Origin of the sequence: Streptomyces sp. NPDC018000, from assembly GCF_044328025.1 — a bacterium.
In the GTDB taxonomy this organism is placed as follows: Bacteria; Actinomycetota; Actinomycetes; order Streptomycetales; family Streptomycetaceae; genus Streptomyces.
The window spans coordinates 1-56,520 of record NZ_JBIRGM010000020.1; the positions used below are offsets into that span (position 1 = coordinate 1).

Below are 56,520 nucleotides of genomic sequence, written 5' to 3' on the forward strand. Positions count from 1 at the left end.
GGCACCCCCGCTACGACGTCGGCAAAACCGCCAAACGCACCGAGACCCTCAAGGCCATCGGCAGACCTGGATGATCGTGGTAGATAAAAAACAAGGTTAGCGAGGCGAGGGCGGGGACTCCAGGTCTTCGAGCTCGATCCCGGGGGCCGACAGGACCACGTCGCCGGCGATGTGAATGGTGTGCTGCTCGCCGGTGTCCAGGGCGCTGACCTGGTATTCGTCCACCGTCAGAGGGCCGTTGTCAGTGGCGTGCGCTTCACTGTTCACCAGGGTCCAGGACTGGTCGACAGTGCGGGGGGCGAGGACCGGGTCGGTGAAAGCGACCAGACGGACGCGGGTCGCGGAGGAATCGGGGGTGAGGCGCAGCAGGCGTGAGGTCGCAACGAGGAATGCGGGGGATGTGCCGGTGAAGGCGTGGGCGCGCACATTGCCTTCGGTGGCACGAGTACCGGTCGGGCCGGCACGGACCCAGGTGACGCCTTCGAGGGCGGCGCCGCGGACCTGCCAGCTCGCGGCGTGGAGTTCGAGGCGGATAGGGCGGCCCAGTTCGTCGAGGGTGAGGTCGACGGAGCCGAGGTGGTCGCCGGAAGGGGCGATGGTCTGGGAGACGTAGCGCCAGCCGGAGGGACCGGGGGCGCACTGGAAGTGTTCTTCGCCGAGGAGGGTGTGATCGTGAAGATCATGGAGCGAATATCGGCCGCGGGGCATGGGGTCCTTCGAGGTTTCCTCGGACTGAGCGGGTGCGGTACGAGCGCAGGCCCCCGACACGGGGGTGCGGGGGCCTGCGCTCGTAGCTGCTGCTGAGGCTTTTCCGCCTGTCAGCGGCCGGTCGTCACCGACCGGTGACGTACGCGGTCGGTGACGGGCGGGATCAGTAGCGGTAGTGGTCGGGCTTGTACGGGCCTTCGACCTCGACACCGATGTACGCGGCCTGCTCGGGGCGGAGCGTCGTCAGCTTCACGCCGAGCGCGTCGAGGTGGAGACGGGCGACCTTCTCGTCCAGGTGCTTGGGCAGCACGTAGACATCGGTCGGGTACTCCTCGGGCTTGGTGAACAGCTCGATCTGGGCCAGGGTCTGGTCCGCGAACGAGTTGGACATCACGAACGAGGGGTGGCCGGTGGCGTTGCCCAGGTTCAGCAGGCGGCCCTCGGACAGCACGATGAGGACCTTCCCGTCGGGGAACGTCCAGGTGTGGACCTGCGGCTTGACCTCGTCCTTGACGATGCCGTCGATCTGCGCCAGACCGGCCATGTCGATCTCGTTGTCGAAGTGGCCGATGTTCCCGACGATGGCCTGGTGCTTCATCTTGGCCATGTCGGCGGCCATGATGATGTCCTTGTTGCCCGTCGTGGTGACGAAGATGTCGGCCTGGTCGACGACGTCGTCGAGCGTGGCGACCTGGTAGCCGTCCATCGCCGCCTGCAGCGCGCAGATCGGGTCGATCTCGGTGATGATCACGCGGGCGCCCTGGCCGCGCAGGGACTCCGCGCAGCCCTTGCCGACATCGCCGTAGCCGCAGACAACCGCGGTCTTGCCGCCGATCAGGACGTCGGTGGCGCGGTTGATGCCGTCGATCAGGGAGTGGCGGCAGCCGTACTTGTTGTCGAACTTGGACTTGGTGACGGCGTCGTTGACGTTGATCGCCGGGAAGAGGAGGGTGCCGTCACGGTGCATCTCGTACAGCCGGTGCACACCGGTCGTGGTCTCTTCGGTGACACCGCGGATCTCGGACGCCAGCTGGGTCCACTTCTGCGGGGACTCGCCGAGGGTGCGGTTCAGCAGGGTGAGGATGTGGCCATACTCCTCGCTGTCCGCGGTCGACGGGTCCGGGGCCGCGCCGGCCTTCTCGAACTCGACGCCCTTGTGGACGAGGAGGGTGGCGTCACCACCGTCGTCGAGGATCATGTTCGGGCCGCCGGTGGGGGTGTCCGGCCAGGTCAGGGCCTGCTCCGTGCACCACCAGTACTCTTCGAGCGTCTCGCCCTTCCAGGCGAAGACCGGGACGCCGGCGGGGGCGTCCGGGGTGCCGTTCGGGCCGACGGCGATGGCCGCGGCGGCATGGTCCTGGGTGGAGAAGATGTTGCAGGAGGCCCAGCGGACCTGGGCGCCGAGGGCGACCAGGGTCTCGATCAGCACGGCTGTCTGCACGGTCATGTGCAGCGAGCCGGTGATGCGGGCGCCGGCCAGCGGCTGCGCGGCGGCGTACTCCTTGCGGATCGACATCAGGCCGGGCATCTCGTGCTCGGCGAGGGTGATCTCCTTGCGGCCGAACGCCGCGAGGGAGAGGTCGGCGACCTTGAAGTCCTGTCGATTGGCGATTGTCGTCATAACGGGCTGCTCCTCGTAATGGGTGTCGAGGTGGGCACGGCTGGCTCTGCGGCGGCGGACACACGAATGCCCGGGTGCTCGCGGCGCAGTCCGTCGGAGGCCCTCTCTCCCTCGGCCGGTCCGTACATACGGACCGATCGACCGCCATCAGCAGCGACGTCTGACACTGCCGTCGAATCTACACCGATCGGCCCAGTCGCTCCCAGCCCGCCCAGGACGGGAAGTGGCTGGGAAGGCTTACCGGGAGCAGGCGGGAGGGCTTGTCAGAGGCGGTTGGGAGCGGTTGGGAGGTGTAAGCGGGTGGGTCAGTGGCCGGAATCCGTCGAGGTGTCCGGGGTTCCGTCGGAGGCCGTGGGGGGAGCGTTGCCGGGGGCTCCGCCTGGGGTCTTGGCAGGGTCGGCGCCGGCTGCGGCGGCGGCCTCGCTGTAGATGTCCGGTTCCAGATAGATGACCCGGGCGATCGGGACGGCTGCGCGAATGCGGGTCTCGGCGGCGTCGATGGCGTTGGCCACCTCGGTGGCCGTGTTGTCGTGCTGCACCGCGATCTTGGCGGCGACCAGCAGCTCTTCCGGGCCGAGGTGGAGCGTACGCATGTGGATGAGGGCGGTGACCGTGTCGCCGTCGACGACCGCGGACTTGATCTTCTCGACCTGGTCGGTGCCGGCGGCCTCGCCGAGCAGCAGGGACTTCGTCTCGGCGGCGAGGACGATCGCGATGACGATCAGCAGGACACCGATGCAGAGGGTGCCGATTCCGTCCCAGACACCGTTGCCGGTCCCGACAGCGAGGCCGACACCTGCGAGGGCGAGGACCAAGCCGATCAGTGCGCCGAAGTCCTCCATGAGGACGACGGGGAGTTCGGGGGCCTTCGCGCGGCGGATGAACTCCTTCCAGGAGAGCGATCCGCGGGCCTCGTTGGACTCCTTGATGGCCGTACGGAAGGAGAAGCCCTCGGCGATGATCGCGAAGACCAGCACGCCGACCGGCCAGTACCAGGCCTCGATCTCGTGCGGGTGCTTGATCTTCTCGTAGCCCTCGTACACCGCGAACATGCCACCGATCGAGAACAGCACGATGGAGACGAGGAAGGCGTAGATGTAGCGCTCGCGGCCGTAGCCGAAGGGGTGCTGGGGGGTGGCCTCGCGCTGGGCCTTCTTGCCGCCGAGCAGCAGCAGGCCCTGGTTGCCCGAGTCGGCGAGCGAGTGGACGCTCTCCGCCAGCATCGACGACGAGCCACTGAACAGGAACGCCACGAATTTGGCCACTGCGATCGCTAGGTTGGCGCCGAGTGCCGCCACGATCGCCTTGGTTCCGCCTGACGCACTCATGGGTGCCTGTGTCCCTTCTTCGGTGCTGCGGCCCTGGCGCCGCGGTACGGCCGGACATTGTTGCAGCCGCTGGTGCGGACGGTACTTCAGGCCACCACTGTGGCGCGGAACAGAGTTCCCGTACCGGACACCTCGACCTTCTCGCCGGAGGGGACGAAGACCGAGGCCCCGGGTGTGAGACCGAGCGTGCCGGCCTTCGGGGCGCCCGCGGTGCAGAGCAGGATCTGCGGGGTGTTCCGGGTCAGGTCGACGACGTCGGCGCCGGGCGACAGATCGAAGCGCGAGAGCCGGAATTCCTCCACAGGCGTCTCGTACAGCTCCTCACCGGACGGGGACGCCTCGGGACGCAGGACGCCGGGATCGGTCGCCTCGAAGCGGACGATGCGCAGGAGTTCGGCTACGTCGATGTGTTTGGGTGTGAGTCCGCAGCGCAGCACATTGTCCGAGTTGGCCATGATCTCGACGCCGAGCCCGTCGAGATAGGCGTGCGGAACACCCGCACCGAGAAACAGGGCTTCGCCGGGCTGGAGTTCTACATAGTTCAGCAGCATCGCCGCGATGACACCGGGGTCGCCGGGGAAGTGGTGGGCGATCCGGGCATACGGGGCGTGGGCGCCGCCGAGGCGCTCGGCGGCGGCCGCCGCCTGGTTCACCGTTTCGGCCATCTCCGCCGGGTCGGCGCTGAGGATCGCGGTGAGGACCTCGCGCAGGGCTGCCTCTTCGGGGTGGGCGCCGAGGAGGTCGACGTACGGCTTGAGGGAGTCGACGCCGAGTGCTGCCAACGCCTCGGCCGCCTCGGTGGGCCTGCGGAAGCCGCACAGGCCGGCGAAGGGGGTGAGTGCGCAGATCAGCTCGGGCTTGTGGTTGGCGTCCTTGTACGTGCGGTGGGGTGCATCGATCGGGACGGACCGGCGTTCCTCGTCCTCGTAACCCTGCTTGGCCTGTGCGAGGTCGGGGTGGACCTGGAGGGAGAGCGGGGCGCCCGCGGCGAGCAGTTTGAGGAGGAAGGGCAGGCGGGGGCCGAACTTTTCGAGGGTGGGACGCCCCAGTTCGCGCTCGGGGTCGGCGGCGATGACGTCGGTGAGGGGCCGCTCGGCGCCGGCCTCTTGGGTGCTGGCCGTACGGGTGAGGCGGGAGGGGGCTCCGGGGTGGGCGCCCATCCACATCTCGGCCTGGGGTTCGCCGGTGGGGGCGACGCCGAGCAGCTCGGGAATGGCAGTGGTGGAGCCCCAGGCGTAAGGGCGCACGGTGTTGGACAGCCGGTCCATGAGTTCGTCCTTGTGAGGTGCGTGGATCGGGGGTGTGGTGGTGGGGGCGTTGGCTCGGGCGGTCAGGCGCGGGCTGCCGACGCGAGTGCCAGGTAGACGGCGGCGAAGTCGGTGACCGCGAGGAGTTCGGCGAGTGCTTCGAGCTCGGTGCCCTCGTCCGGTTCGAGTTCGCTGATCGCCGTGTCGTGGCCGAGGGCCAGTTCGCGGGCGGCGGGTCCGGCGCTCAGCCCGCCGGCGGGACGGTCGCGGAGCAGTACGACGCGGGCGCGCAGGGGCTCCGGCTCGTCGACCCGGTCGCGGAAGAAGTCGTCGGGGTCGGCCCCGGCCGCGAATGCGCCCGCCAGCAGTGCACCGTGAGCGGGGAGCGCCTCGGGAAGCTCGGCGGCGAGGGCCGGGCGGCCGGACAGCTCGGCCAGGACGGCGGCGAATCTGCGGCCGACCGGGCCCGCGGCGTCGCCCTCGGTCCAGATGAGGGGCAGGCTGTCGGTGAGTTCGGCAGCGAGGGTCTTGGCCGGGTTGCTGTACGTGGCGATGGCCGGACCGCAGCGTTCCGCGGTGCGGTCGAGGCGGTCGGCGACACCCTGCAGCGCCTCGGCGGGGGCGGTGACCAGGCCGACCCGGTCGAGCAGCGCGAGCAGCGGGGTGAACAGGGCCCAGAGAGTGCCGGGGCCGGCGGCCGACGTCTCGGCGTCGTACTCGCCGTGCGGGGCCGCGGCCATCGGCACGACGAGTCCGTGCGCACCATGGATGGCCTCGCGCAGTGGTGACTGGCGGGGGGCGACGGCGACGACGCTGCAGCCGCGACGGTACGCCTGTTCGGCGAGGAGGGAGAGGCCCGGCTCGGAACCGTCGGCCGTGACGATGAGCAGCAGGTCCACGGAGCCGGCCCAGCCGGGCAGCGTCCAGCGCATCGCGCCCGCGGCGGGGGCGACTCCGGTGGGGTGGATGCGGGTGACAGGCGCAAAGGCGCCTGCCAGAGCGGTGATCAGGTCGGCGACGCCGGACGCGGCGGTGCCGGAGCCCGCGACGAGTACGGCGCGGGGGCGGCCTTCCGGGTTCAGTGCGGCGATCCCGGCCTCCGCCGCGTGCCGGGCGGCGGTACGAACCCGGGCCCCGGCCTCGGCGGCACCGCGGAGCAGGCCGCGGCGGTCTGCTCGGGCCAGGGCTTCCGGGGCGTCGAGCAGCGACTCGTCGAGCATGGGGACGGTCCTCCGATCACGTGCTGATCACCGTGCGGGGTGCGGCCACGGATGCCCCTACGCGGGGCGGCGGGCCTCGTCGACGAGGAGGACAGGGATACCGTCCCGTACCGGGTAGGCCAGGCCGCAATCCGTGCCGGTGCAGACCAGCTCGGGGCTGTCGGCCGCCGACCGGTCGTCGAGCGGAGAGTGGCAGGCCGGGCAGGCGAGGATCTCCAGAAGGCCGGCTTCGAGCGGCATGGGTGAGTCCCTTCAAGCATTCGAACGAGCGGTTCGGGTTCGCGCGGATCGGGCGACGTCAGCCTACCGCCGGGGTGCGGGGGGCGCGGCCCGGGCCGGGGTGGGTGGGGTGACGGTGGGCGCCTGCAGCGGGCCTGTTCCGCTGCCCGCCCCTTCCCGGGACCGGGGCTCTGCCCCGAGCCCCGGTCCTCGAACGCCCGACGGACCGGAGGTGCCGGGCGGGCTGACCTGGCCCGGCCTCCCGGACCGGCCCTACAAGGCCCGTGACCGGAGACTCGCCCTACGAGGCCGGTGACCGGACCAGTGCCAGTACCTCGTCGCGTACCGCCGTCATCGTCTGCTCGTCGCGGGCCTCGACGTTCAGGCGCAGCAGGGGTTCCGTATTGGAGGCTCGGAGGTTGAACCACCAGTCCGGTCCCGTGACCGTCAGACCGTCCAGGTCGTCGGTAGTCACGCCGTCGCGGGGTGCGAAGGATTCACGTACCGCTGCCGTGCGGCCGGACTGGTCGGCGACGGTGGAGTTGATCTCGCCGGATCCGGTGTAGCGGTCGTACTGGGCGACCAGTTCCGACAGGGTGCCCGGCTGGCCCCCCAGAGCGGCCAGGACGTGGAGCGCGGCGAGCATGCCCGTATCGGCGTTCCAGAAATCGCGGAAGTAGTAGTGCGCGGAGTGCTCGCCACCGAAGATCGCGCCGTGCTCGGCCATCTCCGCCTTGATGAAGGAGTGGCCGACGCGGGTACGGACCGGGGTGCCGCCGTTTTCGCGGACGACCTCGGGGACCGAGAGGGACGTGATCAGGTTGTGGATGATGGTGCCGTTACCGCCGTTGCGAGCGAGTTCTCTGGCCGCGACCAGGGCGGTGATCGCGGACGGGGAGACGCCCGCGCCGCGCTCGTCGACGACGAAGCAGCGGTCGGCATCGCCGTCGAAGGCGAGGCCCAGGTCGGCGCCCTCGGCCACGACGCGGGCCTGGAGATCGACGAGGTTCTTCGGGTCGAGGGGGTTTGCCTCGTGGTTGGGGAACGTGCCGTCGAGTTCGAAGTACATCGGTACGAGGTCGACGGGAAGCTCCGCGAAGACGGTGGGGACGGTGTGGCCGCCCATGCCGTTGCCCGCGTCGACGACGACCTTCAGCGGGCGGATCGATGCGAGGTCGACCAGGGACAGCAGGTGCGCGGCGTAGTCGGGGAGCGTCTCGCGCCCGGTGACGGTGCCGGGGGTGGCGGCCGATTGCGGTGTGCCGGTCTCGGACCACTTCTCGACCAGGGCGCGGATCTCGGAGAGCCCGGTGTCCTGGCCCACGGGTGCGGCGCCCGCCCGGCAGAGCTTGATGCCGTTGTACTGCGCCGGGTTGTGCGAGGCGGTGAACATCGCGCCGGGGAGGCCGAGGCTGCCGGAGGCGAAGTACAGCTGGTCGGTCGAGCAGAGGCCGATCAGTGTGACGTCCGCGCCGCGCGCCGCAGCGCCGCGTGCGAAGGCCCCCGAGAGGCCGGGCGACGAGGGCCTCATGTCGTGGCCGATCACGATCGCGTCCGCGCCCGTCACCTCGACGAACGCTGCCCCGAACTGCTCGGCCAGCGTTTCGTCCCACTGGTCGGGCACCACTCCGCGCACGTCGTACGCCTTGACGATCTGCGACAGATCAGCAGCCACGGGCCGGTCCTCCTGAGATCTCTACGGACCGCCCAAACTACCCGGCGGCCGCTCGGGCGGACCGTGGGGCCTTGCGGCTGCGCAGCGGTGCGGTTGCCAGGCTGCGCGTACGGTGACCAGGGCGGCCGGTTGCCGCTTTGTCCTCGATGTCGGGCTGGGTTGGGTGCCGTAACGTCCGGAACAGTTGTGTCCACGACACGTTTTGATCGCTGATCCGTACGCGAAGACTTGAACGGGACATCACGAGTGGGGCGCACCGAGCGGCACGCCGCACTCAGGAGTCCGGTGAGCGCAGCACCCGCAGATGACCGCGGCGCGCGACCTCCATCGGGTCCGCGGTCTGCGGGCCCCTGCTGTCGGCTCCACGGTCGTGCGGCCGCGCCGCTTCCCGTACGGCATTGGCAAGCGCTTCGAGGTCGTCGCCACTGGGGCGCGTGGGAGCGGAGGGGTCGGAGAGCCTGACGACCTCCCAGCCGCGCGGTGCGGTCAGCCGCTCGCCGTGCTCGGCACAGAGGTCGTAGCAGTGGGGCTCGGCGTAGGTGGCGAGCGGGCCGAGGACCGCAGTCGAGTCGGCATAGACGTACGTCAGTGTCGCGACGGCAGGGCGGCCGCACGCGGTGCGCGAACAGCGACGTACAAGGCTCACGATATTGGACGGTACCGCACTCTTGAGCGGGCTGCGACGACTCTCCCTCAGGTCACTCCACCGTGTCGCCCTGTGGACTTCGACGGAACCGCCTTCCGGACAGTCCTTCTGACCTGCGGAGGAACCCACGGAGGAACCCGGAAGCGCAGTTCGTACCGGCAACGATTCCGGTCCCGACCTGGCACAAAAGCTGTCATTCAGCAGGAGATCAATGGTCAGGAGCCGGGCCTGAACGGGCTCCTGTTCGGCCGGATTGTTCCGGATTGGACATGTCGACGCCCTGTCAGGGACCAGCGATCCGCCTGCCCCGCGGAGAGTTACCCTGCGTCGGTGATGGACAGTCCCGTACCTCCCCACTCATCCGAGCCGCACCCACGCCGTCGTGACCGCCACGGCCGCGGCATGCGGGGGCCCGTCGCCCCGCCGCAGGTGCCGCTCTCGGCCAGCAGGGCGGAGAACTTCCGTGATCTCGTGCAGGACTCGGTGGAACGGCTGGAGCGGCGCTGGCCGCAGCTGGCCGATGTCGACTTCATGGTGCTCGATGTGCCGGGGACTCAGGAGGAGACCGTACCGCTGGGGCGTGCGGTCTCCGCGGAGAAGAACCGGCCCGCGCAGATCGTCATCTACCGGCGGCCTGTCGAGATCCGCACCAAGAACCGCGACGAGCGCGCCCTGCTGGTGCACGAGGTCGTGGTGGAGCAGGTCGCGGACCTGCTCGGTCTTTCGCCGGAGTCGGTCGATCCACGGTACGGGCAGGAGTAGGAGCGGCGGTACGAGCAGGCCCGGCACCCGGCCCCGCCCGTACCGCCGGCCCGCTCACTCGAACAGGAGCGACAGGTCCTGCTCGGCCGCGGGCACCTCGACCGTTCCGCCGTCGTCCGGCAGCGTCTGCACGGTGAACATCTGGATGCCGTCCTGCGGCAGGGCCAGCGTGCGTGCGGCGTGGACCGGGCCGCCCGACTCCGTCTCCACCGTCAGCGCGTAGCTGCCCTTGAGCCCGGACGGTACGGGCGGGGTGACCGCGAGCGTCGTACCGCCCTTGACCGTGTACGTCTTGACGGTCTGTTCGCCGCCCTCGCTGCCCGCGGAGGCGGCGACCTTCACGGTGGCGGTGGCGCCCGGCGCGGCGAGCGAGAGGGTCGAGCCCTTGGCCCGGTTGTCGGCCGCGGTCGCCTGTGCGCCCACCGGGCCGGTCGCCGGGATGTAGGCGACCTCCTGCCCGTCGCCCTCGCCGCGGACCACGCGCAGCGCGGCCACCACCGGGGTGTCCTTTCCGCTCCGGGCCGGGGTGAGCAGCAGGGAGCCGGCTTCGCCCTTGGTGATGTCCTTCAGGTCGACGCCCGCGGTCATCCCCGACTTGACGTGGAGCTCCTCGTTTCCGACCGGGGAGATCGCGCCGGTCTTCCCGAGCAGTTTCACGCTCAGGTCGGCGTCGTCGTCGCCGGCTGCGAAGGCCACCAGTCGGACCGAGGTGGCGTCCGCCGGGATGCCGGGGAGCACCAGGGTGCCCGTCGGGTCGGCCGAGGCTGCCAGCCAGTCGCTGCCGGTCTCTTCGTCCGCGGCCCTGACCGCCGCGCCGACGCGTCCGGTTCGGGTGCTGACGTGGACGGTCACGTCCTCGGCCACCTCGCTGGTCAGCGTGGAGAGCAGGACCGGGACGCTGGACCGGGCGGGCACCGTGATGCCCTCGCCCACATCGGACTTGAGGGTGCCGTCCGGTCCGTACAGCTCGATGTCGGCGACGGCGGCGGTGTCGTCCGGGTTGGTGAGGTGGACGTAGTCCTCACGGGACTTCGCGGTGCTGGCGGCCGGGAACCAGAAGTCCGTGTCGGGTCCGGTGCAGCTGACGCCCAGCAGGCCGCGGGCGCCGCCCGCCTCGACCGTGGTGGTCTGCTGGGTGGTCCAGCCGGGTGCCAGGCGGCCGGTGGCAGTGCCGACCAGCGCGGGTGCGTCGGCGCCGGACGCATCGGCGGTGGCCGGTTTGCCGGGCTCCTCGAGGGAGACGACCGGCTTTCCGGAATCCGCCTTCGCCTTGTCTTCCTTGCCCTTCTTGCCGCTGTTCCCGTCGTCGGCCGCCATGGACGCGGACTGCTTCAGTTCGGCCGTACCGGCCTCACCGCCGCCGCCCGCCGGGGTGAAGGACGTGTACGTCGTCTCCGCGAGATCCGAGAGACCGGGCGCCGGGCAGAGCAGGCTGGACCGTTCCACCGGCAGCCGGGTGGCGGTCTTCGCCTCCGTCGTGCCCCCGTCGCCGGGCGCGGTGACCGCGGCGAATCCGGTGACGGCGGCAAGGGCGACGGTGCCCGCGATGAGGGACAGGCTGGTGGACTTCACTCGGACTCGCCTCGCGATGTGTTACCGGTCGGCCACGGGTTCTGGCCCGGGGCGGGGTTCTCGTCGGGGTTCTGCAGGCCGTACTGGCCGTGCTGACCGACCTGTTGGCCGTAGTTGCCTTGCGGATCGTACGCAGCCTGCGGATCGTACTGGGGGTTCTGCGGGGCGTACTGGGCCTGCGGGTCGTACTGCTGTTGCTGCTGCGCGTAGCCGTACGGGTCGTAGGCGTTCTGCTGGTACGGGTCGGCGGTCGCCCGGTGCTCCTGCTGCGTGCCGTACTGGCCGTCCTGGTACTGCTCGCCCTGGTACTGCTCTCCCTGGTACTGCTGGTAGCCGGCGCCCTGATATTGCTGCGCGTCCCATTCGCCGTACTGCTGCTGCGGCACCGCCGCGTACGGACCGCTGTCGGCCTGCGGGACGAACACGTCCTGGTCGTCGGTCTGCTGCGGATGCGGTTCGGCCGTCTGCTGTGCGGGGACGTACTCGCCTGCCGCCTCCTCGGCGCTTCTGCCCCCGGCCGGCTCCGACTCGGCCTCCGCTTCCGTCTGGGCGGCCGCGCGCAGCCTGCGTGCGCGGCGTCCCTCGCCGGCGACCGGCTCCGCGGGGACCGTCGTGGCGTCCTCGGGCAGGTCGTCGTCGATCTCCCGGCGGCGGCCGGGCAGGGCGAGGACCACCAGGACCACGGCCAGCGCGGCCTGGGCCCAGATCCAGGCGGTGTGGGTGAGCGGGGTGTTGTACGTGAGGTCCAGAGTGCCGCCCTCGGCGGGGAGCTCGAAGCCCTGGGCCCATCCGTCGACGGTCTTCGGGGTCAGCGGGCGCCCGTTGAGCGTGGCCTCCCAGCCGGGGTCGGCGGCGTCGGCGATCCGCAGCACCCGGCCGGAGCCGCCTGCCGGGATCTTTGTGTGCGCCTCGACGGGGAGCGAGCCCACGGGCACCGGCTCGTCGTCGGTGCCGGACGGCATGATCATGACGCGGGCGACCTGCTGGTCGACCCGCCACAGCGCACTGCCGTCCAGCTGGCTCAGCCGGCTGAGGCCAGGGGTCGCGTCGAGGACCCGGCTCATCTCCTTCGGAGCGCCGTCCCGTACGAGTACGTAACGAATCGCGAATTCGCTGAGCTGGCTGCCCTGGTCGGCGCCGGAGCCCGCGACCAGATTGGCGACGACCTTGTCGAGGTGGCTGTTGCTGCCGCCCGCCTCGGTCAGTTCGGCATCACCGAGCCGCGCGCCGGAGCCGCGGACCAGGGTGTACGAGACGGTGTCGGGGGACGTGCCGCCCAGAACCAGGGTGCGCGGCTGGTCGCTCGTGGTGCTCTCCTCCGCGACGAACGCGGGCACCTGCACCGGGTCGCGGCGCTCCAGCGGGCCCGCGGCGCCGCCGATCATCCAGCCCGCGGCGGCCAGCACCGGGGCGAGGCCCGCGGCGAGGGCGATCAGTGCGGCGACGGGCTGGCGCCAGCCGAAGCTGAGCTCGGCGACGCGTAGCCGGGCGCCGTCCGCGCCGACCAGCGCGGCGACGATCAGCGCGATGCCGTAGACGAGGGTGGCGGGACCCGCCCAGCCCGAGCCGTTGGCGAGAGCGGCGAAGACCAGTGCCACGAGAGCGACCACCCACGCGGTGCGTACCGCGAACTGCCGCTCCCCGCGCAGCAGCGCCGCCAGCGCGGCGAACACGATGCCGAGCAGCAGCACACCACCCGCGGCCTTCGGGCCTCCGGGGCTGATGCCGAGCAGGTCGAGTGCGGAGGCCGTGCCCGTACCGGTCTCCATGCCCGCCTCCTTCAGGAAGCCGGACGGGCTGGTGAGGAGCGAGAGGGACCAGGGCGCAAGAACCAGCAGCGGTGTGCCGATCGCGGCGAGGAAGCGGAGCCCGTACGCGGCGATGTCGTCGCGGCGCAGTACGAGCACACCGATGCCGAGGACCACGGCGAGCGGCCAGACGATAGGCGTGAAGGCCATCGCGCAGGTGAGGAGCAGGGTGTACGCCCAGGTGGCGCGCCAGCTGCCGCGGGCGTCGCCGACGGCACGCATGCCGTGCGCGGAGACGGCGGCGCGGGCGATCAGCGGGAGCAGGACGGCCAGTACGGCGGTGCCGATGCGGCCGGTCGCCAGTGCGCCGGTCGTGGCGGGCAGGAAGGCGTATGCGACGCTCGCCCAGGCCCGCAGCAGCCTCGATTCGAGCAATGGCCGGGAGACGAAGTACGCGGTGAGTCCGGCGAGCGGGACCGAGCAGACCAGCAGCAGTGTGACCGCGAAGCCGGTCGAGCCGAGAAACAGCGCGGACAGGGCCGAGATGACGGCGAGGTAGGGCGGTGCGGTCTGCGTGCCGCCGGTACCGACCGCGTGCCAGCCGTCCGCGTACCTGCCCCACAGGTCGGAGACGTCGGCGGGCACGGGCAGCAGCGCGCCGCCCGCGAGTGCACCGCCGCCGAGCAGGCCGCGGCAGGCGACGAGCGAGACGAGGAGCAGGACGGCGAAGAGCACCGGGCCCGGCTTGCGTCCGATCCGCTTCAGCCGCGCGAACTGCTCGATCTCCAGGAAGTCGGCTTCGTCGCCGCCGGGACCGGACTCCACGGCGCCGTGCCGGGAGCCGGCCGAGTCGGCGTCCGAATCGCTGCCGAAGTTTCCGGCGATCTGCTCGGCGGTGGCACGGATGGTGGCGCCGGGCGGCGGGAAGAGGCCGCGCAGTTCGGCCTGGTCGACGGCGCCCTTGCCGCGGCTGCGCCGGGCCGCGAGGATCTGTCCCGGGCGCAGCAGGGCGCCGAAGAGCCCGGCAACCTCGTCGAGGGCCCGGCCGGGCACCTTGCCGACGAGATAGGCGAGGGTACGCAGCAGGGTGCCGACGACGAGCCGGAGCATCACCCAGGGCAGGGCCTTGGCGCGTGCGTTGGCCAGCATCGTGTAGACGGCGCCGGCCTTGTCGACACGGTGCGGGGAGGCGACCGAGCGGCCGGCGCAGTCGATGGGGCGGCGCTCTCGGGCGGATGCCTCGGCGTGCCTGATGACGGCATCGGGGGCGACGAGCACCCGGTGTCCGGCGGTGTGCGCGCGCCAGCACAGGTCCACGTCGTCACGCATCAGCGGGAGCCTGCGGTCGAACCCGCCGAGCTCCTCCCAGATGTCACGGCGGATCAGCATGCCCGCGGTGGAGACGGAGAGCACGGTACGGACCTGGTCGTGCTGGCCCTGGTCCTGTTCGCGCCGGTCGAGTCCGGTCCAGCGGCGACCGCTGTTGGCGATGGAGACGCCGACTTCGAGCAACTGCTTGCGGTCGTACCAGCCGCGGAGCTTGGGGCCGACGATCGCGGCGTGCGGGTCGGTGTCGACAACGCGCAGCATCGCGGCAAGTGCGTCGGGCTCGGGCGCGCAGTCGTCGTGGAGCAGCCAGAGCCACTGCACCGGTTCGCCGTGCGGCAGTTCGGGCAGGTCGTACGCGTCGTCGCGCCAGCTCCTGCTGACGGGGTCCCAGCCGTCGGGGCGCTTCAGGTACGGCAGGTCCTCGGGGGTGAGGACGCCGGCCGTGCGGGTCGCCTCGTCGACGGCGGTGCCGAAGCTCGTACGGCGCGCGAGATGCAGGACGCGTTCGGCGCCGAGCGCCTCGGTGACCAGCTGCGCGGAGTCGTCGGCGCTGCCGGTGTCGGCGGCGACGATGTTCTGTACGGGGCGTTCCTGCCCGAGCAGTCCGGCGAGCGCGTCGGGCAGCCAGCGTGCGCCGTCGTGGGAGACAAGCACGGCGGTGACGACATGCCGGGGGAACTCTGGGGCGGCGGCAGCCGCGTACGGCGCCGTCGATTGGCTGTGCACGGACATCGAGGTACGGGCCCTCCGGCCGGGTCCGGGGGATGTCCCCCGGGGGCTGCATCGGTGTACACGCGCGCTCCGTCGGGGCGTTGGCGCGTCTCGGACGGGGCCCCACACTAACGGTACGGATCACCACGGTGCCGCCGAGCGGTTGGACGAGGGTGGTGACGGGACGGTGGTGGAGCAGCGGCGGGCGCGGCGATGGCCCGTCGCCTGCGCGGGCAGGCGGCGGGCCATGGTCGGTCGCGGTTCGGTGCGCGGCGTTCTGTTGTTCCGGTGGTCCGCGGTCAGACGGCGGCCTTCTTCAGACGGCGTCGTTCACGTTCCGAAAGACCGCCCCAGATTCCGAACCGTTCGTCATTGGCAAGCGCGTACTCAAGGCATTCGGACCGGACTTCACAGGCGAGACAGACCTTCTTGGCCTCGCGGGTGGATCCGCCCTTCTCGGGGAAGAAGGACTCGGGATCGGTCTGGGCGCACAGCGCGCGCTCCTGCCAGCCGAGTTCCTCGTCCGCGTCCTCGACCAGCAGTTGCTGGAACAGCTCGGTCATGTGCGCCCCTCGTCTGTCTCTTGCGTCCCCGTGATGCAGCCGTTACTGATTGCGGCGAACGACACGAGTGAAATTACAAGTGTGTAGCTCCAGGCCAGTCAAGCGAAGATCTGCTATTGACCCCGGTATTCACTCTGCGGAACCAAGGGTATGCGGAAAGTGTGCAAATCGCCAAAAACCTGACATATGCCATCGGCCCCACCGCACCCCCTCTCTCACTGGGTGAGACGACCGGGGACCACCTTCATGTTTCGATTCGATCACCGAAGCGATCAAGATCACAGCGGAGTCACGGGGCCCCAACGGCGTTTGCGGACGCGGTTGATGCGCCACATCTCCACCATGCCGACTGCGCAAACCTCCCCCCGCCCCCAGTAACCGGATGAGGTGAAACATTACCCCCAAATCGGGCATTGAGTTGACAGCGGCAGATCGACCCGGTCTCCTTGACCGCATGCCAGCGACCGCAGCGATGTACGCCACCCACGTCCGTGGGTTCCGCACCGCTGCCCAGGCCCGCTGTTGCTGTTCCAGCTGTCACAGCTGTTGATGCCGTAAGGCACCGGCTCTGATCCAGCTCCTCTTTGCAGAGCTTCTCGCAGAACGCCTCCGTAGAGCTTCCTCTCCGCGACTCTCCGGTCTCCGAGACACCCCGCACTTGCACCCCCATGCCGAGGAACCCCCGTTTCCATGAACAGCGACAGCGACCTTCAGATCGCCGGCGACATCCTTGAGGTCCAGCACCTCCTCCAGCCGGCCCGCAAGCATCCCTCCACCGTGGCCGAGTTCGCCGGACTCGCCCGCAGCATCGGCGCCGACCGCACGCAGTGGGCGCCGCTCGTCCGGTACGACGCCACCACCCGCTGGTACCACCGGCTGCGCACCGTTCCCCGAGCTCTCGGCTCCTCTCGAGCAGGCGGGACCCCATTCGGTTACGAGGTCTGGCTGCTCAGCTGGGTACCCGGCCAGGGCAGCGGGCGCCACGACCACGGCCCGTCCTCCGGCGTACTGACCGTCCTGGACGGCCGGTTGACCGAGCGCACCGAGAGCGGGACACGGGTGCTGGACTCCGGCGCGCAGCGCGTCTTCGCGCCCGGCTATGTACACGAAGTGGTCAATGACTCCCTCGAACCGGCCGTCAGTCTGCACATCTACTACCCGGGTCTGACCGAGATGCCGATGCACCTGGCACAATGCGCCCCGGCAGCCTTGGATGCCGCACCCGCCTGACAGCCCACCCGTCACCCGCCACCACCCCAACAAGGACCAGGCTTCGCCTGACAGCCCACCCGTCGCCCACCACCGCCCCGGCAAGGACCAGGCTTCGCCTGACAGACTGTCTGCATGCGCATTGTGGTTCTGGCCGGCGGTATCGGTGGTGCTCGTTTTCTGCGTGGCCTCAAGCAGGCCACGCCCGACGCGGACATCACGGTGATCGGCAACACCGGTGACGACATCCATCTGTTCGGGCTGAAGGTCTGCCCCGACCTCGACACCGTGATGTACACCCTCGGCGGTGGCATCAACGAGGAGCAGGGCTGGGGGCGTACGGACGAAAGCTTCCAGGTCAAGGAGGAACTCGCGGCGTACGGCGTGGGGCCCGAATGGTTCGGGCTCGGCGACCGCGACTTCGCGACGCACATCGTCCGTACGCAGATGCTGGGCGCGGGCTATCCGCTGAGCGCCGTCACCGAGGCACTCTGTGCGCGCTGGCAGCCGGGCGTCCGGCTGCTGCCGATGTCCGACGACCGGGTCGAGACGCATGTCGCGGTCGACATGGACGGCGAGCGCAGGGCGATCCACTTCCAGGAGTACTGGGTCAAGCTGCGCGCCTCGGTCGACGCGCAGGCGGTCGTGCCGGTCGGCGCCGAGCAGGCCAAGCCCGCGCCGGGCGTGCTGGAGGCCATCGCCGAGGCGGATGTCATCCTCTTCCCGCCGTCCAACCCCGTCGTGTCGGTGGGGACGATCCTTGCCGTGCCCGGGATCCGGGAGGCGATCGCCGAAGCCGGGGTGCCGGTCGTCGGCCTCTCCCCCATCGTCGGGGACGCGCCCGTGCGCGGCATGGCGGACAAGGTGCTCGCCGCTGTGGGCGTCGAGTCGACGGCTTCGGCCGTGGCCGCGCACTACGGTTCCGGGCTGCTCGACGGATGGCTCGTCGACACGGTGGACGCCGGGGCGGTCGAGGAGGTGGAGGCCGCGGGCATCCGCTGCCGTTCCGTGCCGCTGATGATGACCGATGCCGAGGCGACGGCGGAGATGGCCCGGCAGGCGTTGATGCTGGCCGAGGAGGTACGGGCGTGAGCGCCGAGTCCTCCGGTTCTTCCCCGGCGCCGTCCTACCGCGTCTGGGCGCTGCCCGGGATGCCCGAGGTGCAGGCCGGGGACGACCTGGCGAAGCTGATCGCCGCCACCGAGCCGGGGCTGGTCGACGGCGACGTCCTGCTGGTCACCTCGAAGATCGTCTCCAAGGCGGAGGGCCGGATCGTCGAGGCCACCGACCGGGAGGCGGCGATCGACGCCGAGACGGTACGGGTGGTGGCGAGGCGGGGCACGCTGCGGATCGTCGAGAACCGGCAGGGTCTCGTCATGGCGGCGGCCGGGGTCGACGCCTCGAACACCCCCGCCGGAACAGTGCTGTTGCTGCCCGAGGATCCGGACGCTTCGGCACGCACCATCCGGGACGGCCTGCGGGACACCCTCGGCGTCGAGGTCGGAGTCGTCGTCACGGACACCTTCGGGCGCCCGTGGCGCAGCGGGCTGACCGATGTCGCGATCGGGGCAGCCGGGGTCCTGGTGCTGGACGATCTGCGCGGCGGTACGGATGCGTACGGCAATCCGCTGAGCGCGACCGTGGTCGCCACCGCCGATGAGCTGGCCTCGGCCGGTGATCTGGTCAAGGGCAAGGCTTCGGGGCTGCCGGTCGCAGTGGTGCGGGGGCTCGGCCATGTCGTGGACCCGACGGATTCCGCGGGCGGCGCCCGGGCGTTGGTGCGGGTCGCGGACGACGACATGTTCCGGCTCGGTACGTCGGAGGCGGTACGGGCAGCGGTGACCCTGCGGCGTACGGTGCGCGAGTTCACCGACGATCCGGTGGACCCGGGGGCGGTGCGGCGGGCCGTGGCCGCGGCGGTGACGGCGCCGGCGCCGCATCACACGACGCCGTGGCGGTTCGTCCTGCTGGAGTCCGAGGAGTCGCGGACCCGGCTGCTCGACGCGATGCGGGACGCCTGGATCGCGGATCTGCGCCAGGACGGCCGGAGCGAGGAGTCGATCGCGAAGCGGGTGCGACGGGGCGATGTGCTGCGCCGGGCGCCGTATCTGGTGGTGCCGTGCCTGGTGATGGACGGCTCCCACACGTACGGGGACGAGCGGCGGGACACCGCGGAGCGCGAGATGTTCGTGGTCGCCGCGGGTGCGGGTATCCAGAACTTCCTGGTGGCGCTGGCGGGCGAGCGGCTCGGCTCGGCGTGGGTGTCGTCGACGATGTTCTGCCGCGATGTGGTGCGTGAGGTGCTGGAGCTGCCGGGGTCGTGGGATCCGTTGGGAGCGGTCGCGGTGGGGCGGGCGGCGGTTGCTCCTGCGGCACGGGTGGGGCGGAGTGCGGAGGGGTTTGTCACGGTGCGGTGAGGTGGGGGGTGGGTGTCTCTCTCCCGTCACAGGCGGGCGATGTCGCCTCTCGTCATGCGAGGAGCCCTGCGGGGTGGGATGTGGCCCGACAGGAGGATGAGGCGGGTGGCCCGGTGGCGCTGGCCCTCGTAGGGGCTGAGGAGGGCCAGCATTTCCTCGTCGTCGGCGTTTCTGTTGCCTGCCAGGGCGTGGCCGACGATGCCGGGGAGGTGGAGATCGCCGACCGTGACCGCGTCCGCCGCGCCGTTCGACCGCTGGAGGGTCTCGGCCGAGGTCCAGGGACCGATGCCGGGGATCAGTTCCAGGCGGGCCATGGCCTGCGGGAGCTCCATGGCGGCCGCTTCCTCCAGGCGGCGGGCCACGCGTACCGCGCGCAGGATCGTGGCCGAGCGTTTGGCGTCGACGCCTGCGCGGTGCCATTCCCAGGAGGGGATCAGGGACCAGGTGCGGGCGTCCGGCATGACGTGCAGGCCGAGGGCGGTGAACGCGGCGTGGTCCGTGGGGCCGGGCGCCGGGCTGCCGTGCTTGCGGACCAGGTAGCGCCAGGCGCGGTAGGCCTCGTCCGTAGTGACCTTCTGTTCGAGGACCGACGGGATCAGGGACTCCATGACCAGGCCGGTGCGCAGCAGGCGCAGGCCGGGACGGCTGTGCCGGGTCAGGGCGAGCAGCCGGTGGCGCGGGCGGAAGGCCTCCGGGTCGTCCGTCGCGCCGAGCAGCGTCGGGAGCTGGTCCAGCAGCCAGGGTGCGCCAGGTCCCCAGGCCGCCGCCTCGATCCGGCCGTCCCGGGCCGTGACGCGGAGGGTTCCGGCGCCTGCGGGCGTACGGACGGCCCGCCAGACAGCGCCGTCCCGGGTCATCCGGAAGGTGGGGTCGGCGGGGCCGCGGCGCAGCGGGCCGAGGACCAGGCGCAGGTCGAGCGGGCCGGGCGGAGTCCAGTCGCGGCTCAGCGCCTCCGTCGCCGGAGCCGCCACCTGGTGGGGGACGGCCGCGCGAGGGGCACTGCGGGGTGCGAATCGTCCTGCCACGGTGAGGTCCTCGGTCGTCGGGGGTGCCCTGTCGAGAGTAAGACCGACCGGCGAATGGCGAGTGCCCGGCTATTCGTCGGACGAGAAGCGCACCGCGGCGTCCGGCAGGACCGCCCCGCACCAGACGCGGATGCCGTCGCGCAGTTCGTTGTCGGCGCCGACCCGGGCCCCGTCCCCGATGACCGCGCCGCTCAGCACCGTACGGCTGCCGATCCTGGCGCCGGCTCCGACCAGCGAGTCCGTGATCACGGCTCCCGGTTCGACGACCGCGCCGGCCAGTACCGCGGAGCCGTCGATCCGGGCTCCTCGGCCGATCGAAGCGCCCTCGCCGATGACCGTACCGCCGCCGAGTTCGGCGTCGGCGGCGACGGAGGCCGTCGGCAGGACGAGTCGGTCGCCGCACCGGCCCGGGACGGCAGGGGAGGGTGCGAGGCCCAGGACCAGGTCGGCGGAACCGCGTACGAAGGCCTGCGGGGTGCCGAGGTCCAGCCAGTACGTGGAGTCGACCATGCCCTGGAGATGTGCGCCGGAGGCGAGCAGTCCGGGGAAGGTCTCTCGCTCGACGGAAACAGGGTGACCGGCCGGGATAGTGTCGATGACCGACCTGCGGAAGATGTACGCCCCCGCGTTGATCTGGTCGGTGACGATCTCCTCGGGCGTCTCGGGCTTCTCCAGGAACGCGGTGACCCTGCCGCTGCCGTCCGTCGGTACGAGGCCGAAGGGGCGCGGGTCCTCGACCCGGGTGAGGTGGAGGGAGACATCCGCTCCGGATGCGGTGTGCGAGGCGACCAGTTCCCGGATGTCGAGGCCGGTGAGGATGTCGCCGTTGAAGATGAGCACCGGTTCGTCGGGGCCCGCGGTGAGCCGCGACGCGACGTTGCGTATCGCTCCGCCGGTGCCGAGCGGTTCGCGTTCGGTGACGTACTCGATGTGGAGACCGAGCGATGAACCGTCCCCGAAGTACGGTTCGAAGACCTCCGCCAGATAAGAAGTCGCGAGCACGATGTGCTCGACCCCGGCGGCCCGGGCACGCGCCAGCTGGTGCGTGAGAAACGGGACGCCTGCTGCCGGAACCATGGGCTTGGGAGTGTGCACCGTGAGCGGGCGCAGCCTGGTTCCCCTGCCGCCGACCAGGAGGATCGCTTCTCTTGCCTCTGTCACAGCGCTGACTCTGCTTCCTGGTGGGGCCTGGCCTGGTTTCGGCTGGACAGTTTATGCAGATCGGTCCGGCCCGTCCCCGGTCAGCAGCCCACAACGGTCTGCGGCCGCCTTCGCGGCGTTCTGTTCAGCGGCGCCGCCTTTGCAGTGTTCTGTTCAGCGGCCCTGCAGTTGGGCGGAGCTGGTCCGTCTGCCGAACCGGTGTACCCCGCTCCCGGCGCCTCCGCCCGGCCCGGCACCCCCGCGTACCCTTGCGCGGATGAACGCCACCGACCGCACCCCCGCCGACCTGCTGCGTTCCGCGCTCGCCGCGGATCCGGCCCGCCCCTTGGTCACCTTCTACGACGACGCCACCGGAGAACGCGTCGAACTGTCGGTGGCCACCTTCGCCAATTGGGTGGCCAAGACCGCCAACCTCCTGCAAGGCGACCTTGCCGCGGAACCGGGCGACCGGCTCGCCCTTCTGCTGCCCGCGCACTGGCAGTCCGCGGTCTGGCTGCTCGCGTGTTCCTCGGTCGGTGTGATCGCCGAAGTGCAGGGCGACCCGGCCGGCGCCGACCTCGTCGTCAGCGGCCCGGACACGTTGGAGGCCGCGCGCGCCTGCCGCGGCGAGCGGGTCGCCCTGGCGCTGCGCCCGCTGGGCGGCAGGTTCCCGCAGGCACCCGAGGGTTTCGCCGACTACGCGGTCGAGGTACCGGGCCAGGGCGACCGGTTCGCCCCGTTCGCACCCGTGGACCCGGACGCTCCCGCGCTGGCGGTGGGCGGTGCCGAGCTGACGGCGGCGCAACTGGTGGCGCGGGCCCGCGAGGATGCGGCCGGCCTCGGCCTGACCGCCGGGTCGCGGCTGCTGACGGGACGTACGTACAACACCTGGGAAGGCCTGAGTGCGGGGCTGTTCGCGCCGCTGGCCGCCGGGGGGTCCGTGGTCCTGTGCCGGCATCTGGGGCAGCTGGGCGAGGACGGTCTGACGAAGCGCGTCGAGAGTGAACGCATCACCAACACCGCGGCATGACAAGCACCCTGAGGACCACTCATCCGGCCCATACCGGGTCGAGTCCTCAGGGCTGCGCGTCAACTCCGGTACATGATCGGCGGTACAGACCACATGGGACACAACCAAGCGTGAGGTTCAGCCGTCTACTCCTGCGACCGGCGGCCCAGCGCGCCGCCGAACGTGAAGGATGGACGCAGACGTGAACAAAAGCGTCGGCCCACCGGGCGACTCCGACGACTCGGCTGCGGGCAAGGGCACGTCGCAGACCGGGTACGGCTCCGGCGCCGCCCCGGAGCCCCTCGCCGGACACCGGCACCACTGGCTGCGCTGGACCGCGCTCGGCGTCTCGTTCGTCATCCTGGCCTCCGCGGGCGCCGGCTGGTGGCTGTACAAAAAGCTCGACGGAAACATCAGGACCGACACCTCGGCGGCCGCCGAACTGAAGACGTACGAGCGGGAGCGGCCCGCCTCCGTGGTGCACGACGCGGAGAACATTCTGCTCATCGGCACCGACAGCCGGGCCGGTGACAACCGCAAGTACGGTCGTGACGACGGCGGCAGCCAGCGTTCGGACACCACGATCCTGCTGCACCTCGCCGCGGACCGGAAGAGCGTCACAGCGATGTCCCTGCCGCGCGATCTGATGGTAGAGATCCCGGTCTGCCACAAAGCGGACGGTACGGCCACGAAAAAGCAATTCGCCCAGTTCAACTGGGCCTTCGAGTTCGGCGGCACCGCCTGCACGATCCGTACGGTCGAGAAGCTGGCCGACATCCGGATCGACCACCAGATGGTCGTCGACTTCCACGGCTTCAAGGACATGGTCGATGCCGTGGGCGGCGTCGAGGTCTGCCTCAAGAAGCCGGTGGACGACCCCGACGCCCACCTCAAGCTCCCCGCCGGACGCCAGAAACTCGACGGCGAACAGGCCCTGGGGTACGTACGGGCCCGCAAGTCCATCGGCAACGGCAGCGACACCGAACGCATGGACCGCCAGCAACAGTTCCTGGGCGCGCTGGTGAACAAGGTGCAGAGCAACGGCGTACTGCTCAATCCGACCCGTCTCTACCCGGTACTGGACGCCGCCACCAAGTCGCTGACCACGGATCCGGGGCTGGACAGCCTCAAGGACCTGTACGACCTGGTGCGCGGCCTGCGCGACGTACCGACCGACAAGGTGCAGTTCCTGACCGTGCCCCGGCAGCCGTATGCCGCCGACCCGAACCGGGACGAACTCGTCCAGCCTGATGCGAAACGGCTTTTCAAGCGGCTGCGCGAGGACACTCCGGTTGCTGTGGTCCCGGAGGACCAACTCAAGGGTGACGACGGGAAGAACAACGGGAAAAACAATGCCGCGGCCGATACACCGGACGCTGCGGGCCCGAGTCCCACACCGACCTATTCGGGCAACAACGCGGCGGCCGACCTGTGCAAGCAGTAAAGCAATTCCCAAGCAGAGGCCGGTGATCGGCGTGTAATGAGCAGAATGACCAGTTGTAAGGACCGTGGAATTTGTCACGCTCGTCGCTCGATACCGAACCGGGCCGATATTGTGACGCGATCCGGTGCTACCGGCCGCCAGGCCGCGCATTCCCGGAGCGAAAGATCGAGCGCCTGATCGGGGGAGGCGCCTCGCGTGGCACCGACGGAGGACCCAAACAACCGTGGATGCGCAAAGTCGTGGGCGGGCAGATGGAATCGACCCTGCGGACCAGTGGGTTCTCAACCCGCACACCGGTGATTACGAATTGCGACTGAACCAATCCGGAGGGGATTCGACCGGCGCTTCCCAGGCGTCCGGTCCGCGTATACCCAATCGCAGAGAACCGGTCCGCGGCGGTGGCGGCGAGCGCGGAGATACGGCTCGTAACGACAGTGGCGAGCGCGGAGATACGGCTCGTGACAGCAGCGGCGAGCGCCGGGGTCCGGACCCTGACGGGCACGAGTCCGCCCCGCGCCGCGAGGTTATGGGACAGCGCAGCCGCCGTTCGGCCAATGCCCCCCGCAAACAGGAGGGTTCCGGCCACGGCGAGGCATCGGGCCGCCGCAGCCGCAAGGCCCCCAAGGCGCCCAAGGCGCGCCGCAAGAAGGCGCTGCTGTGGACGGGCGGCACGATGGCCTTCGTGCTCGTCGGCCTGTCAGTGGGCGGGTACGCGCTGTACCAGCGCTTCAACGGCAACCTGAACACCGTCGACATCGGCGACGCCGGCAACAAGAACGTCGCCGACGCCGACTCCCCGATCGACATATTGATCATCGGTACCGACAAGCGCACCGGTAAGGGCAACGAGGGTTACGGCGACAAGAACAGCGAGGGCCACGCCGACACCACCATCCTCTTCCACGTCTCCAAGGACCGCACCAACGCGACGGCGCTCAGCATCCCCCGCGACATGATCACCGACATCCCGGACTGCACCGCCAAGCAGCCGGACGGCTCGGAGAAGGTCATTCCGGGGACGCAGGGTGTCCGCTTCAACACCAGCCTCGGCCAGGGCGGCCGCAACCCGGGCTGCACCATGCGTACGGTCGAGGAGATCACCGGCATCAAGCCAGACCACTTCATGATGGTCGACTTCAACGCGGTGAAGGAGTTGTCCACCGCGGTCGGCGGCGTCAAGGTCTGTCTGGCCAAGCCGGTCAAGGACCCGGACTCGCATCTGGACCTGTCGGAGGGCGAGCACCGGATCCAGGGCGAGGACGCTTTGGCGTTCGTACGGACCCGGCACAGCTTCGGCAACGAGAGCGACCTGGACCGGATCAAGGTCCAGCAGCAGTTCATGGCCTCGATGCTCCGGGAGATGCAGTCGAACGACACCCTGACCAGCCCGACCAAGCTGTACGACCTGGCGGACGCGGCGACCAAGGCGCTCACCGTGGACTCCGGCATCGGCTCGGTGACGAAACTGACCTCGCTGGCCCAGGAACTCAGCACGGTGGACACCAAGAACATCACCTTCGTGACGGCGCCGGTCATGGACAACCCCGCCGAGCTGGTCAAGGCCACCGTCGTACTGGACAAGGCCAAGGCCGACCCGCTGTTCGCCATGATGCGCGAGGACGTCTCCCTGACCGAGGTGGAGGCGCAGAAGAAGGCCAAGAAGAGCAAGCAGGACGCGCTCCTCAAGGGCCCCAAGGCCGCCGCGGCCGACGTACGGGTCGATGTGTACAACGGCGGAAAGATCCCAGGCGCCGCGCAGACGACCGTCACCTGGCTGCAGAACAACCAGGGCGTGCTCAAGTCCACGAACAAGGCCAACGCCCCGGCGAAGATCGAAAAGACGACGCTGGAGTACGCGCCGAACCAAGCGGACCAGGCCCGTGCGCTGGCCGCCATGATGGGCCTGCCCAGCTCGGCCATGAAGAAGGGCACCACGGACGCCGAAGGGCTCCAGGCGATGGTGCTGACCCTGGGCAACGACTTCAAGGGCGCGGGCATACCCATCGCGGCACCGAAAAAGGTACCGAAAGACGTTCCGTTGGCAAACGCCGACAAGCCAGAGTGCGCCAAGTGACACCGGGTCACCGCGCCAAACCACGAGTCTTAGCAGCAGGGGGTCCGGTGGGACGTAGCAGTACGCGCGGAGAGGGGACGCGACCACGCGTCCGGCACGCCGGTCAACTCGGCCGGGACAACGGGCCCCACGAGGACGCGCCGGAGAAGGGCCCGGACTCCGGCGCCGGCGCGGCAAACGGCGGCCACCACCGGGGTGGGCCGAAGCGGCACGGCAAGAAGGGCAAGCGCCGGGTCCTGCGCTGGGGCGCCTCGGTTCTCGCGCTGTTGATACTCGGCGGCGCCGGCGCCGGATACCTCTACTACGAGCACCTCAACAGCAACCTCAAGAAGGCCGACCTGACGCTCGGCGACAAGAAGATGGCCGACCACAAGGCCAATGCCGCCGGTCAGACCCCGCTGAACATCCTGCTCATAGGCTCGGACGCGCGGGACTCCAAGAAGAACCAGAAGCTCGGCGGGGCCAAGAACACCTTCGGGGCGCCCCCGCTGGCCGATGTGCAGATGCTGCTTCATCTCTCCGCCGACCGCAGCAACATGTCGGTGATCAGCATGCCGCGCGACACGCTGCTGAAGATCCCGAAGTGCACCAACCCGGAGACGGGGCGCGTCTACCCCGCGACCACGGGCCTGGAGATGACCAACCAGACGCTCGAACGCGGCGGTCCCGGATGCTCCGTGGCCACCTGGTACGAGCTTACCGGCATCACCATCGACCACTTCATGATGATCGACTTCGCCGGTGTGGTCTCGATGGCCGACGCGATCGGCGGCGTCCCGGTCTGTGTCAAGGGCAACGTCTACTCCCACACGAGTGCCGGCAAGGGCTCCGGGCTGAAGCTGGAGAAGGGCACCACGAAGATCAAGGGCGAGCAGGCCCTCCAGTGGCTGCGGACCCGCTACGGCTTCGAGGACGGCACCGACCTCGGCCGCACCCACGCCCAGCACATGTACATGAACTCGATGGTCCGTGAGCTGCGCAAGGGCACCAAGCTCACCGACCCGGGCAAGCTGACGAGCCTTGCCGAGGCGGCGATCGACGCGCTGACGGTCGACAAGGGGATCGACACGGTCAAGAAGCTGTACGACCTCGCGGATGAGCTCAAGAAGGCGCCCACCAACCGCATCACCATGACGACGATGCCGAACGTCTACGGGACGGGCGTGAACCGCGAACGGGTCCTCCCGAAGCCCGGCGAGGCCGATCAGCTGTTCCAGATGGTCCGCGACGACATCCCGCTGGACGGAAAGGCGTCCAAGCACAAGGCCCCGGCCGCCAAGAAGCCCACGACGCCCCTCGCCGAGATCCCGGTGAGCGTCCGCAACGGAACCCGGACCGAAACCGAGTACCCGGCCAAGGGCCGCGCCTCGGCGGTCAAGGAACTGCTGGCCGGGAAGGGCTTCACGCAGGCCACGGTCGATGCGCAGAACACCGACGCGACACCGCGGACCGGGGTGCTCTTCCCCAGCGTGGACATGGAGGGCAATGCCCAGGCCGTCGCCAAGGCGCTCGGCATCCCGCTCTCGGCGGTGAAGAAGTCGACCGCCGTCTCCGGCATCACCCTGACCGTGGGAGCCGACTGGCGCGAGAACGGGGACTACGTCGCGCCCGCCAAGAAGGAGAAGGCCCCGGAGAGCGCCCGCGCCCTGAACGGCGGCGACGAAAAGGCCTGCATGGACATTCAGCCGGGCTTCGGCTGGTAGCTCCGGACCGGTCACAACGTACTGTGGGGGCCTTCCGGCACATCGGAAGGCCCCCACACCGCGTCGGCAGCTACACCGTGACGGCCGGGCGCCGGCTGGCGATGACCTTCTTCGCCAGCGAGCGCGGGCTGGTCAGGAAGCCGTATCCCCACGACATGTGCATGGTCGCGAGGGCCACCGGGATCTGTGCCCGCGCCTTCAGCGACAGGCCCTTGCCCGCCGGAACGGACCCGGCGACGATCGCCGCGACGTACCCGGCGGGGACGACGAACGCCCACGGGGTGACGACCGCACCGACCACGATGCCCGCCGCGATCGCACAGACGGCGGTGGGCGGCGCCAGGTAGCGCAGATTGATCGAGCCGGAGTGGTAGCGGGCGACGACGTGCCGCCAGCGGCCGTAGTCCTTGTACTGCTTGGCGAGCGCCTTGATGGAGGGCCGCGGCCGGTACTGCACCTTCAGCTCGGGCGAGAACCAGATCAGACCGCCCGCCTCGCGGATGCGGAAGTTCAGTTCCCAGTCCTGGGCGCGGATGAACTCCACGTTGTAGCCGTCCGCCTTCTCCAGGGCCTCACGGCGGAACACACCGAGATATACGGTCTCGGCCGGGCCCGCCTGGCCGCCGGTGTGGAAGGCCGCGTTGCCGACACCGATCTTCGACGTCATGGCCGCGGCCACGGCGTCCTCCCAGGCGTTCTCACCCTCGGCGTGCATGATGCCGCCGACGTTCTGCGCACCCGTCTCCTCCAGGAGGCGGACGGCCGTCGCGATGTAGTTCGGCGAGAGCATGCCGTGACCGTCGACCCGCACGACCACGGGGTGGCGGGAGGCCTTGATCGCGGCGTTGAGGGCGGCGGGGGTGCGGCCGGTCGGGTTCGGAACGGTGTGGACCCGGGGGTCCTCGCGTACCAGCTCCGCGGCGATCTCGTCCGTACGGTCCGTGGAGGGGCCCAGCGCGATCACCACCTCCATCTCTCCCGCGTACTCCTGCTCCAGGATGTGCCGGACGGAGTTCCTGAGATGGCGTTCCTCATTGAGCACCGGCATGATCACGGAGACGGCGGGGTGCTGCGCGGCAGACATGGTGGTCCTCGGGTGGTCCTCGGGGGCGCCGGGGGTTCGCACCCCACCAGGCGGCGTTATTCGGCCGCCACGTTACCGCGAATGGGGGACACCGGCGCGCGCCACCGGGCTGCTTCGCGGACCGCAGATCATATGGGCCTACTGTGCGAACGGTCGCCCTTGCACCGCGGAGGTTCCCCCCGTGCCCACACCGCACCCCTCCCCCGTTTCGTCGCACTCCCGCCCGGCTCCGCCGCAGCGCAGGTCCAGAAAGCAGGACGAACGGCCGCGCTGGGGCATGCGCGTGGTGACCGGCATTTCCGTGCTGGTGCTCGGGGCCGGCGGCATCGGCCATGCGGTGGTGACCAGCCTGGAGACCGGGATCGACCGGATCGACCCGTTCAAGGACATGAAGAACCGGCCCCGGGCGGGCTACGGCACGAATCTCCTGCTCGTGGGCACCGACGGCCGCGACAGGATCACCCAGGAGGAGAAGCAGAAGTACCGGCTGGGCGGTGCGCCCTGCAACTGCACCGACGCGGTCATGCTGGTGCATCTGTCCGCGGACAAGGAGCGCGCGAGCATCGTCTCGCTGCCGCGGGACAGCTACGCCGAGATCCCCGAGCACAAGGACCGGACGACCGGCCGGATGCGCGCCGCCCACCCGGTGAAGCTGAACGCCGCCTACGCCGAGGGCGGGCCCGGCCTGACCGTGCGTACCGTCGAGCACATGACGGGCGTCAAGATCGACCACTACCTGGAGGTCGACTTCACCAGCTTCATGAAGACGGTGGACACCCTGGGCGGGGTGCAGATCTGCACGACCCGGCCGTTGAAGGACGCGTACACCGGTCTCGATCTCCCTGCGGGCACCCATGATCTGGACGGCGGGCAGGCGCTTCAGTACGTGCGCTCCCGGCATATCGACGGGGCCTCCGACCTGGGCCGGATGCAGCGTCAGCAGAAGTTCCTCGCCTCGCTGATCAAGCAGGCGGCCCACAGCGGTGTGCTGATGAACCCGGTGAAGTTCCGGGACGTCGCCTCGGCGATGCTGGGCTCGGTCCGGGCCGACAAGGGGTTCGGTACGGAGCAGATGCTGGAGCTCGGCCAGGCGATGCGCGGCTTCTCCCCCGCCTCGTCCGAGTTCGCCTCCGTGCCGATGGGGAATGTCGCCTACCCGGTCAAGGGCATCGGCTCCACGGTCAAGTGGGACGAGCGGAAGTCGAAAAAGCTCTTCCAGGCGCTGCGCGACGACCGGCCGCTCACCCCGGTGCGCCCCGAGCAGGTGAAGGCCGTGAAGGTCGGTGTCGCCCCGCAGCAGATCCGGGTCCAGGTCTACAACGGGACCTCGAAGGACGGACTCGGCAAGACGGTCGACGACGCACTGCGCGCCACCGGTTTCAACACCACACGGGCCCCGCAGAACGGGGAGCCGCAGGGTCTCAAGCACACCCTGATCGCCTACGACCCGCGCTGGGACCTTTCCGCGAAGTCCCTGGCCGTGGCAGTGCCCGGGGCCGAGCTGCGGGCGGTGCGGGGGCAGGGCCCCACGATGAAGGTGACGGCGGGCGCGGACTTCGAGAAGGTGCAACGGGTGCGGGCCGAGGAGACGAACCGGGGCGAATTCGGCGCGGTCACGGGCGACCAGGTGGCCTGCCCGTGACCGCGGGTACGCCGGGGTTCAGACCGACCGGCAAATGGGGGGTGGGAGAAGGAGCGGGGCTGGGTGCGTGCAGCTGCAAGGCGAAGGATTGAGACATGGCGGAGCCATGGTGATTGACGACAACGCGGCAGATGCGCGTGCCCAGCCCCGCGACGCCGCCCCCCATTTGCCGGTCGGTCTTAGTCCTCGATGCCGTCCGCCACGCGCTTCTCGCGCAGTTCCTTGATCGCGCGGCGCCGGGCGAGGCGATGGGTGCGCCGGATCTGCGCCTCCTGGTAGCGCCGCTTGTCGCGTTCGGTCTCCGGGATCACCTGCGGTACGGGGCGCGGCTTGCCGTCCGCGTCGACCGCGGCGAACACCAGATACGCGCTGCCGACTTGCTGGGCGGGGGTGGATTCGTTCCACCGCTCGGCCATGACCCGGACGCCGACCTCCATCGAGGAGCGGCCCGTCCAGTTCACCTGGGCGCGGACGTGAACAAGGTCACCCACGCGGACCGGCTCCAGGAAGACCATTTCGTCCATCGAGGCCGTCACCGCGGGTCCGCCGGAGTGCCGGCCGGCCACGGCACCGGCCGCGTCGTCCACCAGTTTCATGATCACACCACCGTGCACCGTACCCAGCAGATTGGTGTCGCTGCCGGTCATGATGTGGCTGAGGGTGGTCCGGGAAGCGGCGGTCGGCTTGCCCGGAATGTCGCCCTCCGGGCGTGGGGCCTGATCTGTCATACCGTCCACCTTATGCGCGGGCTTCCGCTCGGCGGCAATGCATCAGCTTCGCAACAGCCCCGATGCGATTTCCCGTACCCCCTGTAATAGCGGGGCGCCCGGCCTGCACACTGGTCCGCATGAACGATTGGCCCGAGGGCTGGACCGACGACAACCGCAGCGGCCACCGCTACGGACAGGGCAGCGACAGCGACCGGCCCGAGAGCGCCCGTGTGATGCGGCACGTCCAGCGGCGTCCGGCACCGCCGCAGCAGCGCCCCGCACCGCCCGGGCCCCGGCAGCCGCCCCAGTACTCCGGCGGCTACGACAACAGCGCAGGGTACGACAGCGGTTACAACACGGGCCAGGTCTACGGCGGCGGTGGCAACGGTGGCGGCCGGGGCAACGGCTATGGCGGTGGCGGCCGGAGCGACGGCGGTTACGTCCAGTCGCGTCCGGCGCCCGACTGGCGCCGCCGAATAAAGGTAGGCGCGCTGTCCCTGGCCGTCGTGGTGCTCGCGGTCTCCATCGGCACGTACTTCTGGGCCGACTCCAAGCTCAAGCGCGAGGTGGACCTCTCCAAGGTCATCGAGCGGCCGGAGAGCGGCGACGGCACCAACTACCTGATCGTCGGTTCCGACAGCCGCGCAGGCATGACCGCCGAGGACAAGAAGAAGCTCCACACGGGCTCCGCCGAGGGCAAGCGGACCGACTCGATGATGATCCTGCACGACGGATCGAACGGCCCGACGCTGATCTCCCTGCCGCGTGACTCGAACGTCGAGATCCCCTCGTACAAGGGATCCGACTCCGGCAAGGTCTACCCGGCCCGTGGCCGCTTCACCAAGCTGAACGCCGCGTACGCCGAGGACGGACCCGAACTCCTCGTCCGGACCGTCGAGTTCAACACCGGTCTGCACATCGACCACTACGTCGAGATCGGCTTCGGCGGCTTCGCCAAGATCGTGGACGCGATCGGCGGGGTGGAGATGGACATCCCCAAGGCGTTCAAGGACAAAAAGTCCGGCGCCGACTTCAAGGCGGGCAAGCAGACGCTGAACGGCGAGCAGTCGCTGGCCTTCGTGCGGACCCGGTACGCCTTCGCGGGCAGCGACCTGGACCGTACGAAGAACCAGCAGAAGTTCCTCGCAGCGCTGGCGAGTCAGACGGCGACGCCGTCCACGATCCTCAACCCGTTCAAGCTGTACCCGACGATGAGCGCCGGCCTGGACACCCTGATCGTGGACAAGGACATGTCGATCTGGTCTCTGGGGCAGATGTTCTTCGCCATGAAGGGCGTCACGGGCGGTGACGGCACATCGATGAACATGCCCATCTCGGGCTCCACCGGCGGCAATCTGGTCTGGGACAAGGCCAAGGTCAAGCAGCTGGTGGAACAGCTCAACAACGACGAGAAGGTCACCGTCTCCGACGACTGACGACGCCTGGCAACAGGGCCCGGACGGTTCGCCGTCCGGGCCCTGTTGCCAGGCCCGCGCCGGGTTCCGGCCCCACCGCTATTCGCTGTAGTCGATGTTGCCCCATTCATCCATCGTGGGATGGATCTGCGTGGGTTCCTGGACGTCGATGTCAGAGCGCCGTGGACCTTCCGGACCGGCGGGACCGACGCGCATCATCCGTTCGATCCGAGCGATCTCGAAGCAACGCCCCCTTACGTTCAGCTCGTTGGGCCGCAGTCGCCGTGTGAACGCCTCCGCCGCCCGCGCGTACACGGCGGCCTCCTGCTCGTCGGCCTCCCCGGTCAGCGGCAGGACCGTCTTCAGATAGTGGGCCAGTGAGCGCCGCGCGTCCTGCGGGGTGGGGTGCTGACTCGACGCCATCGACCAGGACTTCTCCTTGCGCTCCATCACCCGGAAGACGACCGGCAGCAGCACCAGGCCCGGATGGGTCCTCAACGCCCGTTGTGAATCCGCCAGTACATCGGGCGGGAAGCGCTCCGAAGTGTACGAGAGCGGCACCAGGCCCATCCGGTCCAGGCCCTCCGTCAGCCCTACCGCCGCCGCGTGGTCGATGACGAAGCCCTTGGTGGTCGAGGGCGTGCGCGGCTGGGTCTCCCAGCCCTCCGAGTCGACGTCCGTGGGCCTGGGCGGCTCCAGGCGCCCCTCGCCGGTCCGGGCGAACTCGTCGGCGCGCACGACGCGGTAGCGCGTATCACCGACGGTCAGTTCATTCAGCGGCTCGGTCTCCAGCCGGGCCACCGCGTCCAGCAGGATGCGCCGCTCGCGGGGGTCGTCCGTTTCGTCCTTGGCCTTGAACCAGAGATGGGAGTTCAACTCGTCGCGGGCATCCTGCGGAAAGCCGGTGCCCATGTCGGTCAGCAGCCGCCATCGCGGCCGCTCGCCGCGGCGCTGCTCGGCGATACCGAAGAGCGGCCCCCGGACCACGATCTTCCCGTACGTCCGGGACGCGGCGAACGCGTCCGCCTCGGTGACCAGGGACACCGGGTCGTCCCGACGCTGCACATTGATGACGAGGTGATCCGGCGGTGCCTGATAGTGATCGTTCATGCACCCAGTGTGCCGATGACGTGGGTGGAAGGTACGGGGAATACGGGAACGCGTTTCCCTGGTACGCGCACCGAGGCGGCCCTTGACCGCCTCGGTGCGGGGAGGACGGCGAGGACGACGAGGGCTGACGGAAGTCGTCGTGCACGGGCTGCCGGCCGAGCGGGATCAGCGCTCGGCAGCGTAGGAGACGAAGCCCGCCCAGGCGTCGGGCCCGAAGGCGAGGCGAGGGCCTTGAGCGTTCTTGGAGTCACGAACGTGGGCCGCACCGGGTACGCACGCGACCTCGACGCAGTCGTTACCGTCGCCACTGCTGCTGTAACTGCTCTTGAACCACTCCAGCTCCGAGTCGTCCCCGGCAGAGGGCTTGTGGATCATGTCTCTCCCAGAACTTGCTCGATAAAGGCCAGCGACTCACGCGGCGTAAGAGCCTGGGCCCGGATCATCCCATAGCGCAACCCAAGGATTCTGAGCTGCTTCGGGTCAGAGACCGGACGGCCGCTGAACGCACCCTCGGAACGCCCCACCGCACTACCGTCGGGGAACTTCAGCACCTCGATCAGCCCACCCGTCCCAGGATGTTCCTCGCGATGGGTCGGCATCACCTGGATCGCCACATTCCGCAACTGCCCTACTTCCAAGAGGCGTTCGAGTTGTCGGCGCAGCACCATTGTGCCTCCGACCGGGCGGCGAAGCGTCACCTCTTCCTGGACAAAGCTCAGCGACGGAAGGGGATCCCGGTCGAAGATGGATCGTCGGGCCATGCGAGCGGCCACCACCCGGTCCATCTCATCCAGCGTGTAGGCCGGCAGCCACGACGCGAACAGGGCCCGCATATGCTCCTCGGTCTGCAACAGGCCGTTGATGTTGTGGTGGTGGTACGCCTCCAACTCAACGGCCTTGGCCTCCAGCTTCGCCAGATCCCGAACCTTCTTCGGGTACCGGACCTCCGCCACATCCCGCTTCATCGCAGCGAGCTTCCCACCCGCACCCAGCACCTCGTCCGCCCTGTCCAGAAACTCCGGACGAGGGATGCGCCGCCCGCCCTCCACCTTGTAGATCAGGTCTTCCCCGTACCCGATCGCGGTCCCGAACTCGCCGGCCCGCAGCCCCGCCGCCTCCCGCCACGCCTTGATTTGGCGGCCCACCGCTGCGACCACGGCCACCCCCGGCTCGTCATCGGGAACGCACGCCCGGCCACGCTGAGTGCCGTGACCCAAGAAATCCCCCGAACCGAACATTCCGTTCCCACCCGGCAGTTCACCGTGACCGCTCCACCAGGTCGCGGAGGCCCACGACTCGGTGAGCCACGTCGCCGCGCCCCACGACGCATAAAGCTTTGAAGAACCTGGGAAATCACCCTCCCCACCCAAACCCGACCCCACCCCGGCCGCGTCACTCGCGCGGGTGACATAGGGCAACTGGGCTGGATTTCACACGGGTTGGCAGGCATATGCTCGCCGCGCCAGTTGCAGACATGCGACGGCCCCCGGCGAGACACCACTCTCGACCGAGGGCCTGACCACCAAGGAAGTAAAGGGCTTCCCGATGGATACCCAGCAGATTACCGCGCCCCCGTGCGCCCCGCCCCCCACTCCCGGGGGCGCCACACCGTCATCCGGTGTCATCCACATCAACTTCCGGCACACCGCAGGCTTCACCGTCATCGGCAACCACCTCGCCCAGCACCGCGGACTCTCCCTCACCGCGATCGGGCTCGCCGCCCACATCCAGTCGCTCCCCGCCGGAGCCAGGATCGGCATCAAACACCTCGCCGAACGCTTCCCCGAGAGCGAGACCCGCATCGCCGCCGCCCTGCGCGAACTCGAAGCCACCGGCTACCTGCACCGCAGCCGCGTACGCCTCCCCGACGGCCGCATCGTTACGCGCACGGTCTCGTACAACCAGCCAGGCGCCACCGCGTCCACCGCGTCCGCCACCCCAGTACCCGAGCCGCGGACCAGGCGCAGCAAACCGGCAGCCCCGCGGCCTGCACCGCCGCCACTACCAAGCGAGCCCGCGCCCGAACCGGCACCCGCTCCAGCCCCGATTCCCCTACTCGTGCCGAACCCCGCCCAGGCACCACAAACCCCCGTACCGCAATCAGCGCCCGCATCACCCCCGGCGCCCGCACCGCAGCCGCACCCCGCCCCCGTCCTCGTACCGGCCCCCACCGCACGCACGACACCGCCTCCGCCACTCCCCCAGCCGCAGGCGCTGAACCCTGAGCTTCAGCGCACGGCCTCCGTGCTCCTCGCCGACCTGCGCCGCCACGCACCTCAACTCGTCCTCTCCGAGAACGACATCCGCGCCCTCACCCCAGGCGTCGCCACCTGGCTTGAACGCGACGCCCACCCCGACACCATCCGCCACGCCCTCATCACCGACCTCCCGCGCCCCCTGAAGCACCCGGCCATGCTCCTGCGCCACCGGATCACGACCCTCCTGCCACCGCCGCTTCCGGGAGCCCAGGACCCAACACTCGCGCACCCCGGCGTCATCGTCATCCCGCTCCAGAACTGCGACGGCTGCGACCGCGCCTTCCGCTCCCGCCACCCCGGCCGGTGCCGAGACTGCCGCGCCGAACCGCACACAGCCGCCTGACCGAAACATCACCAACAACCCGAACGGACCCGCATGGTCAGCTCGCGCCACGAGGCAATGCACCGCATCTTCCAGGACTACCCGGGCCTCTTCTCCGGCGTCTCCGAAGTGCTCGGAGTCGCCATCCCACCACCCACCTCAGTCACCCTTATGCCCACCGACCTCACCGAGGCCCGACCGGTCGAACGTCGCGTAGACACCCTGCTGCGGATCGAAACCGAGGACCAGGGCCCCTTCCTCCTCGCCATCGAGGCCCAGGGCAAGAAGGACCCCGACAAGACCGTCAGCTGGCCCTACTACGTCACCTACCTCAACAACAAATACCGGCTGCCATCCCTGCTACTGGTCGTCTGCCAGGACCACGCCACCGCCGAATGGGCCGCACGCCCGATCTCCATCGGCCTCCGCCAATGGCAGACACTCGCCCTGTACCCCCTCGTCGCCGGCCCGCACAACATGCCCGTCATCACCGAAGTGGCCGAAGCCCGCAAAGACCTCGCACTCGCCTCCCTGGCCGCCATCACACACGCTGACAATCCGGACGTCGGTGCCATACTGAAAACCCTGTCCGCCACACTGCGGGACGTGCCGGAAACCATCGCCGATCCCATCGTCGAACTCATCGCACAGGGCCTGGGCAACCGCCCGGCCGCACAACAGTGGAGGAACCTGGTGGCCGTGGACCTTTCTTTCTACAAGTCAGCCCTATCCGAAGAAATCCGGGACGAAGGCCGGGACGAAGGCCGAGCCGAGGGCCGAGCCGAAGGACTCCTGCTCATCCTCGACGTACGCGGAATCGCGGTCACCGACGAGACCCGCCAGAAAATCACCAGCTGCGACGACCCCCAACTCCTGCACCAGTGGCTCAACCGCGCCGCCACCGCCACCACCGCCGAGGAAATCTTCGCCGAGGAGTAGCCCCCGCCCCGACGGCTGCGCCCTCCCATGTGCAGGCCCGCCTCCCGTTCACGACTTCCCACCCGGCCTGCCTCGGCCGGGCGGTGCGAATGGCGGCCCGGCCGGTCGCAGCGGAGGGCGGCTGGGAGGGCCTTCCGACTGCGGCCGAACTCCCCTGGTCAGTGCGCCTGCGGAAACGGTCGCCCGCTTGCCTCGTCCCCTCCCGGCCTGCTCCCCCGGGCCAGCAACGCCACATGCGGCAGCGCCAACCGGCCGTCTTCCGCCATGAATTCGGTGCACAGCGCGTCGTACTCCCGCTTGGCCGCTGCCACCCCCGCCGGCCCCCGACTGTTGACCAGCTGCCCGATCGCGGCCACGCCGGCGGCCGGCCCGGCCCACCAGTCCTCCGCCCCGACGCGGTGGTCCCAGGCCAGCGCCTCACTCCGTACGCCGTCGAGGCCGGCCGCCTCCAGCAGCGCGCCCAGCCCTTCCAGGGTGCGCGGAAAGTTGTGCTCGGGGTCGACGCTGGCCAGCCACTGCGGCCGGGTCAGCCCTGCCGCCTCGGCAGCCCGCCCGATCAGCGCCTGACCTGGGCCGCCCGGCGCCTGCCAGATGGTGACGGCGACGCGGCCGCCGGGACGGGTGATCCGGCACAGCTCGGCCAGGGAGTCCAGTGGACGGCCGACATGATTGAGCACGAAGTTCGCCACGACGGCATCGAACTCGCCTTTTTCGTAAGAAAGTTGTGGAAGCGACCCGCACCGGACATCGACCCCGGGTGCGGCACGCCGGGTCATCTCCACCATTCCGGGTTCGGCGTCCACGGCTCGTACGACCGCACCGCGCCCGACGGCCGCCACCGTCACGCTGCCGCTGCCGCACCCCACATCGAGCACCCGCGTTCCGGGCCCGACCCCGGCAGCATCCAGCAGCGCGGGCACCGCATGGGCGCACAGCCGCGCGAAGGTCCGGGCGTAGCTCTCGGCCCGCCCGTCCCAGATCCGCCGCTCGCTCACGTCGAACGCGGTCATCGCACGCCTCCCGCGGGCCCCTGCGGCTCGACCTCGTCCAGGTCCTCGTACAGCGCGTCCAGAATCCGTCCCGTGGGCTCGCCCTGCGGTGTCAGCTCGGCCAGGCACCAGCCGGGCAGCTTCTGTTCGACCTCGGGCGGAAGGTCGCCGTCGGCCGGGTCGGCCAGTCCATGGAGAAGGCCGAACGCGGTCTCCTTCGCCACCTCGCGGGCTATCTCCCCCAGGTCGTCGGGGGTCAGACCGAGGGCCAACGCCCGCTCGACGGCGCCGCCGGCGAGCCCGTCCTTCCGGTAGGCCTCGACCCAGTCGGGGGCCGCCGTACTCCACCCGTCGATGTCCTGCCAGACCATGCGCAGGAACCGGTAGCGGGCGAGCTGCGGAATGTTCTCCTCGGCCTCGGAGTCGGCCCAGCCCTCGGCGTCGTCGGCGCCGAGGGCGGTGAACAGGCCGGTGAGTGCGGCGATGTCGGTCATGGAGGGAAAGGTACGCGGTGGCGCCGCATCACAGTGGCGCGCGTCCGAGTGGGCGACGCGGAATCCGGACGTACTTCATGCAGCATGGGATCTGGGACGACTGGTGGCAACGGTGCCGCCTGCCTCATGGAAGCGAGTGCCCCCACCGAGGCAAGTACGGCTACGCGGCGAGCGGGCACGGCGTCTTGAAACAGCGCCGCCTGGTCTACGTTGTGTCCGGCGGATCATGTGACAGCAACGCGCGCTCGCGTCGCTGATTCCGGTCTTGCACGAAACGGAGAAGTTCTGCGTGTTTGTGGTGAGGACGTCCGGCCGAAGCGCGGCAGTCGACGACGACCGCCGTGAGTTCAGCCTTCTGGGCAAGCGCCAGCTCAGCGGGCTGGCCCTCGCACGCCCGGTCACCACGGGCGTCCGGTCCCGCGCGGTCCTGGAACTGCAGCAGAACCAGGGCCGTGCGCGGTTCAGGGCTCTGGTGGGTGGCGAGTTCGTGCCGGGAGAAGGGGACCGGCTGTCCTGGCGGGTCAGGCACTGGGAGACGGTCCGGCCTACGCCACAGCAGGGGCTGCTGCGCGGTGCGCTGCTGCCGGGACTGCCCGAAGGGCTGGATCATGCTGCGGAGGCCGGCCTGCATGCGGACCTCAGCAGTGGGGCGCTGCCGGCCGGACGGCTGGTGATCGACCGAGCGGGCTACGACCAGGAGTCCTCCCCGGTGCTGTTCGCGACGGCCGCCGAGCTCCTGCTGCACATCCTGCTGGCGGGCGCCTTCGGATCGCCCGCGGAGCCGGTCATCAGGTCCTGGGTGGCCGCCGGCCGAATTCCGGTGGCGCTGACCAGAGTTGATATCGAGGCGTAGGCATGGTCCATCCAGTGCCGCAGATCCCGGTTCAGAGCCCAGTGTCAGCCCAGGACTTCCCCAGCATGAAGCCCGTGATCAATCCGAAGCGAACCCGAAGCGATCACGGTCCGCGAGCCATGAAACATGCCCGCTGCCCTGCGAAACCCTGCTACGGCAGGTTCCGCGCCATCACGATCCGCTAGACCTGATTCGTGCCCTCGTAAATCTGCGTGCTTTACAGCATGTATCGCTCTGACCTGCACGGAAACCCCCTTCACGGGGTGCCTCCCCAGCATTTCCCCATGATCAGCCGTACGCGAGGTGTCGCCGTCGCTGGTCAGCTCAGGGATGCCACCGCGTCCGCGATGAGGGAGCGGGCCGCTGCTCCCCGTGCAGTCTGCTGCGAGAGGCGTTCAAAGGCCCGGGTGTACAGCTCAACCTGGCTGGGCTGTGTGAGCGTGGAGGCGGCATCAAGGGTGTCGGCGTGAACCCTCTTGTCGTCGAAAATCGTGAAGGTCGGCATGGGCCACACAGCCCGTTGCCCGGAGAACGGGACGATGCCCACGGCGACGTTCTGAAGGTCCATGACCCCGAGCAGGTGACCAAGCTGCGCCGCCATGGTTTCAGCGCTGCACAGCCGGTATCGCAACACCGACTCCTCCAGCACGAAGGAGAACCGGCGCCCACCCTTGCTCAGCACCTCGTTACGCCGTATCCGGGCTGCAACGGCCTCGCTCACGTCGTCCGGTGTCCCTCGGAAATCCGCGATGGAGGACAGCAGCGCGGACGCGTACCCCGGGGTCTGAAGGAAGCCAGGGATCACGTCGGATACGTAGACGCGGAAGGTCTTAGTTTGTTGGTACAGGTCGCCGGTGCTCTCTTGCAGGCGCCGAAGGCCGGTCCGCTGAAGCCGCTTCCACTCCACATGCGCTTCAGTGGACTGCCTGTTGGCCGCGATCAGATCGGGGGCCTGGTCCTCAGCGGCGCAGGCCCTGCACCACGCTCGAATATCGGCATCGGAGGGAGGCGTCTTGGCATTCTCGATCCGGGACGACTTCGACTCGGACCAACCGCACCTGACGGCCAGCTCCCGCCCGCTGATCCCTGCGTCTCTCCGTGTCTCGCGCAGACGGCTGGCCAGGACTTCGCGGGCCTTCTGAACGCGTGAAGAGGGGTGCGGGGGCATGGAGCTGGCTTTCGTCAGATCTTGTACTGGTGGTGCGGGATCGCTCGCTCCCAGACCGCTTCAAACGCAGCGGAGCACAGCTTCACTGCCTCCGGATCGGCCGTGATCTCGTCTTCCACCACCGCGCCTTCGCCGGAGAAGTGATGCACCCGGAGTAGTACGTCATCGAACAGCCAGAAGTCGTTTCCCGGCAGGGGGATGGTCGTGGCTCGTCGCCGGGGCAGCCAGCGGACTCGCTCCCCTGCCGCGACGTTGGCATGAGTGACGTAGTGCTCCCAGCGGATGTAATCCGAGACCGGCTCAGAGACTACCCGTGCCCTTCGGATCGCCACGCCCCTGGCCACGGTGTCCGCGATCAACTGGTCATAGGGATGCCACCAGGACTCACGGTCCTCCCAACTGATCCGCTCCCCACGCTTCCACGCCTCGAACCGATCCGTGGAGGCGTATGAGTCGCGCAACTCCAGATGCAGGGCGGATCGCTTGCACTGGCCAAGCAGCTCAGCGAAGCTGGGCACGCTCGACGGCATCACACGCCTCCCTGATCATCGGAATCATCCGGGCCGGAATCCTGACGATGGCTTCGCTGTCGGGTACCGAGCCGTTCGCGGGGCTGCTCGCCTCGCACTCCACCTGAGTCTCGGGGCTCGGCTTCCACCCCTGCAACAAGACCTCCTGAGCTTCTGCGTCCGCCCACACGGCGGGGCAGTGATCCCGGTCCGTTTTTGGGTCGATTCCAATGAACTCTACGGCCATGGCTGGCTCCCTGGTCCAGGCGCTTGCTCGGGCTTGCATCAGCTTCGTTGAACTGCGGAGACAACGTCAATAGCACTACTGGCCAACCCAATTGCTGTGCAAGCTCATGCAAGTTTGTGGAGCCCGGCACTCGTCCCTTCCTACCGTCGGCACATCGACGCGGAACCGATCGAGAGGGTGCGGCGTGATGGGCGAGGGCAGGGCGCAGGAAACCGGATCGACTGATCGTCTGGGCAGCAGTGAGACCCGATGGTTCCTCTCCCGCCTCTCCGGAGCAATCAGCGCAGACGGAGTGCTCATGGTGCAGAAGAGCAATCCTGGCCCCGAAGGGGCGGACCTGGCCCCCGGTTCGGCGTTGCGCTGGCCCCGGTGCGAGTGCGGAAGCCCGAAGTGCCCGGACTACCAAGCCCGCACACAAGCAGCGCGAGAGGAACTGAGCGCCAGGGTCGCCGAAGCCAACGAGCGGAGCCGCAGGGGCGGACTGTGAGCGTCCAGGCAGCAACGCGTCCGCCCCAGAAGCGTGAACGCAAGGCTCCACCGAGTCCCACGGTCGAGGCCCCGACGCCCCCTCAGACCTACTGCGGAGTCTGCATCGGTCACCGCTCGATCTGGTGCCCTGACTGCTGCGGGTTCGCTGGCTGCCTCACCTGCCATCACACGTTCAAGGTCCCTTGCCCGGCTTGCGCCGGCGGGGAGCTGGAGCCGATCAGGTGGTGACCTGACCCCCATTCTCCGTCCCTGCCGGATGTAGCCGAACTGGGCTCCCCCGTACCCAATCGGAATCCCGGCAGGGGCGGCGTAAGCCCCGCCCCGGTGGTAAAAACCCTGGACAGGTCGAGCGACCGGGGCGGGTCGCAAGTGCAGTGCATTACTCCCAGAGAGAGGTACCGCGCATGACCGCAGTCCCCGAGTTCGAGTTCCGCACGTCCAGTGCGTGCCAGTACAACAACAACGACCCTCGCTGTGTCGAGGTTGCCACCAACGTCCCCGGCAAGGTGGCGATCCGTAGCACCGTGTCCGGCCAGACGGTCGAGTTCACAGCCGTGGAATGGACCGACTTCCTGAACGGTGCGAAGCTGGGTGAGTTCGACGTAGCCGCATAGGGGAGCCACCATGCAGCAGTGTCCACAGTGCGGCGGTAGTGCGGAGTCTGACCCGGAGCACTCCGGGGTGATGCGCTGTTTGGCCTGCTGGGGAGTGTGGATGCTGCCAACGGAGCGGCACTGTCCCGGTTTCCGGCCGAAGTTCATGTCTGCACTGCGCGTGCTGGACTCATACCGGGAACTGCGACGCTGACCAACAAACGAACGCCCCTGCCGTTCTTGGCAGGGGCGTTCTTTGTTTTGTTCGAGCGATTCAGAGCAATGCGACAGCTTCTGACCTGCAAAAACCCTGCTAGGGAAGGTTCCTGGCCATCACGATCCGCTGGACCTGATTCGTGCCCTCGTAGATCTGCGTGATCTTCGCGTCGCGCATCATCCGCTCCACCGGGTAGTCCCGCGTGTAGCCGTAGCCGCCGAGCAGCTGGACCGCGTCCGTGGTGATCTCCATCGCGACGTCGGAGGCGAAGCACTTGGCCGCGGCGCCGAAGAAGGTGAGGTCGCCGTCGAGGCGCTCGGACTTGGCGGCGGCCGAGTAGGTGAGCTGGCGGGCCGCCTCCAGCTTCATGGCCATGTCGGCGAGCATGAACTGGACGCCCTGGAAGTCGCCGATCGGCTTGCCGAACTGCTTGCGCTCCTGGACGTAGCCCTTGGCGTAGTCGAGGGCGCCCTGCGCGATGCCGAGGGCCTGGGCCGCGATCGTGATACGGGTGTGGTCCAGGGTCTTCATCGCGGTGGCAAAGCCGGTGCCCTCCTCGCCGATGATGCGGTCGGCGGGGATACGGACGTTGTCGAAGTAGACCTCGCGGGTCGGGGAGCCCTTGATGCCGAGCTTCTTCTCCGGGGCGCCGAAGGAGACACCCTCGTCCGACTTCTCGACGACGAAGGCGGAGATGCCCTTGGAGCGCTTGGTCGGGTCGGTGACGGCCATGACCGTGTAGTACTCGGAGACGCCCGCGTTGGTGATCCAGCGCTTCACGCCGTTGAGCACCCAGAAGTCGCCGTCGCGCACGGCCCTGGTCTTCATGCCGGCCGCGTCGGAACCCGCGTCGGGCTCGGAGAGGCAGTACGAGAACATGCCGTCGCCCTTGGCGAGCGGGCCCAGGTACTTCTTCTTCAGGTCCTCGGAACCGGAGAGGACCACGGGGAGCGAGCCGAGCTTGTTCACGGCCGGGATGAGGGAGGAGGAGGCGCAGACACGGGCCACCTCCTCGATCACGATGACCGTGGCGAGGGCGTCTGCGCCGGCGCCGCCGTACTCCTCGGGTACGTGCACCGCGTGCAGGTCCGCGGCGGTCAGGGCGTCCAGCGCCTCCTGCGGGAAGCGCGCCTCCTCGTCGACGGCCGCCGCGTGCGGGGCGATCTTCGCCTCGGCGAGCGCACGCACCGTCTCGCGGAGCATCTCGTGCTCCTCGGCCGGACGGTACAGGTCGAAATCGGTCGAACCCGCCAAGACGCTCACTCCCCAAAGAAGCTAACTACCGTTAAGTAACCCAATTTTAGGGCGCACCTCCCGCCGCGGCCTATGCGAAGCGTGCGTGAGCTTCGCGACAGGGGTGGTAGAAGCTGCGCAGGCGGTCGGAAACCGGGCCTTCGGGGGCACGACTATGCTCGTTCACCGCACGTCTGTCCGCATCTTCCAGGAGCACTGCATGGCCCTCAGGATCACTGTGATCGGCACCGGCTACCTCGGCGCCACCCACGCCGCGGCCATGGCGGAACTGGGCTTCGAAGTGCTCGGCCTCGATGTCGTGCCCGAGAAGATCGAGATGCTGAGCACCGGCAAGGTCCCGATGTACGAGCCGGGCCTGGAGGAACTGCTCCGCAAGCATGTGGAGGGCATCGAGGGAGCCACCGGGCGGCTGCGGTTCACCACTTCATGGGAAGAGGTGGCGGCCTTCGGCGATGTGCACTTCGTCTGCGTGAACACTCCGCAGAAGCACGGCGAGTACGCCTGCGACATGAGCTTCGTCGACAGCGCCTTCGAGTCGCTGGCACCGCATCTGACCCGGCCCGCCCTGGTCGTCGGGAAGTCGACCGTGCCGGTGGGTTCGGCGGCCCGGCTCGCGGCGCGGCTGGCGGAGCTGGCGCCGGTGGGTGCGGAAGCGGAGCTGGCCTGGAACCCGGAGTTCCTGCGCGAGGGCTTCGCCGTGAAGGACACCCTGCACCCGGACCGGATCGTCGTCGGCGTGGCGAGCGAGCGGGCCGAGAAGCTGCTGCGCGAGGTGTACGCGGTGCCGGTCGCCGAGGGTTCGCCGTTCGTGGTGACGGACTTCCCGACCGCCGAGCTGGTGAAGACCGCGGCCAACTCCTTCCTGGCCACGAAGATCTCGTTCATCAACGCCATGGCGGAGGTCTGCGAGGCCGCCGACGGCGATGTGAAGAAGCTGGCCGAGGCGATCGGGTACGACGAGCGGATCGGGTCCAAGTTCCTGCGGGCCGGGATCGGTTTCGGTGGCGGCTGCCTGCCCAAGGACATCCGGGCCTTCATGGCGCGCGCCGGTGAGCTGGGCGCGGACCAGGCGCTGACCTTCCTCCGCGAGGTCGACTCCGTCAATATGCGGCGCCGCGGTCACATGGTGGAGCTGGCCCGGGAGGCCGTGGGCGGCGATTCGTTCCTCGGCAAGCGGGTCGCGGTGCTGGGCGCGACGTTCAAGCCGGACTCGGACGACGTACGGGACTCACCGGCACTCAACGTGGCCGGGCAGATCCATCTGCAGGGCGGTCAGGTCACGGTCTTCGACCCCAAGGGCATGGACAACGCCCGGCGGCTCTTCCCGACCCTCGGTTACGCGGACTCGGCGCTGGAGGCGGTGCGCGGCGCGGATGTGGTGCTGCATCTGACGGAGTGGCGCGAGTTCCGCGAGCTGGACCCGGCGGCGCTCGGCGAGGTCGCGTCCTGCCGGATAATCCTGGACGGCCGCAACGCGCTCGACAGCGAGCTGTGGCGCGAGGCCGGCTGGACGTACCGGGCGATGGGGCGCCCGAAGGCCTGACGCATCCGGTCTCCGGACCGGTCTCAGCCGCGCTTCGCGCGGTGGGTGTGCGTCTTGGCGCGGGCAGAAACGCGGGCAGAAGAACGTGCGGGGCGCCCTGGGGCGCCCCGCACTCAGGGACTCCGGCTCAGCCTGCCGGGGTGTCCAGCTGCTCGATCGTGGCGTGGGACGGGGCCCGGCGCGTGCTCAGCTCGCGTGCGACGTCCTCGGCGTCGCGCAGCACCCGTACCGCGTTCTGCCAGGTGAGCTTGGCAAGATCGGCGGTGGACCAGCCCCGGCCGAGCAGCTCCGCGATCAGATTCGGGTAGCCCGCGACGTCCTGTAGGCCCTCCGGGAGGAAGGCGGTGCCGTCGTAGTCGCCGCCGATGCCGATGTGGTCGATCCCTGCGACCTCGCGCATGTGGTCGAGGTGGTCGGCGATCGTCGCCACGGTGGCCATCGGGCGCGGGTTGGCCGCTTCGAAGGCGGCGTGGATCTTCATGGCCTGCGCGGTGGTGTCGAGGTGGTGCAGGCCGTGAGCGCGCATGTTCTCGTCCGCGGCATGGGTCCAGGCGACGGCCGCCGGGAGGACGAACTTCGGTACGAAGGTCGCCATGGCGATGCCGCCGTTGGCCGGGAGCCGGCCGAGGACGTCGTCGGGGATGTTGCGCGGGTGGTCGCAGATCGCGCGCGACGAGGAGTGCGAGAAGATCACCGGCGCGGTGGAGGTGTCGAGCGCGTCGCGCATCGTGGTGGCCGCCACATGGGAGAGGTCGACCAGCATGCCGGTGCGGTTCATCTCCCGTACGACCTCGTGGCCGAAGGGCGAGAGACCGCCGACGCCCGGCTCGTCGGTCGCCGAGTCCGCCCACGCGATGTTGTCGTTGTGGGTGAGCGTCATGTAGCGGACGCCCAGGGTGTGCAGGGCGCGCAGGGTGCCCAGCGAGTTGTTGATGGAGTGGCCGCCCTCGGCGCCCATCAGGGAGGCGATACGGCCCTCGGCGCGGGCCGCCTCCATGTCGTCGGCGGTCAGGGCGCGCCGCAGGTCGGCGGGGTGGCGCCCGATCAGCTCGGCGACCACGTCGATCTGTTCGAGGGTGGCGCTGACGGCCTCGTCGCCCGCCATGTCGGACCGCACGTAGACGGACCAGAACTGGGCGCCGACGCCGCCCGCGCGCAGCCGTGGGATGTCGGTGTGCAGATGGGCGGACTGGTCGGTGGCGATGTCACGGGCGTCCAGGTCGTAGCCGACCTGTTCGCGCAGCGCCCACGGCAGATCGTTGTGGCCGTCGACGACGGGGTATTCGACGAGGAACTCCGTGGCCCGCTTCAGCTGGTCCATCGGGGGCCTACTTCCCGAAGCCGAAGGAGTCGGCGCCCGTGACCTTGCTGCGCAGCCGCTTGCCCTTCTCCGTCGCCTGGTCGTTCAGCTCCTGCTGGAACTCGGCCATGCGGGCCCGCAGCTCGCTGTCGTGGGCGGCGAGGATGCGTGCGGCGAGCAGGCCCGCGTTGCGTGCGCCGCCGACCGAGACGGTCGCGACGGGGACACCGGCGGGCATCTGCACGATGGAGAGCAGGCTGTCCATACCGTCCAGGTACTTCAGCGGGACCGGGACGCCGATGACGGGCAGCGGGGTGACGGAGGCGAGCATGCCGGGCAGGTGGGCGGCGCCGCCCGCGCCCGCGATGATCGCCTTGAGGCCGCGGTCCGCCGCGTGCTCGCCGTACGCGATCATTTCGCGCGGCATGCGGTGGGCGGAGACGACGTCGACCTCGTAGGGGATCTCGAACTCGTCGAGGGCCTTGGCCGCTGCTTCCATGACGGGCCAGTCGGAGTCCGAGCCCATGACGATGCCGACGACCGGCGCGGCGGTGGCGGGGGAAGTCATTCGGTGATCGTTCCTCGCAGGTAGTCGGCCGCGTGCCGGGCGCGCTCGCGCACGTCCGCCAGGTCGTCGCCGTAGGTGTTGACGTGTCCGACCTTGCGCCCGGGCTTCACGTCCTTGCCGTACATGTGGATCTTGAGCTGTGGGTCGCGGGCCATGCAGTGCAGATACGCCTGGTACATGTCCGGGTAGTCGCCGCCGAGCACATTGGACATGACCGTCCAGGGGGCGCGCGGGCGCGGGTCGCCGAGCGGCAGGTCGAGGACGGCCCGGACGTGGTTGGCGAACTGCGAGGTGACCGCGCCGTCCTGGGTCCAGTGCCCGGAGTTGTGCGGGCGCATCGCGAGCTCATTGACCAGGATGCCGGGCTCCCCGTCGGGTCCACGGGTCTCGAAGAGTTCGACGGCGAGGTGGCCGACGACGCCGAGCTCGGAGGCGATACGGAGAGCGAGCTGCTGGGCCTCGCCCGCGAGCCGCTCGTCCAGCTCCGGGGCCGGGGCGATGACCGTGTCGCAGACCCCGTCGACCTGGATCGACTCGACGACCGGGTACGCGACGGCCTGGCCGTGCGGCGAGCGGACGATATTGGCCGCCAGCTCCCGTACGAAGTCGACCTTCTCCTCGGCGAGGACCGCGACACCGGCACGGAAGGGGTCGGCCGCGTCCGCCTCGGAGCGGACCACCCAGACGCCCTTGCCGTCGTAGCCGCCGCGGACCGTCTTGAGGACGACGGGGAAGCCCCCGACCTCTTCCGCGAAGGCCGCGACATCGGCCGGGTCCTTCACGATGCGGTGGCGGGGGCAGGGCGCGCCGACCTCGGCGAGTTTCGCGCGCATCACCCCCTTGTCCTGGGCGTGCACCAGCGCATCGGGTCCCGGGCGTACGGGAATGCCGTCCGCCTCCAGGGCCCGCATGTGCTCGGTCGGTACGTGCTCGTGATCGAAGGTGATCACGTCACAGCCGCGCGCGAAGGCACGCAGCGTGTCCAGGTCGCGATAGTCGCCGACGACGACTTCGTTCACCACCTGGGCCGCCGAGTCCTGGGGGGTGTCACTGAGGAGCTTGAACTTGATGCCGAGGGGGATGCCCGCCTCGTGGGTCATACGGGCGAGCTGACCGCCGCCGACCATGCCGACTACCGGGAACGTCACTCATCCAGGGTATCTGCCGCCCCGGGGGTCGCCCGACGATGCCCTCCGCCTGCCCCGGCGGGCGGGCACGTCACAGCATCGCCACACCTGACTGGTCATCCACAGGAAACCGACGGGCGAGGTCGTTAGCATGACTGGATTGACGTAACCGACGGACGGGCTGAGCGATCACCATGAGCGAACGGGGCGCACTGCGGGCCCGGCTGGATCTGCTGGCCCGGGAAGTCGCCAAGTTCGGCGCGGTCGGCGGACTCGGCCTGGTGGTCAATATGACCGTGTCCAACCTGCTCTGGCGCACCACGGACATCCCGGTGGTGCGAGCAGGTCTGCTGGCGACGGTCGTCGCCATCCTCTTCAATTACGTCGGCTTCCGATACTGGACGTACCGGGACCGCGACAAGAGCGGGCGGACCCGGGAGCTGACGCTGTTCCTGCTGTTCAGCGGGGTGGGGGCGGTCATCGAGACCGGTGTGCTGTACACGGCGACGTACGGGTTCGGGTGGGACAGCCCGGCCCAGAGCAATGTCTTCAAGATCCTCGGGATCGGCATCGCGACACTGTTCCGCTTCTGGTCCTACCGGACCTGGGTGTTCAGGGCGCTGCCCGCGAAGGAGGCCGTGCTGAGCGCGGAGGGGTTCCTGAAGCAGGGGCGTGCGGAGCAGGCGTCGGGGGTCGCGTCGCGCCCGGTGCGTCGCTGACGACCTGGGGGCCGTAACGACCTGGGGGCCGTCCCGTAATCCCTCACCGCACAGGGCGTTCCGGTTCCTTTCTCTTCAGGGCCACCCGGCTGAGGAACAGGGCGAAGACCGCCGGCTGCTGCTGGAGCAGTTCGAGGCGGCCGCCGTCCGCCTCCGCGAGGTCCCTGGCCACCGCGAGGCCGATACCGGTGGAGTTGCGGCCGCTGATCGTCCGCTCGAAGATCCTGGCGCCGAGCTCCGAAGGCACGCCCGGGCCCTCGTCCGTGACCTCGATCACTGCCTGGTTGCCGGTGACCCGGGTGCGCAGCGCGACCGTACCGCGGCCGTGCATCAGTGAGTTCTCGATCAGTGCGGCCAGCACCTGAGCGACCGCGCCCGGCGTGCCGACGGCCCGCAGCCCCTGCTTACCGGAGCGGACGATGGCGCGGCCCTCGCCCCGGTAGGCCGGGCGCCACTCCTCGATCTGCTGCTTGACGACCTCGTCGAGGTCGAAGACGACGGCGGAGCCGGTACGCGGATCGCGGGCGTTGGTCAGCAGCCGCTCCACCACATCGGTGAGCCGCTCGACCTGGGTGAGGGCGATGTTCGCCTCCTCCTTCACCGTCTCCGGGTCGTCGGTGGCCGAGATCTCCTCGATCCGCATGGAGAGCGCGGTCAGCGGCGTACGGAGCTGGTGCGAGGCGTCGGCGGCCAGCCGGCGTTCCGCGGTCAGCATCCGGGCGATCCGTTCGGCGGAGGCGTCCAGGACGTCGGCGACCCGGTCCAGCTCCGGTACTCCGTACCGCTTGTGGCGCGGGCGCGGATCACCGGAGCCCAGGCGTTCGGCGGTCTCGGCGAGGTCCGTCAGCGGCGAGGCCAGTCTGTTGGCCTGGCGTACGGCGAGAAGCACGGCCGAGATGATGGCCAGCAGCGCCACCGCGCCAATGATCACCAGGGTCCGGCCGATCTCACGGGTGACGGCGGATCTGGACTCCTCGACGGTGACGCGCTCGCCCTGCTCCCCCTCGGCCGTGCTGCTGATCACCTGGCCGGTGGGACGCGTACCGACTTCGAGGGGGGCACGTCCGGGGATCTCGACCAGTGCGTAGCGCTTGCCGGAGAGCTGCTGGGCCAGCAGTGCGGGGTTGATTCGCTCCGCAGCCAGGAGCCGGCTCTCGACGACGTTGATCAGCCGCAGCGCCTCGGAGTCGACGCTCTCCTGGGCGCTGTTGCTGATGGTGCGGCTCTCGACGATGACGAGGGAGACGCCGAAGACGGCGATCACCACGAGCACCACGGCGAGCGTGGAGTTGATCAGTCGGCGGCGCATGAGTGCTTCCGTACGTCAGCTCTTCTCGAAGCGGAAGCCGACGCCCCGTACGGTCGCGATGTAGCGGGGGTTGGCCGCGTCGTCGCCGAGCTTCTTGCGAAGCCAGGAGATGTGCATGTCGAGGGTCTTGGTCGACGACCACCAGGTGGTGTCCCAGACCTCGCGCATCAGCTGGTCACGGGTGACGACCCGGCCGGCGTCCCGGACCAGGACCCGCAGCAGGTCGAACTCCTTGGCGGTGAGCTGAAGTTCCTCCTCGCCCATCCAGGCCCGGTGCGACTCGACATCGATCCTGACACCGTGGGTGGCGGGCTGCGGAGCGGGCTCGGTGGCGCCGCGGCGCAGCAGCGCCCGGACGCGGGCGAGCAGTTCGGCCAGACGGAAGGGCTTGGTGACGTAGTCGTCGGCGCCCGCGTCCAGGCCGACGACGGTGTCCACCTCGTCGGCGCGGGCGGTCAGCACCAGGATCGGCGTGGTGTGACCTTCGGCACGGAGCCTGCGGGCAACTTCGAGGCCGTCCACCCCGGGCAGGCCCAGGTCGAGTACGACCAGGTCGATTCCGCCCTGGAGGCCGGCGTCGAGAGCGGTCGGACCGTCTTCGCGGACCTCGACCTCGTAACCCTCCCGACGCAGGGCGCGGGCCAGTGGCTCCGAGATGGATGCGTCGTCCTCGGCGAGCAGTACACGGGTCATGGAGTGATGGTAGTCCGCGCAGGGCGGGTGCCGTGAGGCAATCGAAAGGGCCTGCGGATCCGCAAGGAAAGGAGAGAAGGACCTTCGAATATGGGAGTGCGGTTTCACCATGACCTGTGATCCATCTCTCAACTCCTTTCATATCGGGCGCTGTCGTGTCGTATGGTTGCTCGACGCCTGTTGCACCACTCAAGGACCCTTGGGCAGCTTTTAGCGCCAAGGGTTCTTTTTGTTCTGTCGGCTGGTACCCGCCAGTCGTGAATCAAGTGAATGACCTGTGGCCGGGCCCGGAGCGTGAGGATGCGCACCGGGCGTGGATCCCGATGCAGTCGGCCCCCGTCTCCTTCAGTCGGCTCCTCGGCGAGTCCGGCAGTCGGGACGAATCCCCTGTCAGGCGTGGGGATGGGGTGCGGCTGTGCCGGTGCCGGCCTCCCCCCACCGGGCGCGTAACGCTCAAGGCGTCGCGTCCCGAGCGAGCAAGGATCGACCATGGCGTCCAGCCTGACGAAGGACTCGGCCAGTACTTCTGGATCCGAGAAGTCCTTCTTCGGCCACCCCCGCGGCCTGGCCACTCTCTTCATGACGGAGATGTGGGAGCGTTTCAGCTATTACGGCATGAGGGCCCTGCTCCCCCTCTACTTGATCGCCCCCGACGGGCTTCACATGAACCCGGCCACGGCCACGGCGATCTACTCGGTCTACGTATCGCTGGTCTACCTGCTCGCCATGCCCGGCGGCTGGTTCGGCGACCGTGTCTGGGGTCCCCGCAAGACCGTCGCCGTCGCCGGTACCGTCGTCGTGATCGGCCACCTGACGCTGGCGCTGCCCTCGCAGGGCACCTTCTTCGCCGGTCTCGGACTGGTCGCCATCGGCTCCGGTCTGCTGAAGTCCAATATCTCGACGATGGTCGGCCACCTCTACGACGGCCCGGACGACCCGCGCCGTGACGGTGGCTTCACGATCTTCTACATGGGCATCAACGTGGGTGCCTTCGCGGCGCCGCTGATCATCGGCACTGTCGGGGAGAGCGTCGGCTGGCACCTGGGCTTCGCGCTCGCCGCGCTCGGCATGGGGCTGGGCGTCGTCCAGTTCCTGATGGGCACCCGCCATCTGAACGAGCGCAGCCTCGTCGTCCCGAAGCCGCTGTCCGCCGCCGAGCGGGCGAGCACGCTGCGCAAGAGCATGATCTGGCTGGCCGTCGCGGCCGTCTTCTACATCGTCACGGTCGTCACCGGCGTCTACACGCTCAACTGGCTCCTGGTCCCCATCACCATCGCGGGCCTGGTCATTCCGATCGTCGTCCTGGTGCGCATCAAGCGCGACAAGGAACTCAGCGCCGCCGAGCAGTCGAAGATGTCCGGCTACCTCTGGTTCTTCGCCGCCGCCGCCGTCTTCTGGATGATCTTCGACCAGGGCGGTTCGACGGTCGCGATCTTCGCCAAGTCCTCGGCCGACAACAGCATCCTCGGCTGGGAATTCCCGGTCTCCTGGTACCAGTCGGTCAACCCGGTCCTGATCATGGCGCTGGCCCCGGTCTTCGCCGCCTTCTGGCTGTCGCTGAACCGCCGCGGCAAGGAGCCCAGCACCATCGTGAAGTTCAGCTCCGGCCTGGTGCTGGCCGGTGCGTCGTTCTTCCTCTTCCTGATGCCGCTGACGATCGCGAGCGACGGCCACAAGGCCGCCGCGATGTGGCTGGTCGCGATCTACTTCGTCCAGACGGTCGCCGAGCTGACGCTGTCCCCGGTGGGTCTCTCCGTCACCACGAAGATGGCTCCGGCCAAGTACGCCAGCCAGATGATGGGTGTCTGGTTCCTGGCCGTCACTGCCGGTGACTGCACCACGGGTCTGCTCTCCCTCGCGGGTGTGGAACTCAACGGCACCGGCGTGGTCGCGCTGGAGGCCTTCCTCGCCGTTGCCGCGGGTGTCGCGGTCTTCATGTACCGCGGCAGGGTCAAGCAGCTCATGGGCGACGTGCGCTGACGCGCCGCACCCGGCTGTACGAGGGGCCGCCGCACCGACGCTTCGGTGCGGCGGCCCCTCGCGTGTGTCCGCAGGGAGCTCAGCTCACCGGGTGCCGCGCAGCCTGCGCCACGGGGTGAAGGCGAACACGGCGCCGCCCAGCAGGATCACCGTCCCCGCGACCAGGCCGAGTGCGCGCAGGGTGCCGTTGTCCTCGGCCCCGGTGGCGGCCAGTCCGCCGCCGGAGTCCGTGCCGCCTGCCGTGGAGCCGGTGGAGCCGGTGGAGCCGGTGGAGCCGGTGGAGCCGGTGGAGCCGGTGGAGCCGGTGGAGCCGGTGGAGCCGGTGGTGGTGCCGCCGGAGGCTCCGCCCGGCTGGGCCGCGGTGTCGAGTTCCAGCGACGGGGTCACCGAGCCCTTGACCTTGCAGGGGATGCTGATCTTCGAGGAGCCGAGGGTGACATCGATCGTCAGGGCGCCGGGGCTGAGCGTGGACTTCCCGGAGGCGCCCGGCTTGTAGGTGCCGGTCATGTCGGACAGATCGACCGGCTTGCCCTGCTCCAGCGGCTCGGCGTTGGCGGGTCCGGTGACCTTCACCGAGCCCTTGTCGGCGCCGCCGATGACGATGTCCATCGACGGCTTGAGCGCACCGGCGGGCAGTGCGGCCGGGCTGTCCATCACGCCCTTGGCCGTCTTGACCGTGAGCGCGTAGCTTCCTCCGCTCTTCTTGGCGTTGATCGTCACCTTGGAGGCGATGCCGGCCGGTCCCGGGGACGTACAGGCGAAGTTGACCGGGACCTCCTTGCCGGGGAAGTCGGTCTGGCCGGTGCCGCCGCCGGAGCCCGAGGTGGTACCGCCCGCAGTGGTGCCGCCGGCGGACGTGCCCGCAGTGGTGCCGCCGGCGGACGTGCCCGCGGTGGTGCCGCCCGCGGCCGTCGTACCGCCCGCGGTGGTGGAGCCGGTGGTGGAGCCGGTCGTGGAGCCGGTGGTGGAGCCGGCGGTCGTACCGCCCGCCGTCGTGGCTCCGCCGCCGTCCGTGACCTTGATGGTCGCGCCCGGCTGCACCGTCTCCTTCGGGCTGCACTTGGTGTCCGTGGAGATCGGCTTGGAGACGTTGATGCTGTACGCGTCCGGTGTCAGCGTGATCTCACCGGCCTTCTCCAGCTTCAGCGTGCCCTTCATCTCGGCCAGCACCATGGCGCCCTTCTTGGGGATCGGCGGGTTCTGCCGCGGCCCTTCCATCTGCAGGGTGCCCGTGGCCGCGCCGCCCACCTTGATGGTGCCGGTCGGTTTGACCGTGTCCTTGTCCAGGTCGAGGATGTCGGGGTTGTTGGAAGCGGCCTGGACCGTCTTCCACACCACCTCGACGGTGTCCCCGGCCTTTGCCTCGGCCGGCGCGGTCAGCTGCACCTTGGTGGTGCCCTGCACGGGCGGCAGTCCGGAGATGGACGGGGGAATGCACTCCGTCTTGTACGAGATGTCGGCGGCCTGGGCCGGGCTCGCGGCCAGCAGCATGCCCGCGCCGCCGAGCATCATCGCGACTCCCGCCGCGACCGTCCTGCGTTGCGTACTCACGAATGTCCCTTCGTCGTCGGTCTGTTCTCTGACGGTGCGGAATCCGGTGTGAACCACGGCAGCGCGGCCGTGGTGGTGGGCGCGGCCGCGGGACTCTCAGTGGGCCCCGGTGCGCGGCGCAGCTTCGGGAGCCTGGCGGTCGTATCGGCCAGTTGCGGGTGGCGGCGGCGCCCGGCGCGGACCGGGGTGCGTGAGGTGCGGGGACGTACCTTGTCGACGACCGCCATGCCGATCCGGAACACGGCGGCCGGTACGACGACGCACAGCAGGATCCAGAAGAGGGTGACACCCCAGGGCCGGCCGACCCCCCACGGCTGCTCGGCCAGCACCTTGCCGCCGTACTTCAGCGAGACCTGGTAGTCGCCGTGGGCGCCCGCCGCCAGTTCGACCGGCAGCTTGATCTGCGCCTTGCGGCCGGACTCGATGGTGCCGCGCCACTGCCGCTCCTCCCACTGCGGGGCGAGGACGCCGTGCGCGGTGCCGATCAGGAAGACCGGGTCCTTGACGGGAGCGGAGCCGAGGTTGCCCACGGTGAAGACGAGCTGCCGGGAGGGCGGGGCGCCGAACCAGGTGAGGATCCCGCTGTCGCCCTCCAGCCGGGTGGTGGCCAGCACCGCGAGTCTGCCGCCCTCGCTCTCCTTCGGCAGCGCGGCGACCGGGTGGCCGGCGACGACGAACACGGCGTCGGCGGCGGCCTGTTCCCCGGTGACGGTGGCGACATGCACCACGCAGGGGCAGGGTACGGGCGGCTCGGCGACCGGCATTTTCTTGCGGAAATCGCCCTCGGTGCCGGTGGTGACGGCACGGCCCTCGGCGTTGGCACAGGAGTTGGTGCCGCCGATCACGCCGCGGTCCGACGTGGACTGTCCGCAGATCAGCATCATCAGCAGCGTGTTCGGCCGCCAGCCGCTGCCCTTGACGGTGATGTCACCGCCCTTGCCCGCCTGTTGTTTGGAGAGGGTGACCACGGGCTTCGCGTCCGCGGCCCTCGTACCCGCCGCGTCGGCGCCGGTCGCGAAGAGCAGCAGCAGGGTGGGCAGCAGCGCGCCGAGAAGCGCGGCCGCCCACCGGTGGCTCCCGCTCCAGAGAGATGCCGGTCCGGCCTGTCCAGTCACGATTCCGCTCCCGCCTTCACCACGTGTCTTCTCTCAAGGTGCCGTTGATCCCCCGAGGCCTGTCCGGGCCCGTCATCCTCCGGCGGCCGTCCGCTCGAGCGCCGGAGCCGGTACGCGTACGCGCCCGCGGCGACGGCGGCCAGGAGCAGCAGCGCGCCCCCGGCCACCGGCACCCACGGGACGAAGACCGCACGGGCCGTCGCCTCGCTGTGCGCGCCGCCCGCCGCCGTGACGCGCAGCCGTACGGTCACCGAGTCGAGGGCCGGGGCGCCCGGCCACGCTTCGCCGAGCCTGACGCGCTGTCCGGGCAGCAGTTCCACCGGCAGCGTGCGCGCCTCGCGCCGCAGCAGCGTCCCGAACACTCCGTCGGCGTCGGCGGCGATCCGCGGGGCCAGCGCCGTGTTGCCGCGGTTGACCAGCGTGTAGTGGATGGTCCGCCCGGACACGGTGACGTCCTCGACGGTGAGTGCCGCCAGCGCCGGCCCGCCGACCCGCAGTTGGACCCGTACGCCCACCGAGCGGCCCCCGCTCTCCACGACGATCGCCCCGGGGTGGTCGCCGGGCGTCGCGCCAGCCGGCACCGTGACGGAGAACGGCACATCGGCGCGGGTGCGGGCCGGCACGGTCACCTTGGTGGCGGCGGTCCGCAGCCAGGCGCCGGTCCCGGTGGAGCCCACGGTGCCGCGTGCCGTGAAGCCGCCGTCCGCGGCGTTGTGCGCGTCGGCGCCGCGCAGCCGCACGGTGACCGGGGACGTACCGGAGTTGGTGACGGAGAGCCGGTCCTGGAGAACGGTGCCGGGCGGGCCCTCCAGGTAGAAGTACGGTCTGCCGCCGTGCGTGCCGATACCGCCCACCGCGGGCCGCACCGTCCACGACGCGGGGCTCGCGGGCGTCGGCGTCCGGGCCGCGGCCCCGCCCACCGGGGTCATGGCGAGGGTGAACAGCAGTACGG

At 69.6% G+C, this 56,520-nt stretch carries 49 protein-coding genes (1 of these 49 only partly in view); 17 read left to right on the plus strand and 32 right to left on the minus strand.

Going from position 1 to position 56,520, the window contains the following annotated elements:
• Positions 1-96: 96 nt before the first annotated feature.
• From ACH4EW_RS27180 to ACH4EW_RS27215, 8 genes are all read right to left on the minus strand, one after another.
• Entirely contained in the window at positions 97-708 is a 612-nt protein-coding gene (locus ACH4EW_RS27180; protein WP_398261252.1) for a hypothetical protein, read from the minus strand.
• A gap of 163 nt (positions 709-871) precedes the next feature.
• Positions 872-2,329, minus strand: a complete 1,458-nt coding sequence (ahcY, locus tag ACH4EW_RS27185) for an adenosylhomocysteinase (RefSeq protein WP_398261254.1) — start codon at positions 2,327-2,329, stop codon at positions 872-874.
• Positions 2,330-2,634: 305 nt separating this feature from the next.
• Positions 2,635-3,657 (minus strand): cation diffusion facilitator family transporter, encoded by a 1,023-nt coding sequence (locus tag ACH4EW_RS27190; RefSeq protein WP_398261256.1) that lies wholly within the window; start codon positions 3,655-3,657, stop codon positions 2,635-2,637.
• Positions 3,658-3,743: 86 nt separating this feature from the next.
• A complete protein-coding gene (gene manA / locus ACH4EW_RS27195; RefSeq protein WP_398261258.1) occupies positions 3,744-4,925 on the minus strand; it encodes a mannose-6-phosphate isomerase, class I in 1,182 nt (393 codons plus the stop codon).
• Positions 4,926-4,987: 62 nt separating this feature from the next.
• On the minus strand, positions 4,988-6,124 hold the full coding sequence (locus ACH4EW_RS27200) for an SIS domain-containing protein (RefSeq protein WP_398261260.1): 1,137 nt from the start codon (positions 6,122-6,124) through the stop codon (positions 4,988-4,990).
• A 57-nt stretch (positions 6,125-6,181) separates the two neighbouring features.
• Positions 6,182-6,364 carry a Trm112 family protein gene (locus ACH4EW_RS27205; protein ID WP_030927015.1) on the minus strand — a complete coding sequence of 61 codons (183 nt, stop codon included), beginning with the start codon at positions 6,362-6,364 and terminating at the stop codon, positions 6,182-6,184.
• Between the two features lie 280 nt (positions 6,365-6,644).
• Complete coding sequence (locus ACH4EW_RS27210) at positions 6,645-8,018, minus strand: phosphomannomutase/phosphoglucomutase (protein ID WP_398261263.1); 1,374 nt, start codon at positions 8,016-8,018, stop codon at positions 6,645-6,647.
• 274 nt (positions 8,019-8,292) lie between these two features.
• Complete coding sequence (locus ACH4EW_RS27215; RefSeq protein ID WP_398261265.1) at positions 8,293-8,664, minus strand: DUF3499 domain-containing protein; 372 nt, start codon at positions 8,662-8,664, stop codon at positions 8,293-8,295.
• Between the two features lie 333 nt (positions 8,665-8,997).
• On the opposite strand from ACH4EW_RS27215, the gene ACH4EW_RS27220 reads away from it, so the two are divergent.
• Entirely contained in the window at positions 8,998-9,426 is a 429-nt protein-coding gene (locus ACH4EW_RS27220) for a metallopeptidase family protein (RefSeq protein WP_398261390.1), read from the plus strand.
• A gap of 54 nt (positions 9,427-9,480) precedes the next feature.
• On the opposite strand, the gene ACH4EW_RS27225 is transcribed toward ACH4EW_RS27220, so the two are convergent.
• The 3 genes from ACH4EW_RS27225 to ACH4EW_RS27235 form a co-directional block, all read right to left on the minus strand.
• A complete protein-coding gene (locus tag ACH4EW_RS27225) occupies positions 9,481-10,998 on the minus strand; it encodes a DUF5719 family protein (protein WP_398261267.1) in 1,518 nt (505 codons plus the stop codon).
• Positions 10,995-14,807 carry a glycosyltransferase gene (locus ACH4EW_RS27230; protein WP_398261269.1) on the minus strand — a complete coding sequence of 1,271 codons (3,813 nt, stop codon included), beginning with the start codon at positions 14,805-14,807 and terminating at the stop codon, positions 10,995-10,997. The genes ACH4EW_RS27225 and ACH4EW_RS27230 overlap by 4 nt, the downstream gene beginning before the upstream one ends.
• A 278-nt stretch (positions 14,808-15,085) precedes the next feature.
• On the minus strand, positions 15,086-15,349 hold the full coding sequence (locus ACH4EW_RS27235; RefSeq protein ID WP_017945871.1) for a WhiB family transcriptional regulator: 264 nt from the start codon (positions 15,347-15,349) through the stop codon (positions 15,086-15,088).
• A gap of 690 nt (positions 15,350-16,039) precedes the next feature.
• Here ACH4EW_RS27235 and ACH4EW_RS27240 point away from each other — a divergent pair.
• The 3 genes from ACH4EW_RS27240 (at position 16,040) to ACH4EW_RS27250 (ending at position 18,975) form a co-directional block, all read left to right on the plus strand.
• Positions 16,040-16,579, plus strand: coding sequence for a cysteine dioxygenase (locus ACH4EW_RS27240; RefSeq protein ID WP_398261271.1), 540 nt, complete (start codon positions 16,040-16,042; stop codon positions 16,577-16,579).
• A 114-nt stretch (positions 16,580-16,693) separates the two neighbouring features.
• On the plus strand, positions 16,694-17,650 hold the full coding sequence (cofD, locus tag ACH4EW_RS27245) for a 2-phospho-L-lactate transferase (protein ID WP_398261273.1): 957 nt from the start codon (positions 16,694-16,696) through the stop codon (positions 17,648-17,650).
• Positions 17,647-18,975 carry a coenzyme F420-0:L-glutamate ligase gene (locus tag ACH4EW_RS27250; RefSeq protein WP_398261275.1) on the plus strand — a complete coding sequence of 443 codons (1,329 nt, stop codon included), beginning with the start codon at positions 17,647-17,649 and terminating at the stop codon, positions 18,973-18,975. Before cofD ends, ACH4EW_RS27250 begins: the two co-directional genes overlap by 4 nt.
• Positions 18,976-19,001: 26 nt before the next feature.
• Here ACH4EW_RS27250 and ACH4EW_RS27255 read toward each other — a convergent pair whose 3' ends face one another.
• On the minus strand, positions 19,002-20,000 hold the full coding sequence (locus ACH4EW_RS27255) for a DNA-3-methyladenine glycosylase family protein (RefSeq protein WP_398261277.1): 999 nt from the start codon (positions 19,998-20,000) through the stop codon (positions 19,002-19,004).
• Between the two features lie 69 nt (positions 20,001-20,069).
• Positions 20,070-21,161, minus strand: a complete 1,092-nt coding sequence (locus ACH4EW_RS27260; protein WP_398261279.1) for a sugar phosphate nucleotidyltransferase — start codon at positions 21,159-21,161, stop codon at positions 20,070-20,072.
• Positions 21,162-21,417: 256 nt separating this feature from the next.
• Here ACH4EW_RS27260 and ACH4EW_RS27265 point away from each other — a divergent pair, with 256 nt between their 5' ends.
• The 4 genes from ACH4EW_RS27265 (at position 21,418) to ACH4EW_RS27280 (ending at position 27,370) form a co-directional block, all read left to right on the plus strand.
• Positions 21,418-22,170 (plus strand): TIGR03089 family protein, encoded by a 753-nt coding sequence (locus ACH4EW_RS27265; RefSeq protein WP_398261281.1) that lies wholly within the window; start codon positions 21,418-21,420, stop codon positions 22,168-22,170.
• A 181-nt stretch (positions 22,171-22,351) separates the two neighbouring features.
• A complete protein-coding gene (locus ACH4EW_RS27270) occupies positions 22,352-23,593 on the plus strand; it encodes an LCP family protein (protein ID WP_398261283.1) in 1,242 nt (413 codons plus the stop codon).
• 223 nt (positions 23,594-23,816) lie between these two features.
• Positions 23,817-25,667 (plus strand): LCP family protein, encoded by a 1,851-nt coding sequence (locus tag ACH4EW_RS27275; protein ID WP_398261285.1) that lies wholly within the window; start codon positions 23,817-23,819, stop codon positions 25,665-25,667.
• Between the two features lie 47 nt (positions 25,668-25,714).
• A complete protein-coding gene (locus ACH4EW_RS27280) occupies positions 25,715-27,370 on the plus strand; it encodes an LCP family protein (RefSeq protein WP_398261287.1) in 1,656 nt (551 codons plus the stop codon).
• A 70-nt stretch (positions 27,371-27,440) separates the two neighbouring features.
• Here the strand turns inward: ACH4EW_RS27280 and ACH4EW_RS27285 are convergent, their stop codons facing one another.
• Positions 27,441-28,454: a glycosyltransferase family 2 protein gene (locus ACH4EW_RS27285; protein ID WP_398261289.1), complete on the minus strand. Its 1,014-nt coding sequence runs from the start codon at positions 28,452-28,454 to the stop codon at positions 27,441-27,443.
• A 277-nt stretch (positions 28,455-28,731) separates the two neighbouring features.
• Between ACH4EW_RS27285 and ACH4EW_RS27290 the strand changes: the two genes are divergently transcribed.
• Positions 28,732-30,096, plus strand: coding sequence for an LCP family protein (locus ACH4EW_RS27290; protein WP_398261392.1), 1,365 nt, complete (start codon positions 28,732-28,734; stop codon positions 30,094-30,096).
• Between the two features lie 179 nt (positions 30,097-30,275).
• Here ACH4EW_RS27290 and ACH4EW_RS27295 read toward each other — a convergent pair whose 3' ends face one another.
• On the minus strand, positions 30,276-30,824 hold the full coding sequence (locus tag ACH4EW_RS27295) for an acyl-CoA thioesterase (protein ID WP_398261291.1): 549 nt from the start codon (positions 30,822-30,824) through the stop codon (positions 30,276-30,278).
• Positions 30,825-30,943: 119 nt separating this feature from the next.
• Between ACH4EW_RS27295 and ACH4EW_RS27300 the strand changes: the two genes are divergently transcribed.
• On the plus strand, positions 30,944-32,242 hold the full coding sequence (locus tag ACH4EW_RS27300; RefSeq protein WP_398261293.1) for an LCP family protein: 1,299 nt from the start codon (positions 30,944-30,946) through the stop codon (positions 32,240-32,242).
• Positions 32,243-32,320: 78 nt separating this feature from the next.
• On the opposite strand, the gene ACH4EW_RS27305 is transcribed toward ACH4EW_RS27300, so the two are convergent.
• From ACH4EW_RS27305 to ACH4EW_RS27315, 3 genes are all read right to left on the minus strand, one after another.
• Entirely contained in the window at positions 32,321-33,331 is a 1,011-nt protein-coding gene (locus tag ACH4EW_RS27305; protein ID WP_398261295.1) for a DUF5954 family protein, read from the minus strand.
• A gap of 165 nt (positions 33,332-33,496) precedes the next feature.
• Positions 33,497-33,706, minus strand: coding sequence for a DUF397 domain-containing protein (locus tag ACH4EW_RS27310; protein WP_398261297.1), 210 nt, complete (start codon positions 33,704-33,706; stop codon positions 33,497-33,499).
• Positions 33,703-34,569 carry a helix-turn-helix domain-containing protein gene (locus ACH4EW_RS27315; protein WP_398261394.1) on the minus strand — a complete coding sequence of 289 codons (867 nt, stop codon included), beginning with the start codon at positions 34,567-34,569 and terminating at the stop codon, positions 33,703-33,705. The genes ACH4EW_RS27310 and ACH4EW_RS27315 overlap by 4 nt, the downstream gene beginning before the upstream one ends.
• Positions 34,570-34,876: 307 nt before the next feature.
• On the opposite strand from ACH4EW_RS27315, the gene ACH4EW_RS27320 reads away from it, so the two are divergent.
• Positions 34,877-35,932, plus strand: a complete 1,056-nt coding sequence (locus ACH4EW_RS27320; RefSeq protein ID WP_398261299.1) for a helix-turn-helix domain-containing protein — start codon at positions 34,877-34,879, stop codon at positions 35,930-35,932.
• A 33-nt stretch (positions 35,933-35,965) separates the two neighbouring features.
• The gene (locus ACH4EW_RS27325; RefSeq protein ID WP_398261301.1) at positions 35,966-36,850 is read left to right on the plus strand and encodes a hypothetical protein; all 885 of its coding nucleotides are present in this window, start codon (positions 35,966-35,968) and stop codon (positions 36,848-36,850) included.
• A 158-nt stretch (positions 36,851-37,008) separates the two neighbouring features.
• On the opposite strand, the gene ACH4EW_RS27330 is transcribed toward ACH4EW_RS27325, so the two are convergent.
• Positions 37,009-37,860, minus strand: coding sequence for a class I SAM-dependent methyltransferase (locus ACH4EW_RS27330; RefSeq protein WP_398261303.1), 852 nt, complete (start codon positions 37,858-37,860; stop codon positions 37,009-37,011).
• Positions 37,857-38,333: a hypothetical protein gene (locus tag ACH4EW_RS27335; protein ID WP_398261305.1), complete on the minus strand. Its 477-nt coding sequence runs from the start codon at positions 38,331-38,333 to the stop codon at positions 37,857-37,859. Before ACH4EW_RS27335 ends, ACH4EW_RS27330 begins: the two co-directional genes overlap by 4 nt.
• 289 nt (positions 38,334-38,622) lie before the next feature.
• Between ACH4EW_RS27335 and ACH4EW_RS27340 the strand changes: the two genes are divergently transcribed.
• Entirely contained in the window at positions 38,623-39,186 is a 564-nt protein-coding gene (locus ACH4EW_RS27340; protein WP_398261307.1) for a hypothetical protein, read from the plus strand.
• A gap of 319 nt (positions 39,187-39,505) precedes the next feature.
• On the opposite strand, the gene ACH4EW_RS27345 is transcribed toward ACH4EW_RS27340, so the two are convergent.
• The 3 genes from ACH4EW_RS27345 to ACH4EW_RS27355 are packed head-to-tail and all read right to left on the minus strand — an operon-like array spanning position 39,506 to position 41,110.
• Entirely contained in the window at positions 39,506-40,354 is an 849-nt protein-coding gene (locus ACH4EW_RS27345) for a helix-turn-helix domain-containing protein (RefSeq protein ID WP_398261309.1), read from the minus strand.
• 14 nt (positions 40,355-40,368) lie between these two features.
• The gene (locus ACH4EW_RS27350) at positions 40,369-40,884 is read right to left on the minus strand and encodes a DUF6879 family protein (RefSeq protein ID WP_398261311.1); all 516 of its coding nucleotides are present in this window, start codon (positions 40,882-40,884) and stop codon (positions 40,369-40,371) included.
• The gene (locus ACH4EW_RS27355; RefSeq protein WP_398261313.1) at positions 40,856-41,110 is read right to left on the minus strand and encodes a hypothetical protein; all 255 of its coding nucleotides are present in this window, start codon (positions 41,108-41,110) and stop codon (positions 40,856-40,858) included. Before ACH4EW_RS27355 ends, ACH4EW_RS27350 begins: the two co-directional genes overlap by 29 nt.
• Positions 41,111-42,003: 893 nt before the next feature.
• Between ACH4EW_RS27355 and ACH4EW_RS27360 the strand changes: the two genes are divergently transcribed.
• On the plus strand, positions 42,004-42,213 hold the full coding sequence (locus tag ACH4EW_RS27360; RefSeq protein ID WP_398261315.1) for a DUF397 domain-containing protein: 210 nt from the start codon (positions 42,004-42,006) through the stop codon (positions 42,211-42,213).
• Positions 42,214-42,505: 292 nt separating this feature from the next.
• On the opposite strand, the gene ACH4EW_RS27365 is transcribed toward ACH4EW_RS27360, so the two are convergent.
• Positions 42,506-43,663, minus strand: coding sequence for an acyl-CoA dehydrogenase (locus tag ACH4EW_RS27365; RefSeq protein ID WP_398261317.1), 1,158 nt, complete (start codon positions 43,661-43,663; stop codon positions 42,506-42,508).
• 199 nt (positions 43,664-43,862) lie between these two features.
• Between ACH4EW_RS27365 and ACH4EW_RS27370 the strand changes: the two genes are divergently transcribed.
• On the plus strand, positions 43,863-45,206 hold the full coding sequence (locus tag ACH4EW_RS27370; protein ID WP_398261319.1) for a UDP-glucose dehydrogenase family protein: 1,344 nt from the start codon (positions 43,863-43,865) through the stop codon (positions 45,204-45,206).
• A gap of 127 nt (positions 45,207-45,333) precedes the next feature.
• Here ACH4EW_RS27370 and ACH4EW_RS27375 read toward each other — a convergent pair whose 3' ends face one another.
• From ACH4EW_RS27375 to ACH4EW_RS27385, 3 genes are read right to left on the minus strand one after another with little or no spacing between them, the layout of a single operon-like run.
• Positions 45,334-46,527 (minus strand): dipeptidase, encoded by a 1,194-nt coding sequence (locus tag ACH4EW_RS27375; RefSeq protein WP_398261321.1) that lies wholly within the window; start codon positions 46,525-46,527, stop codon positions 45,334-45,336.
• Between the two features lie 7 nt (positions 46,528-46,534).
• Positions 46,535-47,074 (minus strand): 5-(carboxyamino)imidazole ribonucleotide mutase, encoded by a 540-nt coding sequence (gene purE / locus ACH4EW_RS27380; protein WP_398261323.1) that lies wholly within the window; start codon positions 47,072-47,074, stop codon positions 46,535-46,537.
• Complete coding sequence (locus ACH4EW_RS27385) at positions 47,071-48,222, minus strand: 5-(carboxyamino)imidazole ribonucleotide synthase (RefSeq protein ID WP_398261325.1); 1,152 nt, start codon at positions 48,220-48,222, stop codon at positions 47,071-47,073. The genes purE and ACH4EW_RS27385 overlap by 4 nt, the downstream gene beginning before the upstream one ends.
• Positions 48,223-48,395: 173 nt before the next feature.
• Between ACH4EW_RS27385 and ACH4EW_RS27390 the strand changes: the two genes are divergently transcribed.
• Positions 48,396-48,920, plus strand: coding sequence for a GtrA family protein (locus ACH4EW_RS27390; RefSeq protein WP_398261327.1), 525 nt, complete (start codon positions 48,396-48,398; stop codon positions 48,918-48,920).
• Positions 48,921-48,963: 43 nt separating this feature from the next.
• Here ACH4EW_RS27390 and ACH4EW_RS27395 read toward each other — a convergent pair whose 3' ends face one another.
• Together ACH4EW_RS27395 and ACH4EW_RS27400 are read right to left on the minus strand one after the other, a co-directional pair.
• Entirely contained in the window at positions 48,964-50,229 is a 1,266-nt protein-coding gene (locus ACH4EW_RS27395; protein WP_398261329.1) for an ATP-binding protein, read from the minus strand.
• A 15-nt stretch (positions 50,230-50,244) separates the two neighbouring features.
• A complete protein-coding gene (locus ACH4EW_RS27400; protein WP_398261331.1) occupies positions 50,245-50,922 on the minus strand; it encodes a response regulator transcription factor in 678 nt (225 codons plus the stop codon).
• Between the two features lie 489 nt (positions 50,923-51,411).
• Here ACH4EW_RS27400 and ACH4EW_RS27405 point away from each other — a divergent pair, with 489 nt between their 5' ends.
• Positions 51,412-52,902 carry an oligopeptide:H+ symporter gene (locus ACH4EW_RS27405; RefSeq protein WP_398261333.1) on the plus strand — a complete coding sequence of 497 codons (1,491 nt, stop codon included), beginning with the start codon at positions 51,412-51,414 and terminating at the stop codon, positions 52,900-52,902.
• Between the two features lie 84 nt (positions 52,903-52,986).
• Here the strand turns inward: ACH4EW_RS27405 and ACH4EW_RS27410 are convergent, their stop codons facing one another.
• The 3 genes in view from ACH4EW_RS27410 to ACH4EW_RS27420 are tightly spaced (at most 35 nt apart) and all read right to left on the minus strand, a layout consistent with a single transcriptional unit that may run on beyond the window.
• Positions 52,987-54,414, minus strand: coding sequence for a hypothetical protein (locus ACH4EW_RS27410; RefSeq protein ID WP_398261396.1), 1,428 nt, complete (start codon positions 54,412-54,414; stop codon positions 52,987-52,989).
• Positions 54,415-54,449: 35 nt separating this feature from the next.
• The gene (locus tag ACH4EW_RS27415) at positions 54,450-55,568 is read right to left on the minus strand and encodes a hypothetical protein (RefSeq protein ID WP_398261335.1); all 1,119 of its coding nucleotides are present in this window, start codon (positions 55,566-55,568) and stop codon (positions 54,450-54,452) included.
• On the minus strand, positions 55,565-56,520 hold the 3' portion of the coding sequence (locus ACH4EW_RS27420; protein WP_398261337.1) for a hypothetical protein. 94 nt of this gene lie beyond the right edge of the window; only the last 956 of its 1,050 coding nucleotides appear in the window; its start codon lies off the right edge, out of view — the gene reads right to left on this strand; the stop codon is at positions 55,565-55,567. Before ACH4EW_RS27420 ends, ACH4EW_RS27415 begins: the two co-directional genes overlap by 4 nt.

Excerpts from the sequence above, each read along its gene's own strand:
- ACH4EW_RS27180 (WP_398261252.1), bottom strand. The coding sequence starts at position 708 with ATGCCCCGCGGCCGATATTCGCTCCATGATCTTCACGATCACACCCTC.
- ahcY (WP_398261254.1), bottom strand. The coding sequence starts at position 2,329 with ATGACGACAATCGCCAATCGACAGGACTTCAAGGTCGCCGACCTCTCC.
- ACH4EW_RS27190 (WP_398261256.1), bottom strand. The coding sequence starts at position 3,657 with ATGAGTGCGTCAGGCGGAACCAAGGCGATCGTGGCGGCACTCGGCGCC.
- manA (WP_398261258.1), bottom strand. The coding sequence starts at position 4,925 with ATGGACCGGCTGTCCAACACCGTGCGCCCTTACGCCTGGGGCTCCACC.
- ACH4EW_RS27200 (WP_398261260.1), bottom strand. The coding sequence starts at position 6,124 with ATGCTCGACGAGTCGCTGCTCGACGCCCCGGAAGCCCTGGCCCGAGCA.
- ACH4EW_RS27205 (WP_030927015.1), bottom strand. The coding sequence starts at position 6,364 with ATGCCGCTCGAAGCCGGCCTTCTGGAGATCCTCGCCTGCCCGGCCTGC.
- ACH4EW_RS27220 (WP_398261390.1), top strand. The coding sequence starts at position 8,998 with ATGGACAGTCCCGTACCTCCCCACTCATCCGAGCCGCACCCACGCCGT.
- ACH4EW_RS27230 (WP_398261269.1), bottom strand. The coding sequence starts at position 14,807 with ATGTCCGTGCACAGCCAATCGACGGCGCCGTACGCGGCTGCCGCCGCC.
- ACH4EW_RS27235 (WP_017945871.1), bottom strand. The coding sequence starts at position 15,349 with ATGACCGAGCTGTTCCAGCAACTGCTGGTCGAGGACGCGGACGAGGAA.
- ACH4EW_RS27240 (WP_398261271.1), top strand. The coding sequence starts at position 16,040 with ATGAACAGCGACAGCGACCTTCAGATCGCCGGCGACATCCTTGAGGTC.
- cofD (WP_398261273.1), top strand. The coding sequence starts at position 16,694 with ATGCGCATTGTGGTTCTGGCCGGCGGTATCGGTGGTGCTCGTTTTCTG.
- ACH4EW_RS27265 (WP_398261281.1), top strand. The coding sequence starts at position 21,418 with ATGAACGCCACCGACCGCACCCCCGCCGACCTGCTGCGTTCCGCGCTC.
- ACH4EW_RS27285 (WP_398261289.1), bottom strand. The coding sequence starts at position 28,454 with ATGTCTGCCGCGCAGCACCCCGCCGTCTCCGTGATCATGCCGGTGCTC.
- ACH4EW_RS27290 (WP_398261392.1), top strand. The coding sequence starts at position 28,732 with ATGCGCGTGGTGACCGGCATTTCCGTGCTGGTGCTCGGGGCCGGCGGC.
- ACH4EW_RS27295 (WP_398261291.1), bottom strand. The coding sequence starts at position 30,824 with ATGACAGATCAGGCCCCACGCCCGGAGGGCGACATTCCGGGCAAGCCG.
- ACH4EW_RS27300 (WP_398261293.1), top strand. The coding sequence starts at position 30,944 with ATGAACGATTGGCCCGAGGGCTGGACCGACGACAACCGCAGCGGCCAC.
- ACH4EW_RS27305 (WP_398261295.1), bottom strand. The coding sequence starts at position 33,331 with ATGAACGATCACTATCAGGCACCGCCGGATCACCTCGTCATCAATGTG.
- ACH4EW_RS27310 (WP_398261297.1), bottom strand. The coding sequence starts at position 33,706 with ATGATCCACAAGCCCTCTGCCGGGGACGACTCGGAGCTGGAGTGGTTC.
- ACH4EW_RS27315 (WP_398261394.1), bottom strand. The coding sequence starts at position 34,569 with ATGTTCGGTTCGGGGGATTTCTTGGGTCACGGCACTCAGCGTGGCCGG.
- ACH4EW_RS27320 (WP_398261299.1), top strand. The coding sequence starts at position 34,877 with ATGGATACCCAGCAGATTACCGCGCCCCCGTGCGCCCCGCCCCCCACT.
- ACH4EW_RS27325 (WP_398261301.1), top strand. The coding sequence starts at position 35,966 with ATGGTCAGCTCGCGCCACGAGGCAATGCACCGCATCTTCCAGGACTAC.
- ACH4EW_RS27330 (WP_398261303.1), bottom strand. The coding sequence starts at position 37,860 with ATGACCGCGTTCGACGTGAGCGAGCGGCGGATCTGGGACGGGCGGGCC.
- ACH4EW_RS27335 (WP_398261305.1), bottom strand. The coding sequence starts at position 38,333 with ATGACCGACATCGCCGCACTCACCGGCCTGTTCACCGCCCTCGGCGCC.
- ACH4EW_RS27345 (WP_398261309.1), bottom strand. The coding sequence starts at position 40,354 with ATGCCCCCGCACCCCTCTTCACGCGTTCAGAAGGCCCGCGAAGTCCTG.
- ACH4EW_RS27350 (WP_398261311.1), bottom strand. The coding sequence starts at position 40,884 with ATGCCGTCGAGCGTGCCCAGCTTCGCTGAGCTGCTTGGCCAGTGCAAG.
- ACH4EW_RS27355 (WP_398261313.1), bottom strand. The coding sequence starts at position 41,110 with ATGGCCGTAGAGTTCATTGGAATCGACCCAAAAACGGACCGGGATCAC.
- ACH4EW_RS27360 (WP_398261315.1), top strand. The coding sequence starts at position 42,004 with ATGACCGCAGTCCCCGAGTTCGAGTTCCGCACGTCCAGTGCGTGCCAG.
- ACH4EW_RS27370 (WP_398261319.1), top strand. The coding sequence starts at position 43,863 with ATGGCCCTCAGGATCACTGTGATCGGCACCGGCTACCTCGGCGCCACC.
- ACH4EW_RS27375 (WP_398261321.1), bottom strand. The coding sequence starts at position 46,527 with ATGGACCAGCTGAAGCGGGCCACGGAGTTCCTCGTCGAATACCCCGTC.
- purE (WP_398261323.1), bottom strand. The coding sequence starts at position 47,074 with ATGACTTCCCCCGCCACCGCCGCGCCGGTCGTCGGCATCGTCATGGGC.
- ACH4EW_RS27390 (WP_398261327.1), top strand. The coding sequence starts at position 48,396 with ATGAGCGAACGGGGCGCACTGCGGGCCCGGCTGGATCTGCTGGCCCGG.
- ACH4EW_RS27395 (WP_398261329.1), bottom strand. The coding sequence starts at position 50,229 with ATGCGCCGCCGACTGATCAACTCCACGCTCGCCGTGGTGCTCGTGGTG.
- ACH4EW_RS27400 (WP_398261331.1), bottom strand. The coding sequence starts at position 50,922 with ATGACCCGTGTACTGCTCGCCGAGGACGACGCATCCATCTCGGAGCCA.
- ACH4EW_RS27405 (WP_398261333.1), top strand. The coding sequence starts at position 51,412 with ATGGCGTCCAGCCTGACGAAGGACTCGGCCAGTACTTCTGGATCCGAG.
- ACH4EW_RS27410 (WP_398261396.1), bottom strand. The coding sequence starts at position 54,414 with ATGATGCTCGGCGGCGCGGGCATGCTGCTGGCCGCGAGCCCGGCCCAG.